This is a genomic window from Actinomadura fibrosa, from assembly GCF_900659615.1.
In the GTDB taxonomy this organism is placed as follows: Bacteria; Actinomycetota; Actinomycetes; order Streptosporangiales; family Streptosporangiaceae; genus Spirillospora; species Spirillospora fibrosa.
In genome coordinates, this window is the sequence record NZ_CAACUY010000048.1 from 1 (window position 1) to 51,108 (window position 51,108).

51 protein-coding genes, 3 tRNA genes and 1 pseudogene are annotated in these 51,108 nt (G+C 73.8%); 35 read left to right on the forward strand and 20 right to left on the reverse strand.

Annotated elements, in window-relative coordinates; genetic code table 11:
• From E1300_RS18565 to E1300_RS18610, 10 genes and pseudogenes are all read right to left on the reverse strand, one after another.
• Positions 1 to 1,808 (reverse strand): annotated as a pseudogene (locus E1300_RS18565) (hypothetical protein); the annotation flags it as partial.
• A gap of 177 nt (positions 1,809 to 1,985) precedes the next feature.
• The gene (locus tag E1300_RS18570) at positions 1,986 to 2,363 is read right to left on the reverse strand and encodes a hypothetical protein (protein ID WP_131758284.1); all 378 of its coding nucleotides are present in this window, start codon (positions 2,361 to 2,363) and stop codon (positions 1,986 to 1,988) included.
• 135 nt (positions 2,364 to 2,498) lie between these two features.
• Positions 2,499 to 3,626, reverse strand: coding sequence for a glycoside hydrolase family 113 protein (locus E1300_RS18575; RefSeq protein ID WP_131758285.1), 1,128 nt, complete (start codon positions 3,624 to 3,626; stop codon positions 2,499 to 2,501).
• A gap of 256 nt (positions 3,627 to 3,882) precedes the next feature.
• Positions 3,883 to 4,287 (reverse strand): NUDIX hydrolase, encoded by a 405-nt coding sequence (locus E1300_RS18580; RefSeq protein ID WP_207399832.1) that lies wholly within the window; start codon positions 4,285 to 4,287, stop codon positions 3,883 to 3,885.
• A 4-nt stretch (positions 4,288 to 4,291) separates the two neighbouring features.
• Complete coding sequence (locus E1300_RS18585; protein WP_131758287.1) at positions 4,292 to 5,140, reverse strand: SAM hydrolase/SAM-dependent halogenase family protein; 849 nt, start codon at positions 5,138 to 5,140, stop codon at positions 4,292 to 4,294.
• Positions 5,141 to 5,392: 252 nt separating this feature from the next.
• The gene (locus E1300_RS18590; RefSeq protein ID WP_131758288.1) at positions 5,393 to 5,695 is read right to left on the reverse strand and encodes a DUF202 domain-containing protein; all 303 of its coding nucleotides are present in this window, start codon (positions 5,693 to 5,695) and stop codon (positions 5,393 to 5,395) included.
• On the reverse strand, positions 5,692 to 6,081 hold the full coding sequence (locus E1300_RS18595; protein WP_131758289.1) for a YidH family protein: 390 nt from the start codon (positions 6,079 to 6,081) through the stop codon (positions 5,692 to 5,694). Before E1300_RS18595 ends, E1300_RS18590 begins: the two co-directional genes overlap by 4 nt.
• A gap of 156 nt (positions 6,082 to 6,237) precedes the next feature.
• Positions 6,238 to 6,867, reverse strand: coding sequence for a MerR family transcriptional regulator (locus E1300_RS18600; RefSeq protein ID WP_131758290.1), 630 nt, complete (start codon positions 6,865 to 6,867; stop codon positions 6,238 to 6,240).
• A gap of 117 nt (positions 6,868 to 6,984) precedes the next feature.
• A complete protein-coding gene (locus tag E1300_RS18605) occupies positions 6,985 to 9,330 on the reverse strand; it encodes a glycoside hydrolase family 3 protein (protein ID WP_131758291.1) in 2,346 nt (781 codons plus the stop codon).
• Between the two features lie 70 nt (positions 9,331 to 9,400).
• Positions 9,401 to 10,120 (reverse strand): IclR family transcriptional regulator, encoded by a 720-nt coding sequence (locus tag E1300_RS18610; protein ID WP_131758292.1) that lies wholly within the window; start codon positions 10,118 to 10,120, stop codon positions 9,401 to 9,403.
• A 96-nt stretch (positions 10,121 to 10,216) separates the two neighbouring features.
• Here E1300_RS18610 and leuC point away from each other — a divergent pair, with 96 nt between their 5' ends.
• From leuC to E1300_RS18630, 4 genes are all read left to right on the forward strand, one after another.
• Positions 10,217 to 11,614, forward strand: a complete 1,398-nt coding sequence (gene leuC / locus E1300_RS18615) for a 3-isopropylmalate dehydratase large subunit (protein ID WP_131758293.1) — start codon at positions 10,217 to 10,219, stop codon at positions 11,612 to 11,614.
• Positions 11,615 to 11,628: 14 nt separating this feature from the next.
• Positions 11,629 to 12,216, forward strand: coding sequence for a 3-isopropylmalate dehydratase small subunit (gene leuD / locus E1300_RS18620; protein ID WP_131758294.1), 588 nt, complete (start codon positions 11,629 to 11,631; stop codon positions 12,214 to 12,216).
• 155 nt (positions 12,217 to 12,371) lie between these two features.
• The gene (locus E1300_RS18625) at positions 12,372 to 12,605 is read left to right on the forward strand and encodes an SCO5555 family protein (protein WP_131758295.1); all 234 of its coding nucleotides are present in this window, start codon (positions 12,372 to 12,374) and stop codon (positions 12,603 to 12,605) included.
• 158 nt (positions 12,606 to 12,763) lie between these two features.
• Positions 12,764 to 13,042, forward strand: a complete 279-nt coding sequence (locus E1300_RS18630) for an HU family DNA-binding protein (RefSeq protein ID WP_131758296.1) — start codon at positions 12,764 to 12,766, stop codon at positions 13,040 to 13,042.
• A gap of 327 nt (positions 13,043 to 13,369) precedes the next feature.
• Here the strand turns inward: E1300_RS18630 and E1300_RS18635 are convergent, their stop codons facing one another.
• Entirely contained in the window at positions 13,370 to 13,585 is a 216-nt protein-coding gene (locus E1300_RS18635) for a cold-shock protein (RefSeq protein WP_131758297.1), read from the reverse strand.
• Positions 13,586 to 13,609: 24 nt separating this feature from the next.
• Positions 13,610 to 14,281, reverse strand: coding sequence for a 2-phospho-L-lactate guanylyltransferase (gene cofC, locus E1300_RS18640; RefSeq protein WP_131758298.1), 672 nt, complete (start codon positions 14,279 to 14,281; stop codon positions 13,610 to 13,612).
• Positions 14,282 to 14,365: 84 nt separating this feature from the next.
• Here cofC and E1300_RS18645 point away from each other — a divergent pair, with 84 nt between their 5' ends.
• The 3 genes from E1300_RS18645 to E1300_RS18655 all read left to right on the forward strand — a co-directional run bounded on the left by E1300_RS18645 (position 14,366) and on the right by E1300_RS18655 (position 17,427).
• Positions 14,366 to 15,199, forward strand: a complete 834-nt coding sequence (locus E1300_RS18645) for a lysophospholipid acyltransferase family protein (RefSeq protein ID WP_131758299.1) — start codon at positions 14,366 to 14,368, stop codon at positions 15,197 to 15,199.
• 17 nt (positions 15,200 to 15,216) lie between these two features.
• The gene (locus E1300_RS18650; protein WP_131758326.1) at positions 15,217 to 16,206 is read left to right on the forward strand and encodes an NAD(P)H-dependent glycerol-3-phosphate dehydrogenase; all 990 of its coding nucleotides are present in this window, start codon (positions 15,217 to 15,219) and stop codon (positions 16,204 to 16,206) included.
• 96 nt (positions 16,207 to 16,302) lie between these two features.
• Entirely contained in the window at positions 16,303 to 17,427 is a 1,125-nt protein-coding gene (locus E1300_RS18655; protein WP_131758300.1) for a D-alanine--D-alanine ligase family protein, read from the forward strand.
• A gap of 9 nt (positions 17,428 to 17,436) precedes the next feature.
• Here E1300_RS18655 and E1300_RS18660 read toward each other — a convergent pair whose 3' ends face one another.
• Complete coding sequence (locus E1300_RS18660) at positions 17,437 to 19,353, reverse strand: beta-propeller domain-containing protein (protein ID WP_131758301.1); 1,917 nt, start codon at positions 19,351 to 19,353, stop codon at positions 17,437 to 17,439.
• A 154-nt stretch (positions 19,354 to 19,507) separates the two neighbouring features.
• Here E1300_RS18660 and E1300_RS18665 point away from each other — a divergent pair, with 154 nt between their 5' ends.
• Complete coding sequence (locus E1300_RS18665; protein ID WP_242619229.1) at positions 19,508 to 20,149, forward strand: acetamidase/formamidase family protein; 642 nt, start codon at positions 19,508 to 19,510, stop codon at positions 20,147 to 20,149.
• Here the strand turns inward: E1300_RS18665 and E1300_RS18670 are convergent.
• The 4 genes from E1300_RS18670 to E1300_RS18685 are packed head-to-tail and all read right to left on the reverse strand — an operon-like array spanning position 20,146 to position 23,543.
• Positions 20,146 to 20,517, reverse strand: a complete 372-nt coding sequence (locus E1300_RS18670) for a carboxymuconolactone decarboxylase family protein (protein WP_131758303.1) — start codon at positions 20,515 to 20,517, stop codon at positions 20,146 to 20,148. The genes E1300_RS18665 and E1300_RS18670 overlap by 4 nt on opposite strands.
• On the reverse strand, positions 20,510 to 21,346 hold the full coding sequence (locus tag E1300_RS18675; RefSeq protein WP_207399833.1) for an NAD(P)-dependent oxidoreductase: 837 nt from the start codon (positions 21,344 to 21,346) through the stop codon (positions 20,510 to 20,512). The genes E1300_RS18670 and E1300_RS18675 overlap by 8 nt, the downstream gene beginning before the upstream one ends.
• Positions 21,343 to 22,089, reverse strand: coding sequence for an SDR family oxidoreductase (locus tag E1300_RS18680; RefSeq protein WP_131758304.1), 747 nt, complete (start codon positions 22,087 to 22,089; stop codon positions 21,343 to 21,345). Before E1300_RS18680 ends, E1300_RS18675 begins: the two co-directional genes overlap by 4 nt.
• Positions 22,086 to 23,543 carry an aldehyde dehydrogenase gene (locus E1300_RS18685; RefSeq protein ID WP_131758305.1) on the reverse strand — a complete coding sequence of 486 codons (1,458 nt, stop codon included), beginning with the start codon at positions 23,541 to 23,543 and terminating at the stop codon, positions 22,086 to 22,088. The genes E1300_RS18680 and E1300_RS18685 overlap by 4 nt, the downstream gene beginning before the upstream one ends.
• A gap of 249 nt (positions 23,544 to 23,792) precedes the next feature.
• Between E1300_RS18685 and E1300_RS18690 the strand changes: the two genes are divergently transcribed.
• The 9 genes from E1300_RS18690 (at position 23,793) to E1300_RS18730 (ending at position 30,867) form a co-directional block, all read left to right on the forward strand.
• Positions 23,793 to 24,722 carry an RpnC/YadD family protein gene (locus E1300_RS18690; protein WP_131758306.1) on the forward strand — a complete coding sequence of 310 codons (930 nt, stop codon included), beginning with the start codon at positions 23,793 to 23,795 and terminating at the stop codon, positions 24,720 to 24,722.
• 157 nt (positions 24,723 to 24,879) lie between these two features.
• Positions 24,880 to 25,758 (forward strand): metal-dependent hydrolase, encoded by an 879-nt coding sequence (locus E1300_RS18695; RefSeq protein ID WP_131758307.1) that lies wholly within the window; start codon positions 24,880 to 24,882, stop codon positions 25,756 to 25,758.
• Entirely contained in the window at positions 25,755 to 26,792 is a 1,038-nt protein-coding gene (locus E1300_RS18700; RefSeq protein WP_131758308.1) for a PDR/VanB family oxidoreductase, read from the forward strand. The genes E1300_RS18695 and E1300_RS18700 overlap by 4 nt, the downstream gene beginning before the upstream one ends.
• Before the next feature lie 156 nt (positions 26,793 to 26,948).
• A complete protein-coding gene (locus E1300_RS18705; protein ID WP_242619231.1) occupies positions 26,949 to 28,511 on the forward strand; it encodes a protein kinase domain-containing protein in 1,563 nt (520 codons plus the stop codon).
• 221 nt (positions 28,512 to 28,732) lie between these two features.
• Positions 28,733 to 28,806: transfer RNA gene (locus tag E1300_RS18710), tRNA-Leu, on the forward strand.
• A 5-nt stretch (positions 28,807 to 28,811) separates the two neighbouring features.
• Positions 28,812 to 28,884 (forward strand) — tRNA-Leu (locus E1300_RS18715).
• Between the two features lie 32 nt (positions 28,885 to 28,916).
• Positions 28,917 to 28,999, forward strand: a tRNA-Tyr gene (locus E1300_RS18720).
• 58 nt (positions 29,000 to 29,057) lie between these two features.
• Entirely contained in the window at positions 29,058 to 29,642 is a 585-nt protein-coding gene (locus E1300_RS18725; protein WP_242619232.1) for a TetR/AcrR family transcriptional regulator, read from the forward strand.
• Between the two features lie 10 nt (positions 29,643 to 29,652).
• Entirely contained in the window at positions 29,653 to 30,867 is a 1,215-nt protein-coding gene (locus E1300_RS18730) for a cytochrome P450 (RefSeq protein WP_207399835.1), read from the forward strand.
• On the opposite strand, the gene E1300_RS18735 is transcribed toward E1300_RS18730, so the two are convergent.
• Positions 30,864 to 31,298: a DUF3515 domain-containing protein gene (locus tag E1300_RS18735; RefSeq protein ID WP_242619233.1), complete on the reverse strand. Its 435-nt coding sequence runs from the start codon at positions 31,296 to 31,298 to the stop codon at positions 30,864 to 30,866. The two genes, E1300_RS18730 and E1300_RS18735, sit on opposite strands and share 4 nt — an antisense overlap.
• A gap of 43 nt (positions 31,299 to 31,341) precedes the next feature.
• A complete protein-coding gene (locus E1300_RS18740; RefSeq protein WP_131758312.1) occupies positions 31,342 to 31,575 on the reverse strand; it encodes an Lrp/AsnC family transcriptional regulator in 234 nt (77 codons plus the stop codon).
• 149 nt (positions 31,576 to 31,724) lie between these two features.
• Here E1300_RS18740 and E1300_RS18745 point away from each other — a divergent pair, with 149 nt between their 5' ends.
• From E1300_RS18745 to thiD, 3 genes are all read left to right on the forward strand, one after another.
• A complete protein-coding gene (locus E1300_RS18745; RefSeq protein ID WP_131758313.1) occupies positions 31,725 to 32,645 on the forward strand; it encodes a thiamine-phosphate kinase in 921 nt (306 codons plus the stop codon).
• A gap of 101 nt (positions 32,646 to 32,746) precedes the next feature.
• Positions 32,747 to 33,703: a cellulose binding domain-containing protein gene (locus tag E1300_RS18750; protein ID WP_131758314.1), complete on the forward strand. Its 957-nt coding sequence runs from the start codon at positions 32,747 to 32,749 to the stop codon at positions 33,701 to 33,703.
• Positions 33,704 to 33,769: 66 nt separating this feature from the next.
• Positions 33,770 to 34,588 (forward strand): bifunctional hydroxymethylpyrimidine kinase/phosphomethylpyrimidine kinase, encoded by an 819-nt coding sequence (gene thiD / locus E1300_RS18755; protein ID WP_131758315.1) that lies wholly within the window; start codon positions 33,770 to 33,772, stop codon positions 34,586 to 34,588.
• A gap of 135 nt (positions 34,589 to 34,723) precedes the next feature.
• Here the strand turns inward: thiD and rpmB are convergent, their stop codons facing one another.
• Entirely contained in the window at positions 34,724 to 34,918 is a 195-nt protein-coding gene (gene rpmB, locus E1300_RS18760) for a 50S ribosomal protein L28 (protein WP_030164391.1), read from the reverse strand.
• 256 nt (positions 34,919 to 35,174) lie between these two features.
• Between rpmB and E1300_RS18765 the strand changes: the two genes are divergently transcribed.
• The 15 genes from E1300_RS18765 to E1300_RS18830 all read left to right on the forward strand — a co-directional run.
• On the forward strand, positions 35,175 to 36,812 hold the full coding sequence (locus E1300_RS18765; RefSeq protein ID WP_131758316.1) for a DAK2 domain-containing protein: 1,638 nt from the start codon (positions 35,175 to 35,177) through the stop codon (positions 36,810 to 36,812).
• Between the two features lie 33 nt (positions 36,813 to 36,845).
• On the forward strand, positions 36,846 to 39,041 hold the full coding sequence (gene recG / locus E1300_RS18770; protein ID WP_131758317.1) for an ATP-dependent DNA helicase RecG: 2,196 nt from the start codon (positions 36,846 to 36,848) through the stop codon (positions 39,039 to 39,041).
• 62 nt (positions 39,042 to 39,103) lie between these two features.
• Positions 39,104 to 39,184 carry a putative leader peptide gene (locus tag E1300_RS53975; protein ID WP_370785008.1) on the forward strand — a complete coding sequence of 27 codons (81 nt, stop codon included), beginning with the start codon at positions 39,104 to 39,106 and terminating at the stop codon, positions 39,182 to 39,184.
• A gap of 70 nt (positions 39,185 to 39,254) precedes the next feature.
• A complete protein-coding gene (locus E1300_RS18775) occupies positions 39,255 to 40,322 on the forward strand; it encodes a HEAT repeat domain-containing protein (RefSeq protein WP_207399837.1) in 1,068 nt (355 codons plus the stop codon).
• Positions 40,323 to 40,603: 281 nt separating this feature from the next.
• On the forward strand, positions 40,604 to 42,697 hold the full coding sequence (locus E1300_RS18780) for a serine/threonine-protein kinase (protein WP_165502901.1): 2,094 nt from the start codon (positions 40,604 to 40,606) through the stop codon (positions 42,695 to 42,697).
• 82 nt (positions 42,698 to 42,779) lie between these two features.
• On the forward strand, positions 42,780 to 43,361 hold the full coding sequence (gene rsmD / locus E1300_RS18785) for a 16S rRNA (guanine(966)-N(2))-methyltransferase RsmD (RefSeq protein WP_131758319.1): 582 nt from the start codon (positions 42,780 to 42,782) through the stop codon (positions 43,359 to 43,361).
• Between the two features lie 49 nt (positions 43,362 to 43,410).
• Positions 43,411 to 44,862, forward strand: a complete 1,452-nt coding sequence (locus E1300_RS18790; protein WP_131758320.1) for a penicillin-binding transpeptidase domain-containing protein — start codon at positions 43,411 to 43,413, stop codon at positions 44,860 to 44,862.
• Positions 44,863 to 44,942: 80 nt separating this feature from the next.
• On the forward strand, positions 44,943 to 45,425 hold the full coding sequence (coaD, locus tag E1300_RS18795) for a pantetheine-phosphate adenylyltransferase (protein ID WP_131758321.1): 483 nt from the start codon (positions 44,943 to 44,945) through the stop codon (positions 45,423 to 45,425).
• A 177-nt stretch (positions 45,426 to 45,602) separates the two neighbouring features.
• On the forward strand, positions 45,603 to 46,196 hold the full coding sequence (locus E1300_RS18800) for a YceD family protein (protein WP_131758322.1): 594 nt from the start codon (positions 45,603 to 45,605) through the stop codon (positions 46,194 to 46,196).
• Between the two features lies 1 nt (position 46,197).
• Positions 46,198 to 46,377 (forward strand): 50S ribosomal protein L32, encoded by a 180-nt coding sequence (rpmF, locus tag E1300_RS18805; RefSeq protein WP_131758323.1) that lies wholly within the window; start codon positions 46,198 to 46,200, stop codon positions 46,375 to 46,377.
• 365 nt (positions 46,378 to 46,742) lie between these two features.
• Positions 46,743 to 47,600, forward strand: coding sequence for a ribonuclease III (gene rnc / locus E1300_RS18810; protein ID WP_242619234.1), 858 nt, complete (start codon positions 46,743 to 46,745; stop codon positions 47,598 to 47,600).
• Positions 47,593 to 48,561 carry a bifunctional DNA-formamidopyrimidine glycosylase/DNA-(apurinic or apyrimidinic site) lyase gene (gene mutM / locus E1300_RS18815; RefSeq protein WP_131758324.1) on the forward strand — a complete coding sequence of 323 codons (969 nt, stop codon included), beginning with the start codon at positions 47,593 to 47,595 and terminating at the stop codon, positions 48,559 to 48,561. The genes rnc and mutM overlap by 8 nt, the downstream gene beginning before the upstream one ends.
• A 30-nt stretch (positions 48,562 to 48,591) precedes the next feature.
• Positions 48,592 to 48,984 carry an acylphosphatase gene (locus E1300_RS18820; protein WP_131758325.1) on the forward strand — a complete coding sequence of 131 codons (393 nt, stop codon included), beginning with the start codon at positions 48,592 to 48,594 and terminating at the stop codon, positions 48,982 to 48,984.
• A gap of 178 nt (positions 48,985 to 49,162) precedes the next feature.
• On the forward strand, positions 49,163 to 49,360 hold the full coding sequence (locus E1300_RS18825) for a hypothetical protein (protein WP_021598747.1): 198 nt from the start codon (positions 49,163 to 49,165) through the stop codon (positions 49,358 to 49,360).
• Between the two features lie 565 nt (positions 49,361 to 49,925).
• The coding region (locus E1300_RS18830) for a chromosome segregation SMC family protein (protein ID WP_165502902.1) at positions 49,926 to 51,108 on the forward strand (1,183 nt) is incomplete at its 3' end.

Genomic DNA, 51,108 nt, shown 5'->3' on the forward strand with positions numbered 1-51,108 from the left:
AGGACCCAGCCGCGCGGCCCGTACGCGCCGCCCGCGAGCCGCTGCGCGCCCGGTTCCTCGCCGGTGCCGGTCGCGCGGGTCCAGGACGCGCCGTCGCGGGTGCGCCACACGGCGGCCTCGCCGCCGACGCTGCCGAGGGCGAGCACCGTCCCGCCGCCGGACACGAGGCGGGTCACCGTGCGGTCCGGCGCGACCGCTCCGGGCACGGCGAGCAGGTCCACGTCACCGCGCCGGGCGCCCGGCGCGGCCAGGTAGCCGCCCGTGTCCTGCCTTCCCGCGACGAGCACGCCGTCGGGGAGGGGCGCCGCGGCCTCCGCCGTGCGCCCGCCTCCGCCGTCGAGCCGTTCCACCTCCTGCCAGCCGACGCCGTCCGCGCTGCGCTGGACGCCGAGCCGCCCGTCGGTGAGCGGGACCAGCGCCGCCAGGCCCGCCTCCGAGCCGCCGAGCGCCGCCAGGCGGGCGTAGTCGCGCCCGCCGATCACCCCGGCCCGCGACCAGGCCGCCCCGTCCGCCGACCAGGTGACCACCGCCCCGAGCGAGCCGCCGGGACGGCCCTCCCGCGCCGCGAAGAAACCGCCCGGCCCGGACGCCAACGCCACGACCGGGCCCTTCGACCCGTCGCTCTGCGGGACCTGCGCGCGGGCCCACGCGCCCCCGCCGCCGGACGACCGCCAGACGTCGCCCCTCTCGTCCAGCGCGACCAGGACCTCACCGCTCGCGGCCAGCCGTACGGGGCGCGCCGGAACGAACGCCGCGGTCCGCCTCCAGGCGGCGCCGTTCGCGGAGGTCCACAGCAGGGACCGCCCGTCCCGCGCCGTTCCCGCGGCGGCGAACCCGGTGGCCGTCGCGGTCACGGCCGCGACCCGGTCACCGCCGTCGAACGCCGCCTCGTCGCGCGGCCGGCGCGTCCAGTTCCGCCCGTCGGGACTCGTCCACACGGCCGTCCCGGCGGGACCGTCGCCGAGCGCCGTCCACCCGTGGCCGCCCGCCGCGACGACGCGGGGCACGTCGGCCGAGGGATCGTCGCCTCCCCGCACCTGGGCGGTGGCCCACGTCCGGCCTCCGTCGGACGACGCGAGGATCTGCCCGCGCGGCCGGTCGATCGTCTCGCTCCCGACCGCCACCGCCGTCGGGCCGCGCACCGCGACGCCGGTGAGGTCCTGCGGGTGGCCGTCGTAGAGCGCGGGCCGCGCGGCGAAGATCCCGTCCGCGGGACGTGCCGGCGCTCCGCCCGCGGTGTCGTCGTCGCTGCCCGCGTACACCACGGCACCGGAGACGAGGACGGAGACGGCCAGCAGGAGCAGTCCGGACCTCCGTCCCGGGACGGTCGCCCGCGGTGCCTTGGGAGGCGTCGGTTCGGCGCGCGGGCGGTCGAAGGTGACGCTGGTCGTCCGGCGGCGCCCGGACCATCCCCGCCTTCCCCGCGCCGCGCCGGCCGGACGCAGCCAGGGCTCGTCCCGCCGGGGGATCTCCTTCGGCAGGTCCGGGGGGAGGACCGAGGCCGGCCCTGGCGCGACGAATCCCCGCCCTGGCAGGAAGGTGCCGGCCTGGTGCCCGTCCGGCGGCGTCGGCTCGTCCAGGGGGTTCGCGTCGGGGCGCGTGGGCGGCTCAAGCGGCGCGGGCGGGACGGGCGCAGGTGCGGTGGACGCCGCGGGCGGTACCGGCGGCGGTACGGGCGGCGTGGGCGGCTCCGCGGGAGGCGGGGCGGTGCGCCAGCTCGCGACGAGCTTGTCGTCGTCCGTTCCGTCGGAGGACGGGCGCGACGGAGGGTCGTGCCCCTGGTCTCGATGCGGTTCGGCCGTGCTCACCCTCGCCCCCTGTACGGCAGCGCAGGGGCGAATTCTATGAAATGGGTGTGATGCGAAGGAAGCGTGCCGGACCGGTTCCCGGGGACGGAAACCGCCTTAATGACAGACCATGATCCATGGGGTCAGGTGCCGGGGCTCCCCGTTCCCGGCCGGCCGCGCCGGGCCGGGGTAGCACCCTCAGGCCAGCGCGGCGTGGACCCGTCCGACGTGCTGGGCGGCCTGGAGGCAGGCGACGCGGTCGGCCGGGTCGGCGCTCCGCGAGGTGGCCGTGACGAGGGCCTGGGAGAGCAGCAGCGTGAAGCGCGACAGCGTGTCGGCCAGGTGGCGGCCGGCGTCGCCGGTGGACGGACGCAGGGCGGGGGCCCCGGCGAGCGCCCACCAGGCGTCGCTGGCCTCCTCGACGGCGGCGCGGTAGGCGAGGCCGTCGCCGCTCTCCGCGAGCGCGGTCGCGGCCCTTTCGAGGAGTTCGAGGCCGTCGAAGGTGGCGGCGAGGAGTTCGCGCAGCCCGTCGGCCGAGCGGATCCGCCCGCTGGCGTAGGCGAAGTGGTCGTCCATGAGGTTCCTCTTTCTGAAAGCAACCGCGATGGATTCGGACCACTAAAGATGCCGGGGCCGCGCTCTCTCGTCAATCATTGTTGTCGCGTGTCGGGAGTGTCGCTGGAAGTTGAGTGATCGCCACCGGGCGCCCGCTCAGCGCGGTGCGGCGGCGAAGCGCCGCGCCAGCGTGCGGAAGGACTCCTTCGGTTCCCAGTGGCCCGTGGTCCGGTACGCGAGGGCGGGGTCCGAGGACACCTTCACCAGCGAGAAGCCCGCCATGTCGAGGTCGTGCTCCGGCTCGGGGGAGTACGGGGAATCGGGCTCGATGAAGTCGTAGACGAACGCGCCGTGCACGCCCTCCGCCTCGTAGATGTCGAGAAGCTCGGCGATGTAGCGGGCCTGCCCGGCCTCGTCCCGGACGTATCCCGCCGGGACGACGGGCGGGTCCTGCGTCCAGTCGACGATGTCGAATCCGTCGCCGCCCCGCTCGCCGGCGCCCCGGTAGGTGCAGCAGCCGAACTCGGTGATCACGACCGGCTTGCCGAAGCGGTGCAGGGCCCGCACGTCCCGGGCGTAGGTCGCCTTGTTCGACGCGTCGCGGTAGAGGTCCACGCCGACCGCGTCGAAGCCGCGCCACGCGACGGACTCCCAGACGCCAGACGTGTAGGTGAGCCGCCCTCCGAAAAGCGGCCGGACGGTTCGCAGTGCCCGAGCCAGGAACGCGTTCAGCCGCTCGTTGTAGCCCGCTCCGGCCGGGGTGCCGAGGTTGGCCGCCCGCTCCCGCCAGTCCTTGCCCGGGACGAGGCCGTCCATGAAGATCGTCAGCTCGCAGCCCACCGAGATCCCGATCCCCGGGTGCCGCCGCCGCAGCCGCTCGGCGGCCCGCGCCACGGACGCCAGGAACCGCAGCGTCGCCCGCGCGTCCCGGTCGAAGTGGCGGGCCTCGATCCACACGTAGAGGCCCTCGGCGGCCGCGGTCTCCGCCGCGAACACGAGCCGCCGCAGGTCGGACCCGAGCAGGATGAGCGCGTTGCAGTGCAGGTCGCGCCGGATCGCCCTGATCTCCCGGCGCACGTACGCGTGCCTCCACACCTCGCGCTCGGTGTCGTAGTTGACGCCGCGCTGGGCGAGCGGGCCGCCCCGGCCCGCGCGCGTCGCCGCCATGGCCTGGACGGGACCGCCGTACCAGAGATCCCGGCTCCGTCCGGCGCCGATGACGGCGGTCGCCGCCGCGGCGCCGGCGAGCAGGGTCCGCCGGTTGACCGGGATATGGCGCTTCATGTCGACTCCTCGCTGATCGGGCCGCCCGAGCACGAGTCTCGCGAGGACGTCCCGCCGCGGGCATCGGCCACCGGCCCATGCGGCGGTGACCAAAGTCGCCCGGACAGCCCGCCGTGTCGCGACCAAAGTCGGTGACCGGTCCGCCGCTCTCACGATCAACGGACGAGCATGCGACACATCCGCTGTCGGGTGATTCGGCCGCCCACGTCCGCTGTCGGGCGATCCGGTCGTCGCGTCTGGCGTCTGGCGTCTGGCGTCAGGGCAGCAGGCCGTGCTCGCCGGCGAGGTCGAGGGCGGCCTGGGCGGCGGGGGCGAGGAGGTGCCGCTCGCCCGGGCCGACGTACCGGTACTCGTCGACCTCCCCGGCCGCCGCCATGGCGCCCCGGTAGCCCGCGGTGAAGCACGCCATCCGCACGTGCGCGAAGTCGGGCTGGTCGTGCGCGGGCGCGCGGACCACGCCGAGCTCGCGGAACGACCGCTCGTCCAGCTCCAGGTCCAGTTCCTCGCGGACCTCCCGCGACAGCGCCGACCAGTCGCTCTCGCCCGGCTCGCGCTTGCCGCCCGGCAGGTACAGCAGGTCGCGGCCTCGCGAGCGGACGGCCAGCATCCGCCCTCCGGACACCTGCACCCAGGCGACGACGTCGAGATCCACCGGCTCCATGTGATCAGTCTGCCAGCCCGGCGGCGCCGTCCCCATCGGGTTTCCCGTCCACCCGCAGGGTCACGGTGTCGCCCGCCCGGAGCTCGGTCCGCTCCGCGGCGGAGCCCTGGTTCACGGCCAGCCCGAGCTGCCCGGACGAGTCGACCCACAGCAGCGGCTCGCCCGGGGTGACGCTGCCGTACGTCTCCTCGAACGTGGCGCGAAGCGTCCCGCCCGGGTGAGTGACGCGCAGTGCGGTGCCGTACTCCAGCGGGCCGAGGGCGGCGGCGAGGTCGTCCGGGCGGGCGTGCAGGATCAGGCTGCCGAACCGGTCGACGTACAGGGCGGCGGCGGTCAGCGCGCCGCCCCGGACGACCGGCGCCGGGACGTCCAGCGGCAGCAGGTCGCCCGCGGGCGGGCCGAGCCGGGCGATGTCCACGCCGCGCGCGAGGTGGGCGGCGGCGGGAGAGAAGATGTCGCGCCCGTGGAAGCTCGTGGACACCTCGGGCAGGCGGAACTCGGGTTCTTCAAGGCAGTGCGCCCGGACGACGCCGCCCAGCGCCTCCGCGGCCGGGACGAGCAGGCCGTTGTCGGGGCCCACGAGCACGTCGCCGCGCCCGGTCTCCACCGCGACGGGACGGCGGGGCGTCCCGACACCCGGGTCCACGATGCCGACGTGCACGCCGACCGGCAGGTACGGCAGCGCCTGGCGCAGCAGCATCGCCCCTTCGGCGATGGCGTAGGGCGTCACCTCGTCGCTGAGGACGAGGACGGTGGCCTGGGGCGCGATCCGGTGGACGACCCCGGCGCAGATGGCCGTGTAGGCGGCGCCGAAGTCGGTGGCGAGGCTGACGAACGGGCGGTCATCGGGCACATCAGAACACTACGACCGTCTCAGCGGTGCCGGGACGGCGGTTCCCCGCACCCAAGCGGCCCGCCGGAAGGCGGAGCGGCCCGCCGGAAGGCGGCACGGCCTGCCGGGAGGCGGAGCGGCCTGCCGGAAGGCGGAGCGGCCTGCCGTGAGGCGGAGCGGCCTGCCGGAAGGCGGAGCGGCCTGCTGGGAGGCGGAGCGGCCTGCCGTGAGGCGGCGCGGGGGCTCCCCACCACACCGCGCGGGGCGGAAGCGTCAGATGAACAGGATGCCCACCAGGCCCAGCAGCATCGTCAGCGCGGTCGCCAGCAGGATGGACACCGGGTCGGCGACCGTGTGGCCCGCGCGGAGCCGCCGCCGGCGCGTCCGGAAGCCGGCGCGGGCACGGCGCAGCTGGAGGGCGGCGCCACCGCAGACGACCGCCGCGGCCGCGGCGGCGCCCGGCTCGGACGGGGCGAGCCGCACGCACAGCAGGCCGGTGGCGATCAGCGCGAGCGTGGTGCGGGACCAGGCGAGCGCCGTCCGCTCCGGCTGGGCGCCGCGGTCCCAGAGCCTCACCGGGTGGCCAGCAGCGCGACCAGCAGGACGACCGCGGCGGCCGCCAGCCCGTACGACATGATCGGCGCGAGTGCCGGCGGCGGCAGCGTCTCGGCGCGCCGCAGCGCCCGCTCGGTGCGCAGCCAGCGGCGGAACGCCAGCGCCGCGACCAGCGCCCCGGTCCCCGAGAAGCCGATCGCGAGCCCCTGCCGCAGCGGCGCGCCGACCAGCTCGCCGCTGAGCGCGACGCCGATGCCGCCGGCGATCAGGGCCAGCGCCGTCCGGATCCAGGCGAGGAACGTGCGCTCGTTGGCCAGGGTGAAGCGCGGGTCGGGATCGCTGCCCTCGGCCAGCAGGCGGTCGGTCCACCTGCCGCCCGGGGGGTCCGGGGGTCGTGTCGCCGTCATCGGGAGGGGCCGCTCCGCACTGCTCGGTACGCGCCGGCGAATGCCGGGCACGGCATTCATGTTAAGCGATTCAGTCGCGGGCCCGATATCGGAGGAAAGGGAGGTCAATTCCCATTCAAATGACCGGGATTGACGGCAACATGCCTGGTGGCGGCGTCAGCCGGTGCCGAAGCGGCGCGCCGACGCGTCCTCCTGGGCGAGGCGGTGAAGGGCCGTCAGCACCTGTTCGTAAAGGACCGTGGAGACGAGCAGGGAATGGACCGTCCGGGCGCGGGAGGCCCCGTCGGTGACCCGGCCGATCTCGTGCTCGGCCACCTCCCGCGCCGCGCGCACGTAGGGCCGCAGGTCCGTCAGCGTGATCGGGAAGCCGAGGCGGCGCAGCGCCACGAAGGTGTGCGCGAGCAGGTCGCGGGCGGGCGCCCGCTCCGTCACGTTCCAGCCGAGCTCGCGGACGAGGGCGTCGACGTCCTCGCGGGCGGCGCGCCAGTTCGGGTCCTGCGGGGCGGCGACGTGCGGGCCGATCGCGTACTGCGTGGTGCCGAACAGCTCGTGCAGGCTGACGGTGTCGTCCTCGATCGCGGTGATGATCTGCTGGATCGCCGCCACCGGCAGGTCGCCGACCTCGCGCAGCGCGCTGATCAGGCGGAGCCGCTCCAGGTGCCGCCGGTCGTACTCCGAACGCGTCGCGCTCACCGCCGAGCCCCGCGGGAGGAGGCCCTCCCGGATGTAGAACTTGATCGTCTGCACCGTCAGGCCGCTGCGATCGCTGAGCTCGGAGATCTGCACCGCGCACCCCCTTGGCTTCTGCGCCCACGGTAGCCAGGGTGCTCGCTTGGATACCGGCACTATCCAAAGGGGCGCGTGGAATGGGGGTAAATCTCACGACTGCGGGTGATGGCGGCCTCAGCCGTCGGTGACCGCCCTCAGCCGGAGGTCGGCGATCGAGCGGCCCGCCTCGACGGTGGACGGCCCCGGCGGCAACTCGTCCAGCGGGACGCGGACCGTGACCTGCTCACCCGGCCCCGCCTCCGCGACCGCGAACCCCGCGAGGCGGATCGGCGCGTCCTCGGACGAGGCGTAGCACTGGACGACCTCGCGTCCCGCGCGCCCGCCGGTGTTGCGGACCGTAACTTCCGCGACGCCGTCCGCGACGGTCAGCGACGAGTACTCCCAGTCCGTGTAGCCGAGGCCGTGCCCGAACGGGTAGGCGACGTCGGACGGCGGGTAGTGCCGGTAGCCGATCGCGGTGCCCTCGGAGTAGGCGAGGACGCCGTTCTCGTCCGGGACCGGCGACAGCACGCCGTCCTCGGTGGCCGGGAAGGTGGTGGGTAGCCGCCCGCCGGGCTCGGCCGCGCCGGTGAGGACGTCCGCGATGGCGTCGCCGCCCTGCTGGCCCGGCAGCCACGCCCACAGGACGGCGGCGACCTCGTCCCGCCACGGCATCAGGACGGGCGCGCCCGCGTTCACCACCACGATCGTGCGCGGGTTGGCGGCGGCGACGGCGGAGACGAGCTCGTCCTGGCGGCCGGGGAGGGCCAGGGACGCGCGGTCGAAGCCCTCGCTCTCCACGTCGTCGTTCGTCCCGACGACCACCACGGCCGCGTCGGCGGCGCGGGCCTCGGCCACCGCGGCGGCGAGCTCCTCGTCCTCGGGCAGGCGGGGCGCGGAGTAGCCGATGCCGAGCGCGAGGCCGAACCGGCCCGGCGTGACCGTGTGCCGCAGCTCGACCGGGACGGCCCGGCCCGCCGCGAGCTCCACCTCGACGCGGTGCTCCGGCGGCCGCATGATCGCCTCGACCGGGTCGCCGCCGCCGAGCGAGAGCGTCACCGCCTCGCGCGCGTCCGCGACCCGCAGCTCGAAATCGCCGACGCCCGCGACCGCGAAGGTGTGCGTGCCGTCCTCCTCCGGCGTCATCTCGGCGCGGACCACGAGATGTGCCGTGCCCTCGGGGACGCCGTCCAGGAGGATGAAGAACGCGGCCTCGCGGTGCTCGGATGCGAGGAGGCTGCCGTTGGCGTCCAGAAAATCGAGCCGGACGCCCCGCTCGCCGGTCTCGGGATCGGTCGCCAGGGCGATCGGGAGCGGCGCCAGCCGCAGGTGCGGGTAGACGCCGGACCGGACGGTCAGCTCCGTGCCGTCGCCGAGCGCCCGCCGCAGCCCCTCCACCGGCGACACGACGTGCTCGGGGTTGACGTGCGCGCTGCCGCCGCCCTGGGCGCTGAAGCGAACCGCGTTCGGGCCGATCAGCGCGACCCGGCCCGGCGCGTTCAGGGGCAGCGCCCCGCCCTCGTTGCGCAGCAGCACGGCGCCGCGGACGGCCAGGTCGCGGAGCCGGTCCCGGGCGTCCGGCGGGGTCGTCGCCCGCGGCGGCTCCGGCGCGCCCTCCAGCGCGCCGACGCGCGCGGCCAGCCGCAGCAGCCGCAGCACCTTGTCGTCGATCAGCTCCTCGGCGACCCTTCCGTCCCGGACGGCCTCGACGAGCCTGCCGCGCCACCGGCTGGACGGCAGCCCCGGCATCTCCAGGTCCGTGCCCGCGTTCGCGCTCGCCTCGGTGGAGCGGACCGCCGTCCAGTCCGACATCACGACGCCGTCGAAGCCCCAGCGCTCCTTCAGGACGCCGGTCAGCAGCGGCCGGTTCTCGGTCATGGGAGCGCCGTTCACCCCGTTGTAGGCGGCCATCACCGCCCACGCGCCCGCCTTCACGGCCTCCTCGAACGGGCGGAGGTACAGCTCCCCGAGCGCCGCGTCGCCGATGCGCGCGTCGTAGGACATCCGGGCCGTCTCGGAGTCGTTGCCGACGAAGTGCTTGACGGTCGCCGCGACGCCCGCGGACTGGACGCCCGCGACGAACGCGGCCGCGACGCGCGCCGTGAGCAGCGGATCCTCGGAGTAGTTCTCGAAGTGCCGGCCGCCGAGCGGCGTCCGGTGCAGGTTCACGGTCGGGGCGAGCTGCACGTGGACGCCCCGGTCGCGCGCCTGGGCGCCGTGCAGCCGCCCGGTCCGCTCGGCGAGTGCGGGGTCCCAGGTCGCGGCCAGCGCGGTCGGGCACGGGAACAGCAGGCTTGTGCGGCGCTCGTCCCAGCTGGTGCCGCGGATGCCGCTCGGGCCGTCCGACAGCACCAGCCGCGCCAGCCCGATCTTCGGGACGGGGTGCAGCGTCCAGAAGTCGGCCCCGGTGAGGAGGTTCACCTTCTCCTCAAGGGTCAGCTTCTCCAGCCGGGCGCGCAGGTCCGATGCGTCGATCGCCATACCACGACCTTAGGCACGGATCGGACGGCGTCCAGCGGCCGGGGTCGCTCCGGAGCCCCGTGGACGGCGCTCAGGAGGCGGTGCGGCGCATGCCTTCGGAGACCTTCTCCGCCGCCGCCACCACCGGGCCCGCGTGGAGGCGGCCGGGGGAGCGGGTCAGGCGTTCGAGCGGCCCCGACACGGAGACGGCGGCGATCACCCGTCCGCCCGCGCCGCGGATCGGGGCCGACACCGACCCGACGCCCTGCTCCCGCTCGCCGACGCTCTGCGCCCAGCCCCGGCGGCGGACGGACGCGAGCGTGGTCGCCTCGAACTTGGCGCCCCGCAGCCCCCGGTGCATCCGGTCGGGCTCCTCCCAGGCCAGCAGGATCTGCGCGGCCGACCCCGCGGTCATCGGGAGCGCCGCGCCGACCGGGATGGTGTCGCGCAGGCCGCTCGTGCGCTCGGCGGACGCCACGCACACCCGGACGTCGCCCTGGCGGCGGAACAGCGAGGCGCTCTCCCCGGTCAGGTCGCGGAGCTGCGCGAGGATCGGCTGGGCGATCGCGAGCAGGCGGTCCTCGCCGGCCGCGACGGCGAGCTCGGCGAGCCGCGGGCCGAGGATGAAGCGCCCCTGCGGGTCGCGGTGCACGAGGCGGTGGTGCTCCAGCGCGACGGCCAGCCGGTGGGCGGTCGGGCGGGCCAGCCCGGTCGTCTGGACGAGCTGGGCGAGGGAGGCCGGGCCGGCCTCCAGCGCGTTCAGGACGAGAACGGCTTTGTCAAGTACGCCGACTCCGCTAGAGTTGTCCATGACTTGATATTGCCGTCTCGTAATTTGAGATGCAAATCGAGGTGACACGGACCGGTGGGCGCGCGGCGCCGACGATGACCAAAGGTGAGGTGGAGCATGGGCCGTACATTGGCCGAGAAGGTGTACGACGCGCACGTCGTGCGGCGTGCCGAGGGTGAGCCGGACCTGCTCTACATCGACCTCCACCTGGTCCACGAGGTCACCAGCCCCCAGGCGTTCGACGGGCTGCGGATGGCCGGCCGTCAGGTCCGCCGCCCCGACCTCACGATCGCCACCGAGGACCACAACGTCCCGACGACGGACCTGCTCAAGCCGATCGCCGACCCCGTCTCCCGGACCCAGGTCGAGACGCTCCGCAAGAACTGCTCCGACTTCGGCATCCGCCTGCACCCCATGGGCGACGACGGCCAGGGCATCGTCCACGTCATCGGCCCGCAGCTCGGGCTGACCCAGCCGGGCATGACCGTCGTCTGCGGCGACTCGCACACCTCCACGCACGGCGCTTTCGGCGCGCTCGCCTTCGGCATCGGCACCAGCGAGGTCGAGCACGTCCTCGCCACCCAGACGCTGCCGCAGATCAAGCCGAAGACGATGGCCGTGACCGTGGACGGCGCGCTGCCCGAGGGCGTCACCGCCAAGGACCTCATCCTGGCGATCATCGCCCGGATCGGCACCGGCGGCGGCCAGGGCCACATCGTCGAGTACCGCGGCGAGGCCGTCCGGGCGCTGTCGATGGAGGGCCGCATGACGGTCTGCAACATGTCCATCGAGGCCGGCGCCCGCGCCGGGATGATCGCCCCCGACGAGACCACCTTCGCCTACCTCAAGGGCCGCCCGCACGCCCCCCAGGGCGAGGACTGGGACCGCGCCGTCGAGTACTGGACGTCGCTGCGCACCGACGACGACGCCGTGTTCGACAAGGAGGTCGTGATCGACGCGGCCGAGCTGACCCCCTTCGTCACCTGGGGCACGAACCCCGGGCAGGGCCTCCCGCTGGGCGAGTCCGTCCCCGACCCCGCCTCCTACACCGACCCGGCCGCCCGCCAGGCCGCCGAGCGGGCCCTGGAGTACATGGGCCTGACCGCCGGGACACCGCTGCGCGAGATCGCCGTCGACACCGTCTTCGTCGGCTCCTGCACCAACGGCCGCATCGAGGACCTGCGGGCCGTCGCGGGCGTCCTCCAGGGACGCAAGGTCGCCGACGGCGTCCGGATGCTCGTCGTCCCCGGCTCGATGAAGGTCAAGCAGCAGGCCGAGGAGGAGGGCCTCGACGAGGTCATCTCCGCCGCCGGCGCCGAGTGGCGCGAGGCCGGCTGCTCCATGTGCCTCGCCATGAACCCCGACAAGCTCACCCCCGGCGAGCGCAGCGCCTCGACGTCCAACCGCAACTTTGAGGGACGGCAGGGCCCCGGCGGCCGCACCCACCTGGTGTCGCCCGCCGTCGCCGCCGCCACCGCCGTCACGGGCCGCCTGGCCGCTCCCGCCGACCTGTAAGGACCTCTGGATCCATGGAAGCGTTCACCACCTACACCGGGCGCGCGGTCCCGCTGCGCCGCAGCAACGTCGACACCGACCAGATCATCCCCGCCGTCTGGCTGAAGCAGGTCAGCCGGACCGGCTTCGACAAGGGCCTGTTCTCCGCCTGGCGCGAGGACCCCGGCTTCGTCCTCAACCAGCCCCAGTACGCGGGCGCCGGGATCCTGGTCGCCGGCCCCGACTTCGGCACCGGATCGTCCCGCGAGCACGCCGTCTGGGCCCTCCAGCAGTACGGGTTCCGCGTCGTCATCGCCCCGCGCTTCGGCGACATCTTCCGCAACAACTCCACCAAGATGGGGCTGCTGCCCGTCGTCCTCACCGGCGAGCAGGTCGAGGACCTCCAGACCGCGGTCGAGCAGGACCCCGCCCTGGAGATCACCGTGGACCTGGAGAAGCGCGAGGTCCGCTACGGCGCCGACACCGCGTCCTTCGACATCGACGACTACACCCGCTGGCGGCTCATGGAGGGCCTGGACGACATCGGCCTCACCCTCCGCCACGGCGAGGCGATCACCGAATACGAGCAGCGCCGCCAGGGCTGGCTGCCCGTCACCGTCTGATCCCGGCCACTCCGCCGACCCTTCCGGCCCCGGCCCGGTCCGCCGCACGACCACGGCGAACCGGGCCTTCGGCGACCCCGGATGCATGGACGCCCCCTCCCGGCGGGGACAATCACGTTGGTACGCAACCCGTGTGCGAACGTTGGGGGCTTCAATTGAGCACGGTCCCGTGGACCGAGCCGGAGTGGGACGACCCGGTACTGACCCGGCTCGCCCAGCGGCTCCGGGAGGCCCACCGCGCCGTCGCGCCGCTGCCGCCGGACACCCGGCGGCGCCTCATCCGCCACCTCCTGGCCATCACCGACCTGGCCAAGAGGGACGCCGACCTGGCCGCCCGCAGGCTGGACGCGTTCCTCGCCGATTTCCAAGACGCCCCCGACGTCCGTTAGCGTGCGCAGTGGCCGGATCCGGTCCGGTCACCGTGCGAGACGGGGGCGAGGCCGACAAAAACGCCAGCGACACGGCAACTCTTGCGTGCAGGTGATTGTGTCCATGCTGGAGGTCCCTTAGTTTCGTTCGGGCAAGGGGGGAACTAGAGGAGTAACCCATGAACAAGCGTGAGCTGGTCGACGCCATCTCTGACCGGCTGGGCAGCAAGAAGGCCGCAGCCGAGGCCGTCGACGCCATCCTGGAGACGATCCAGACCGCCGTCGCCAAGGGCGACAAGGTCGCGATCACCGGGTTCGGTTCGTTCGAGAAGGCCGACCGGCCTGCCCGTACGGCCCGTAACCCCGCAACGGGCAAGACCATCGATGTTCCCGCGACGTCCGTGCCGAAGTTCAAGGCCGGTGCGGACTTCAAGAACCTCGTGGCAGGCAAGAAGTAGCCTCACCGCGTCAGCGCCCGGGACCGTTCCGAACGGTCCCGGGCGCTGTCTTATTGCAAAGCCCTTGGCGTCAGGCCCTGGCGGGCCCTCCTTCAACGGGCTTTGCGGCGATCGCTGGCATCGCTTCGGCTCGCCTGGCGGCTCACTTCGCGATCAAGTTCTCGCTTCGCTCGAACTTGGCTTCGCACGCGATCGCAACGCTCCGGTCCGCGACGGCCTGGGTTCGGACTCTGTCGCCGGCTGGGCCAGGTGATCCCCGTCCGGTCTGCGGCTCGGCATGGCGAAGGTGAGCCTTCGGCCTGCGCCTCGGCTGTGTCCGGGCCGGTGTCAGGTGGGGGTGGTTGGGGGGAGCGGGAACGTTGAGAGGGTTACCGCTGAGATTCGGGCGCCGTCCAGGGCCAGGTTGACCCGTTGGCCGAAGCGCAGTAGGCGCAGGCCGCCCGCCGCGAACGCTTCGGCGTCGAACGGCAGTTCCGTTCCGTCGTCGAGCAGCACGCTGCCTGAACGCGTCTCGGCGTCGTAGGTCCGTACCGTCCCCTGCATATGCGGCACCCTATCCCCGCGGGGTCATGCCGGGGCGTTCATGGCGGGGAGGCGGGCCGCTACCGCGGCGGTGCGGGGGCCTGTGCCCAGGGCCAGGGCGGCTCGTAGATCGTCCGGAGTGTCCACATCTCGGCGTACGCTGTCGATATCGCCGAGAAGGAGTTCCTTCGCCCCGCGCGCCCGGTGCGCGGCACGCGAGTCACCGCCGAACGCGGGGGAGAACGGGACGCCCGGACGCGCGGTGTAGAGGGTCGTCCCGATGCCCGCCGCGTCCGGAACGAACGCTTCGGGGGCCTTTTCGGCCGCCCGGAGCACGCGGGCGAGTTCGTCCGGCCGGAGTGCGGGCAGGTCGGCCGAGAGCGCGCCCACGCCCGCGTCCGGGAACAGCTCCCGGCCACGGCCGGCCCCGTGCACCAGGGCCGGGTTGAGGCCGGCGTCCGGTTCGTCGGGCACGATCCGGGCGCCCAGGGCGGCCAGCTCCGCGGCTGGGAGGGGATCGTCGGTGACGACTATCACGTCGCGGACGCCGTCGCAGCGCAGCGCGGCGGCGACCGTGTCGGCCGCGACCGCGAGCGCGAGGTCCCGCCGGTGCGGGCCCGCGGCGGCGGACATGCGGGTCTTGGCCCGTGCCAGCACCTTGACCGGTACGACGAGCGACCACTGGAGATGAGGCGCGCTGCGCGCTGCTGTAGACATGGCAACTCGACACTATGCGCAAGCAACCGCGAGACTTGAGGACACCCCATGGACAGGCGGGGTACGGAACGAGGAGGGACGGGCATGAGCCACGGGTATTCGCCGGCCTGGCGGAAGCTCACGATCGTCATCCTGCGCCCGCTGCTTTTCGGGCTGCTGAAGCGGGACTGGCGCGGCCGGGAGAACGTCCCCGCCACCGGCGGCCTCATCATCGCGGCCAACCACATCTCCGAGTCCGACCCGCTGGCCCTCGCCCACTTCGTCTACGAGGCGGGGCGCTACCCCGTCTACCTGGCCAAGTCCACGCTCTTCGACGTGAAGCTCCTCCGTGGCGTGCTGCGGGGCACCGGCCAGATCCCGGTGTACCGCGACAGCGCGGACGCCGCCCTCGCGCTGCGGGACGCCGAGCAGGCGCTGCGGGACGGCGAGTGCCTGATGTTCTACCCGGAGGGCAGCTGCACCCGCGACCCCGAGTTGTGGCCGATGACCGGCCAGACCGGCGTGGCGCGGATGGCGCTGAAGACCGGCGCGAAGGTCGTCCCGGTGGCGAGCTGGGGCGCGCATGAACTGCTGCCGTACAAGAAGGGCGAGCAGAAGGGGCTGGCCGCGAGCTTGAAGAAGGGCTTCCACCCGTTCCCCCGCAAGACCATGAAGGTGATCGCCGGGCCGCCGCTGAACCTGTCGCGCTACGCCTCCGAGGCGCCCAGCAAGGAGACGCTGCGCGCGGCCACCGACGAGATCATGGCCGCGATCGCGGGCCTGCTCGGCGAGCTGCGCGGTGCGGAGCCGCCCGCGGAGTTGTACGACCACCACAAGGTCCTGGAGGAGCGCCGCCGGGCCGCGGCCGAGCCGGACGCCGTCGCGGCGCCCGACGCGGTGGTGTCCGAGGCCGCCGAGGTTCGGAAGGGGGACTCGTGACGTTCCGCAGCGCGGTGATGGGCTCCGGATCCTGGGGCACGACGTTCGCGAAGCTGCTCCACGACGCCGGCGGCGAGGTGACGCTGTGGGCGCGCCGCCCGGAGGTCGTCGAGGCGATCAACGAGCGGCACGAGAACACCGACTACCTGCCCGGCGTCCCGCTTCCCGAGGGGCTCCGGGCGACGCTCGACCCGGCGGAGGCCCTCGCGGGGGCCGACTTCGTGGCGCTGGCCGTCCCGGCGCAGACGCTCCGGCAGAACCTTTCCGGCTGGGTCCCGCTGCTGCCGCCGGAGGCCGTCCTCGTCAGCCTGATGAAGGGCGTCGAGCTCGGCACCACGCGGCGGATGTCGGAGGTGATCCGCGAGGTCGCCGACGTGCCCGAGGAGCGGGTCGCGGTGTTCAGCGGCCCCAACCTGGCCCGCGAGATCGCGACCGGCGAGCCGAGCGCGGCGGTCGCCGCCTGCGTGGACGAGGACGCCGCGCGGGGCCTCCAGGCCGCGACGATGACCCCGTACTTCCGCGTCTACACCTCCACCGACGTGATCGGCTGCGAGCTCGGCGGGGCGATCAAGAACATCGTCGCGCTGTGCGTCGGGATGTCGGTCGGCCTCGGGTTCGGGTCCAACACCCAGGCGGTGCTGATGACGCGCGGGCTCGCGGAGATCGCGCGGCTCGGCGCCGCGCTCGGCGCCGACGAGCACACCTTCGCCGGGCTCGCCGGGATGGGCGACCTCGTCGCGTCCTGCATCTCGCCGCTGGCGCGCAACCGCACGTTCGGCGAGAACCTCGGCCGCGGCATGACGCTGGAGCAGGTCATCGCCGTCACCAAGCAGACGGCCGAGGGCGTGAAGTCGTCCGAGGCGGTGCTGGAGCTCGCCGGCAAGCACAACGTGGAGATGCCGATCACCGAGGCGGTGACCGCGGTGCTGTACCACGGCATGCCGATCAAGGAGGCGGCGATCTCGCTGATCTCGCGCTCGCCCAAGCCGGAGCGCTACGGCGTGTGACCCGTGGGGCGGGGACGGATCCGGAAGGCCGCGCCCCGGCTCCCGGCCGCCTCGCTCGTGGCCGACCCGGGGTGATCACCGGTAGGGTCGGGCATCATGTCCCAGGTTTCTCGCAAAGTTCGTGTGGCGGTGGTGTTCGGCGGGCGCAGCTCCGAGCACGCGATCTCCTGCGTCACCGCGGGCGCCGTCATGGCCGCCATCGACCGGGACCGCTACGAGGTGATCCCGGTCGGCATCGCCCGGGACGGCCGCTGGGTGCTCGCCCCCGAGGACCAGACCCTGGCCATCGAGGACGGGCGGCTCCCCGAGGTCAGCGGCGAGGGCGCCCCGCTCGCGCTGCCCTTCGACCCGGACGGCCGCGGCCTGCTGGTCGTGGAGCCGGGCCGGGTCCCGGCGACGCTGGGCGAGGTCGACGTCGTGCTGCCGCTGCTGCACGGCCCGTACGGCGAGGACGGGACGATCCAGGGGATGCTCGACCTGGCCGGGGTCCGCTACGTCGGCGCCGGGGTGCTGGCCAGCGCGGTCGGCATGGACAAGGGCTTCATGAAGCTCGTCTGGCAGGCGCAGGGGCTGCCCGTCGGCCCGTACGTGCTGATCGGCGACCGCGAGTGGCGGCGGGAGCGCAAGCGCAAGCTCGACGAGGTCCGGGAGCTGGGCCTCGCGGACGGCCGCGCGGTGTTCGTCAAGCCGGCGCGGGCCGGGTCGAGCATGGGCATCAGCCGCGTCACGTCCGAGGACGGCCTGGAGGCCGCGATCGAGGCGGCCCGCGAGCACGACCCCAAGGTGATCGTCGAGGCGGCGATCGAGGGCCGCGAGATCGAGTGCGGGGTGCTCCAGGGTCTCGACGACGGACCGCCCGAGGCGAGCCTGCCCGCCGAGGTGCTGATGGGCGGCGGCCGCGACTTCTACGACTTCGAGACCAAGTACCTCGACGGCGCCACCACGATGGCGATCCCGCCGGACCTCCCGCCGGAGGCCGTCGAGGAGGTCCGGCGCATCGCCGCGCAGGCGTTCGACGCGCTCGACTGCGAGGGCCTCGCCCGGGTCGACTTCTTCCTCACCCCCGGCGGCGACTGGATCCTCAACGAGATCAACACCATGCCGGGCTTCACCCCGGCGTCGGCGTTCCCGCAGATGTGGGCCGCGACGGGGCTGGACTACCCGTCCCTGGTCGACCGCCTGATCCAGACCGCGCTGAAGCGCTCCACCGGCCTGCGCTGACCTCGTCCTTCACGCGCCGTACGGGATCCAGCCGCGGTCGGCGAGGGTGGTCGCGTCGGTGGCGCGGGCGCCGGACCGGGAGAACGTCCACAGGGTGCCGCCGATGACGAGCGAGCGCTGGATCGAGGAGCCGTAGTCCTTGCCCGGGTGCCCGATGGTCCCGGCGTGCTTGATCCCGGTTCCCGTGATCTTGAGGACGAGCGCCTCGCCGGCCCCCGTCGCGGACTGGATGACGGGAACGACCGTGAGGCCCGTCGCGGGCCAGTACAGGAACGCGTGCGGATCGAAACCGACCCCGGACGAGGCGCCCGGCAGCGTGAAGGCGCCCACCCGGCGCGGCGCGCCGCCGACGTCGAACAGCGACGCCTGCATGCCGCCGGCCGTGCCTGCCGCGTCGGCGTCCTGGCCGATGCCGAGCAGCCGTCCGTCCGCCATCGGATGCAGGTACGCCGAGTACCCCCTGATCTTCAGCTCGCCGGTGAGGCGCGGACGGTCCGGATCCGCCAGATCGAGCACGTACAGCGGATCGACCTGCCGGAACGTCACCACGTACGCCAGCGCGCCGAGGAACCGGACCGCGTAGATGCGCTCGCCCTTGCCGAGCCCGTCGACCCGTCCGGCCTGCTCCAGCCGCGCGCCCTTCTGCGCGAGCACGTACACCGAACTCTGCGACGACGCGGACCTTCTGCTCGGCTCCCCGGTCGTCGTCGTGGCCAGGCGCAGATCGCCGTGGAACTCCGACATCGCGTACTGGTTCAGCAGGCTCCCTTGGACTGAGCCGGACGCCGCGTATCGGGGCCGTCCGGGCTGGCTGACGTCGAACTTGTGGACGTCCGTGCGGTACACGACCGGCCCCGGATCGGACTCCGGCTTGCTGAAGTCCACCGGCCCCGGCGGCGGGGGAGAGGCGATGTAGAGGCTGGATCCGGTGCCGTAGACGTGCGGGACCGCGGTGTTCAGGCCGTCGGCGGAGACGGAGACCGGCGACGGGTCGCGGAGCCCCCGCGCCAGGTCGAACGTCAGCACGCTGAACAGGCCGGCTCCGGCGTACGCGGCGGGATGGCCGACCTGGTCGCAGGGCGTCCGATAGGTCACGGCCTGCCCGCCCTCGTTCACGGTGAACGCGGGCAGGAAGGCGTCGAGCGGGGCCTTCCACACCTCGACCCGGTTGCGCTCGGTCGCCTCCTTCCCGCCCTCCTGCGGCGAGGGAAAGGCGATGCGGGGCGTCGACCGAAGCACGACGCGGACCACCGTGCCGTTCTGCCGCGCGTCCAGGTACGCGGCGTCGGACGTCATCGTTCCGATGACCTTCGGGGCGCCGGACAGGTCGATCAGCGTCAGGTCGGTCCGCGCACCGATGGGGGCGGGCCGCCCGCCGGGGCCGACGTCGTCGACGGCCATGAGGGAGCGGGAGGTCAGCACGAGGGCGCGGTCGCCGCTCAGCAGCAGCTGCCCGGCGCCCTCGGGATCCCAGCGGTGCTCGCGGTCGCGGAGATCGAGGGTGTGCGTCACCTTGCGCGTCGCGGGGTCGATGACCCGCAGGCGGCCGGCCGCGAGCGCGATGATGCGGCGCCCGTCGGTCTTCACGGTGTCGGGCTCGTCCGCGTCCGGCTCATGGGCGTTGGTGTTGGAATGGGCGGGTGCCTGCGCTTCGGCCCGTCCCGGGACGCCCGGCGCCCCGAACGCCGTGTCGCCGTCGGGCAGGCGGGTCCGTGCCCAGCCGTCGAGCCCGTAGGGGCCGACCTGGTCGGCGGTCGCGCGGCGCAGGCCGTCCAGCACGGCGTCGCAGCCGCTGTAGTTGACCAGCCGGATCCGCTGCGGCTCCACCGGCCCGGGGCGCGCGGGCGTATCGGAGGAGCCGGTGCAGCCGAGCGCCGGAAGCACGATCGCGGCCGACGCCGTCAGAGCGAGCAGACGGGCACGCATTGACCTTGGACGCTCCGGTGGCCTCCGGGGTTCCCGAGGATCCCGGGATTTCCCGGTGATGCCCGCCTTACTCAAGCTTCAGATCGCTGAAACCGCGCCGAAACAGCCCGCACGGCATGATCGTGGAATCCCTGAGACCGCCTGGAAAGGACCCGTGACCTTGCCGTCCTCGCTCGCCGTCCCGCTGCGCCCAGCGCCCGGACCCGCCGCCCACCACGACCCCCTGCGCGGCGACCGGACGCGGGAGGTCCCCGGGCACGAACGCTGGCACCCCGACATCCCCGCCGTCGCCGAGGTCATCACCGGCGGCTCGGTCCGGATGGAGTGCCAGGCCCGCGAGCCGGGCGCCGACGCGCTGCTGTGCGGGCCGCTCGTCGTGGTCGGCGCGGAACCGGGCGACGTGATCGTCGTGGACGTCGTCGCCGTCGGACGGGCCGACGGCCTGTACGCCCCCTCCGGGCACCCGGGCCTCATCGGCTGCGCGCCGTCCGCCGACACGCTGCCCGGCGGCCCCACCGCGGAGGCCGCGCGCAGCGAGGCGCTCGGCCGCGCCCTCGGCGGCTGCGCCATCGCCCCCCTCACCGCCGGATCGCGGATCCTGCTGCCCGTCCACGTCCGCGGCGCGAAGCTGTCGGTCGGCGACCTGCACTTCCCCGGCCGCGGCGCGGTCGACTGCCGCCGCGCCGGCCTGCCCGGCTGGATCGACCTGCGCGTCAACCTGACCAGGCGCGGCGTCGAGCGGTTCCGCGTCACCGGCCCGATGCTGATGCCCGAGCCGTCGCCGCGGATCGCCTAACCGTCGTCCTTCCTCCGTTTCTCGTGCCGGGCGATCGCCGTGTCGATCTGGACGCACAGCTTCGAGCCCAGCGGCCAGCCGACGTAGTGCGTCAGGAAGACGCCGATCTCGCGCAGCTCGTCCGGGGACAGCTCGCCGTTGGCCAGCGCGGCGGGAAGCTGGACCTCCAGCACGTCGGTCAGCCCCTGCCCGGCCAGCACGCCGACGAGCAGCAGCCGCCGGTCCCGCAGGCTCAGCCCGGGGCGCGTCCAGATGTCGCCGAACAGGTGGTCCACGGTGATGCCCATGAAGTCGCCGACCGGCTCGCCCACGTCCCAGCCGTAGACCCGGCGCATCATCTCCAGGCCGCGCTCGCGCCGCTCATCCATCCGCGCCGTCCAGCCCGAGCCCGGCGGCGAGGCGGTCGAGGGCGAGCCGGGCCAGCGGGGCGTCCACGCCCGTCTCGCCGGCCAGCTCCAGGGCGAGCGACAGATCCTTCTCGCCCAGGTCCCTGACATGCGCCAGGATGCCGTACAGGTCGTCGTCCGGCGCCATCGGCGCGGTCGTCGGCCGCAGCATCACCGCCCCCGGCCCGCCGGTGATCGCGTCGCTGTGCTTCACGATCCGCGCGAGCCTGCGCAGCGGCACCCCCGACGCCTCCGCGAGCCGCTGCGCCTCCGCCGCCGCGGCGAACGAGACGAACTGCAACAGGTTCCGGGCCAGCTTGGCGCGCGTGCCCGCCCCGATCGGCCCCATGTGCAGGACGAGCCCGGCCCACGGCGCGAACTCCTCCCGGCACCGCTCGAACGCCGCCTCCGTCCCGCCCACCATCACCGCGAGGCTGCCCTCGACCGCCCCGACGACCGAGCCGCTGACCGGCGCGTCCACCACCTCGATCCCGTACCCAGCGCCGCGCTCGGCCAGCTCCTCCGCGGTCCTCGCGCGAATCGTCGAGTGGATCGCCAGCACCGTGCCGGGACGGGCGCTCGCCAGCACCTCCGCGCCCACCTCCGCCACCTGCGCGTCGTCCCGCACCATGATCGAGATCAGGTCCGCGTGCCGCGCCACCTCCGCGACGCTCGACGCCCCCCGCGCGCCCGCCTTCACCAGCGGCGCCACGGCCTCCGGACGCGCGTCGTGCACGACCACGCCCGCCGCCGCCAGATGCCCCGCCATCGGCGCACCCATCTGGCCCAGCCCGATGAACCCGGCGCTCACGCCCGAAACACCTCCCCGCCGTCCACGTTGACGATCTGCCCGGTGATCCAGGCCGCGTCGTCCGACAGCAGGAACAGGCACGCCCCGACCAGGTCCTCGGGCGTCCCCATCCGCTTCAGCGCCATCTTGGTCTGGACGATCTTCTCGGACATGTTCCCCGGCACCACCCGCCGGTTCGCCTCGGTATCGATCGGGCCCGGCGCGATCGCGTTCACCCGGATGCCGAGGCTCCCGAGCTCGTGCGCGAGCTGCTGCGTGATCCCGTTCACGCCGACCTTCGCCAGCCCGTAGAAGCCGGAGTACTGCCAGGCCGCCGTGGACGACTGGTTCACGATCGACCCGCCGCCGCGCGCCTCCATGTGCGGACGGCAGGCACGCGCGCACAGCAGCGCCCCGTCCATGTTCACGGCCATGAACCTCTTGTAGTAGTCCCAGTCGACCGTGAACAGGAAGTCCAGCTTCATCGTCCCGAAGATCGCGGCGTTGTTGACGAGGTGGTCGATGCCGCCGAACCGGTCCACGGCCGCCTCCGCCATCGCCTCCACCGACACGGGATCCGACACGTCCGTCCGCACGAACAGGCCCTTCAGCTCGTCCGCGACGCCCTGCCCGCGCTCGTCGACGTCCGCCACGACCACGGACGCCCCCTCACCCGCCAGCGCCCGCGCGTACGCCTCCCCGATGCCCTGCGCGGCCCCGGTGACCACCGCGACCCTCCCCTCGAACCTGCCCGTCCCGGTCATGTCGCCTCCGCGATCGCCTTGGTCTCCAGGTACTCCTCGAACCCCGCCACGCCCATCTCGCGGCCGACACCCGACTGCTTGTAGCCGCCGAACGGCACGTCCGCGCCGTACCAGACGCCGCCGTTGACGCTGACCGTCCCCGTCCGCAGCCGCGCCGCGACCGCCCGCGCCCGCGCGACGTCCCCGCCGTGCACCGCGCCCGACAACCCGTACGGCGAGTCGTTCGCGATCCGGACCGCGTCGTCGTCGCCGTCGTGCGGCAGGACCACCAGGACCGGACCGAAGATCTCCTCCCGCGCCGTCCGGCACGCGTTCGTCAACCCGGTGACCAGCGTCGGCTCGATCCAGAACCCCCGGTCCCGGCCCGCGGGCCGGCCACCGCCGCACGCGAACGCCCCGCCCTCCTCCACGGCCAGCTCCAGGTACCGCTCGATCCGGTCCCGCTGCCGCGCCGAGATCACCGGGCCGCAGATCGTCCGCTCGTCCTGAGGATCACCGGGCCCGAGCCCCGCCATCGCCTTCGCCGTGATCGCGACCGCCTCGTCGTACCGGGCGCGCGGCACCAGCAGCCGCGTCGTGATCGCGCAGCCCTGCCCGGCGTGCGTGACCGCCGCGAACGCCGCGTACGAGCACGCCGCCCGCAGGTCGGCGTCGTCCAGGACCACGAACGCCGACTTCCCGCCGAGCTCCAGGAACACCCGCTTCAGCGTCCCGGCCGCGGCGGTCATCACGCTCCGCCCCGTCGCCGTCGACCCGGTGAACGACACGAGATCCACCCGCGGATCCTCGACGAGCTGCGCCCCCAGCGCGTGATCGGACGAGGTCACCACATTGACGACCCCGGCCGGGACGTCCGTCTCCTCCGCGATCAGCTCGCCCAGCACCGCCGCGCACCACGGCGTGTCCGGCGCCGGCTTCAGCACCACCGTGTTGCCCGCGGCGAGCGCCGGACCCACCTTGGCCAGGTTGATCTGGTGCGGGAAGTTCCACGGCGTGATCGCGCCGACCACCCCGACCGGCTCCCGCACCACGCGCCGGTGACTCGCGATCCCCATCGGCTCCGCCCGCCCGAGGTCCCGCTCCCACGCGTACGACTCGGCCAGCTCCGCGAACCACCCGAGATCGTCCACCGGGGCGTCCAACTGCGCGCCGAACGTCAGGAAGCGCGGCGCGCCGACCTCCCGGATCGTCAGCTCGCGCACCTCGTCGGCGTGCCGCAGCAGCGCCTCCCGGAGCTGCCGCAGGCACCGGACGCGCAGCGCGAGATCCGTCGCCCAGCCCGTCTCGTCGAACGCCCGCCGCGCCGCCGCGATGGCGGCGTCCATCTCCGCCGCCGTGGCATCCGCCGCGGTACCGAGCACCTCCTCCGTCGCCGGATCCACCGTCTCGAAGGCACCCCGCCCGGCAACGAGCCGCCCGTCCACCAGAAGCAAGCGATCGCTAGGTCTGGACACCTGTCCAGACTACAGTTCAGCCCCACCCCACCCGCAACCCCCACCCACCCCCAACACGTCCGCCGTCCCGCACTAGCCCATCGCAATCACGCCGCACTGCTCGCCATCCGGCCATCAACGACAAGCTGCCGGGTGTTTGTTAATTTATATACCGCGATTTGTCTGGAATGTTTTGCGATCTCGTTTGTCGGCGTCGGATTTCCCGCATTCGCATCCGGTAATCGCCTCGCCCCGGCTAGTGTTCTCGCCATGCCGACGCAAGAGCATGACGTACCGGCTGAAATCTTCCGATGGCGGCCTAAGCTGGCCGCGGGGATTCTGGCTGGAATGGGAATATCGATCTCGGACGTCCGGGATGCCCGGGATGTTTCCGAGTCCTTCACCGACCTCAAGACAAAGGAGTACAAGGGTGACGTAGCCATCGTCCTGAACACCGCCCGCGGGGACCTGGGCGTCATCGTCGAGGTCCAGCGCCGCAAGGCCGACGACAAGCAGTGGACCTGGCCGCTCTACATCGCGACCCTCCGCAACCGGCAGCGCTGCCCGGTGATCCTGCTGGTGATCGCCCCCGACCCCGCGGTCGCCGAGTGGTGCGCCCAGACCATCGACATCGGCCATCCCGGCCACAGCCTGACCCCGCTCGTTCTCGGTCACGACCACGTTCCGGTGATCGAGGATCCCCAAGAGATCGTCGCAAATCCGGCCATGGGAGTCGTGTCCGCACTCTTCCACGGCTCCGGCCAGCGCAGCGCGAGCGTGCTGCGGGCCATCGTCGGCGGGTACGACCTGCTCGCCGAGAAGAGCACCGATCAAGCCGGCCGGTACTATGACTTCGTGCTGGCGGTACTTCCCGCGGAGGAGCGCAGGACCTTGGAGGCCATGGTGATGACCGAATCGCGTTACTACTCCGTCCCCTTCCGCGAGGCTGAAGCCAAGGGGTGGGCCAAGGGGGAGGCCGAGGGAAGGGCCGAGGGAGAGGCCAAGGGAAGGGCCGAGGGAGAGGCCAAGGGGGAGGCCAAGGGGAGGGCTGCTGATGTGCTGGAGATCCTCGAAGTGCGGGAGATTCCGGTGACGGACGCGCAGCGGGAGCGCATCGTCGAGTGCTCTGATCCGACCGTCCTCAAGGGCTGGGTGCGGCGGGCGGTGGTCGTCGAGACGGCTGAGGAACTGTTCGGCTGAGTCGTTGACGGGCGGGGTCCGCATCCTTCGGGGTGCGGGCCCCGTTTCGTGTCCGCGGAGGGTGAGGTGGGTCACCGGGAGGGGGCATTGCAGGGGCCGGACGGGCGGGATAGCGTACTGGACTGTTCGTCAATAAGCCTCCAGGGTCGGGGGAGCCATGGCCGTTCAGTCGCAGGAGCCGGAGAACCTCGTCCTTCGGGCCCGGGACGTGCGCTTCGACTGGACGGGCGTGCCGCTGCACTGGATCCCCGGCGATCCGGTGGCCACGCACCTGATCAACGTGCTGCACCTGCTGCTTCCCGCCGGGGAGGAGTGGTTCGTCCGGGTGTTCAAGGAGGCCGTCCCGTACATCAGGGACGACCGGCTCCGCGAGGACGTGCTCGGCTTCATCGGGCAGGAGGCCGTGCACGCCGCGTCCCATGACGGGGTGCTCGACCACTTCATGGAGCAGGGCCTGGACGTGCGGCCGTTCGTCCGGCAGGTCGAGTTCGTCTTCGAGGGGCTGCTCGGCGACCGGGGGCTCACCGGGGACCGCGCGCAGGCGTGGCTGTTCGAGCGGATCTCCGTCATCGCGGCGATCGAGCACTTCACCGGCGTGCTGGGCGACTGGATCCTCAACGCGGAGGCGCTGGACGAGGCGGGCGCCGATCCGATGATGCTCGACCTGCTGCGCTGGCACGGGGCCGAGGAGGTCGAGCACCGGCACGTGGCGCACGATCTCTACATGCATCTCGACGGCCGGTACGGCGCCCGGCTCCGCGCCATGGCGCAGACGATCACGATGCTGGCGGCGCTGTGGCACCGCGGGCACAGGTTCCTCATGGCCGCCGACCCCGTCGTCCAGGGACGGGTCAAGGGCGGCTTGCGTCATCTGCGGCGGACGGGGCCCGCGGGCCTGACCCCCGACCGGCGGATGGTCGGACGGTCGGTGGTGCGCTACCTGAGGCGGTCGTACAGTCCGCTCGGCGAGGGGTCCACGAGCCAGGCGCTGGCGTACCTCGCCTCGTCGCCCGCCGCGCGGGCGGCGCTGCGATGACGATCCCTCCCGACCTGCGGGGACGGCGGCGGCGCGATCCCTTCTGGGTGGCCGTGAACGCGGTGTACAACGGCGTGCAGCGGGTGCGCGGGCTGCGCGAGCCCGTCCTGCCGGATGTCCGGCCGGTCGATCGGACGCTGCGCCTCACGGTGGTGGGAGTGCGTCCGGAGGCCGAGGACGTGGTGAGCGTCCGGTTCGGTGCGGTGGACGGACGTCTCCTGCCGCGCTGGCAGCCCGGTTGCCATCTGGACGTGACGCTTCCGTCCGGGCGGCGGCGTCAGTACTCGCTGTGCGGTGATCCCGCGGACCGGCGGACGTACCGGATCGCGGTCAGGCGGCTGCCCGGCGGTGACGGCGGCTCGGTCGAGGTGCACACGCTCAGGCCGGGGGCGGTGGTCACCTCGCAGGGCCCGCGCAACGCGTTCCCCTTCCTCGCGAGCGAGCGGTATCTCTTCGTCGCGGGAGGTATCGGGATCACGCCCATCCTGCCGATGGTGAAGGCGGCGGACCGGGCTGGTGCCGACTGGCGCCTGCTGTACACCGGCCGCACCCGTGCCTCGCTTCCGTTCCTGGACGAGTTGCCCGCCGGGCTCGTGACCGTCCGGACGGACGACGAGCACGGCCTGCCCAGCGGCACGGACCTGGTCGGGGACGTCGGGGACGGCACCGCCGTGTACTGCTGCGGACCCGCGCCGATGATCGAGAGCGTCCGGGCGAGCGTGCCCGAGGGTGCCGCGCTGCACTTCGAGCGGTTCGCGCCGCCGCCCGTCATCGGCGGCGAGCCGTTCGAGATCGAGCTGCGGCGCAGCGGGCGGACGGTCGCCGTGCCCGCCGACCGGTCCGCGCTCGACGCGATCCGGGACGTGCTGCCGGGGGTGGCGTACTCGTGTCGGCAGGGCTTCTGCGGCACCTGCCGCACCGCGGTGCTCGCGGGGGAGGCGGACCTGTGCTCGCCCGCCGACCGGGACGCCGGCTCCATGCTGATCTGCGTGTCCCGCGCGTCCGCAGGTGGACGGATCACCCTCGACCTCTGATCCCGGCGGAAGCGGGGCGGAGGGCTTCCCACCTCGGATGACGGCCGTCCGGACGGGGCGGGCCGAAGGAGTGGGGAGTCGTGCTTCCCGGGCCACGCCCGGCGCCCGGATATGCCACGCTTGGGGGGCTTGGTTCCCATTCCGAGGAGTACGTCCGTGCCGGATACCGAACTGCCGGGTCTCATCGGCCCCTACCGGGTGGTGGACCGGCTCGGCGAGGGCGGGATGGGCACCGTGTACGTCGGGCTGGACCGCTCGGGCCGCAAGGTCGCCATCAAGGTGATCAGGCGGGAGTTCGCGGCGGACCGGCAGTACCGGGCGCGGTTCGAGGCGGAGGTGTCGGCGGCGCAGCGGGTCCGGCCGTTCTGCACGGCGCCCGTCCTCGACGCCGACCCCACGGCCGACCCGCCGTACCTCGTGACCGAGTTCGTCAACGGGCCCAGCCTCGACGACGCGGTCGTGAAGGACGGGCCGCTGCGCGGCGCCGACCTGGAGGCGGTCGCGGTCGGGATCGCGACCGCGCTGACCGCCATCCACGACGCGGGCGTCGTGCACCGCGACCTCAAGCCCGCGAACGTGCTGCTGTCCACGTTCGGGCCGCGGGTCATCGACTTCGGCATCGCCCGCTCGATGGACGGGACGCGGCTGACCGCGACGGGCGGCATCATCGGCACGCCCGCGTTCATGGCGCCGGAGCAGTTGTACGGGCAGGGCGCGACCCCGGCGTCCGACGTGTTCGCCTGGGGCGCGACCGTCGCGTTCGCCGCCTGCGGCAGGCCGTGCTTCGGCGGCAACTCGATCCCGGCGATCATTCACCGGATCGTCAGCGGCGAGCCGGACCTCACCGGGCTGAGCGGCACCCTGCTGAGCACGGTGCGGGCGGCGCTCGCCAAGGACCCGGCGGACCGGCCGTCCGCCCAGGCCGTGCTCGACCGCCTGATCTCCAGCGGAGCGTCCCGCCAGCAGGCGCCGGGGCCGGGGCCGCGCACGGGGGTCTTCCCCGCGCCCTCCCAGGTCAAGCCGCCGACGTCCTCCTCGGTCAAGCCGCCTACGTCTTCCTCGGTCATGCCGGGTGTGTCCTCCACGCCTTCCTCGTCGTCGCGTTCGGCGGCGCCCTCTTCGGGGTCGTCCGCGCAGCCTCCGGCGACGTCCGGGCCGCCGCCGTCGCCGGCGCTCGCGACCGGTGAGGCGGAGGCGCTGGTCGAGCGCCAGTACCGGCAGGCCGCGCAGGCGGGCGATCCGGCCGCGATGCGCAACCTGGCCATCCTGCTCAGCCAGCAGGGGCGGACGGCGGAGGCGGAGACCTGGAACCAGTACGCCAACGCGGTGGCGGCCCGCGCCGGGACCTATCCGCAGAGCGGCGGCTACGGCGCCTACGGCGCGCAGACCCGGCCGCCGCACCTCGCCGGAACGCAGACGCCTCACCTGGCGGGTACGCAGGCCCCCCACATGGGGCCCGCGGTGCACCCGCACGCTAAGGCGCGCTACAACCACGCCGCGATCTACTCGCTGTCGTTCGGGCTGGTCGGCCTGATCACGTGCGGGCTGCCGTCCATTCCGGCGATCGTCGCGGGGCACATGGCGTGGGTCAAGATGCGGCGGACCGGCGAGCGCGGCATGGGCATGGCGGTCACCGGGATCGCGCTGGGCTGGATCATGGTGGCGTTCTGGGCGCTGGTCGCGTTCGGCTGGTCGCTCCCGGACGAGCCCGCCCCCTAACCGCGGCGGATATTGCGTTGCGGGCGGTGCCGGTGCGCTGGCACCGTAGAGGACGTCAGCCCGTCGAGGACGGGCGACACGAGACTTCGGGAGGAGGACCGGCCATGGCACTCGCACAGCTCCGTTATCGACTGCCCCAGGCGTCGCCCGCGCGCCCCGGCCGGTATTCCCTCTAGAACTGGCCGAGCCGCAGCGAGTGACGCCGCCTCGCGACCCATCATGCGGCTCTACTCCAATTGGCAGAGAGGCCACTTTCAGGAAGTGGATGTTCCGGGTTCGAGTCCCGGGAGCCGTACGCATGCCCCTGTAGTCCAACGGCAGAGACGGCAGCATGAGGTGCTGTGCGATGCGGGTTCGAATCCTGCCAGGGGTACGACGCGGTTCCCGTCCGGACGGGGACCGCGAGGGGCGGCGCCGACGCGGGAGAGTCGGGCCTGGCTGTAACCCAGGTGCCTCGCGCTGAGTGGGTTCGAATCCCACCCGCCCCACCGGCCGGTCCGGGACGCCGTTTGCCAGCGACCCGGTGCTGAACTAATGTCTGGACATGTGTCCAGTGAACAGCGGCTGACGACCGAGCCCACCCGGCGCCGCCTCACCGAGCGGCAGGCCGACACGGTGCGGCGGCTGACCGACGCGGCCGTGGCCGAGGTGCGCGAGACGGGCTACGAGGGCCTGACGGTCCGGAACGTGGCCCGGCGCGCGGGGGTGGCCCCGGCGACCGCCTACACCTACTTCGCGTCGAAGAACCACCTCATCACCGAGGTGTTCTGGCGGCGGCTCAGCGCGCTCCCCCCGGTCGAGGCGGGCGGTCCGCCGGCCGGGCGCGTGGTCGCGGTGCTCCGCGAGATCGCCCTGCTCGTCTCGGACGAGCCGGAGCTCGCGGCGGCCTGCACCACGGCGATGCTCGGCACCGACCCCGACGTCCGCGAGCTGCGGGAGCGCATCGGCATCGCGATCCGCGACCGGCTCCGCGCGGCGCTGCGCGAGCTGGACGACCCGAAGGTCCTCGGCGCGCTGGAGCTGGCCTACGTCGGCGCGCTCGTGCACGCGGGCATGGGCTACACGTCCTACGCCCGGATGGCCGACCGGCTGGCCGAGATGGCCGAGCTCATCCTTCCCGACCCCGAATGAGGTGACGGCCGTGGACGCGAGTTCGCGAGTCTCCTACAACCCGTTCGACTACGCCGTCCACGAGGACCCCTACCCCTTCTACGCGCGGCTCCGCGAGGAGGCGCCGCTCTACCGCGACGAGGAGCTCGGCTTCTGGGCGCTGTCCCGGCACGCCGACGTCGCGGCGGCGTTCCGCGACCATGTCACGTTCTCCAGCCGGAACGGCGTCTCCATCGAGCCGAGCGCGTGGGGTCCGGACGCGCACCGGACGATGTCGTTCCTCGGCCTCGACCCGCCGAGCCACACCCGCATGCGGACGCTCGTCTCGAAGGGCTTCACGCCCCGGCGGGTCAAGGAGATGGGCCCCGGCATCCTGGAGCTGACCCGCCGCCACCTGGAGCCCGCGCTGGAGAAGGGCGAGTTCGACTTCGTCGCCGACTTCGCCGGCCTGCTGCCCATGGACGTCATCTCGCGGATGATGGGCGTCCCCGAGGCCGACCGGGCGGAGGTGCGCAGGCTCGCGGACCTGGTCGTCCACCGCGAGGAGGGACTGAACGACGTCCCGCCCGCCGGGATCGACGCCGCCCTCACCCTCGTCGCCTACTACCAGGACATGGTCGCGGAGCGGCGACGCGCCCCGGCGGACGACCTGACCTCCGCGCTGCTCGAAGCGGAGATCGACGGCGACCGGCTCGGCGACGGCGAGGTCATCGCGTTCCTGTTCCTCATGGTCGTCGCCGGGAACGAGACGACGACCAAGCTGCTGGCCAACGCCCTGTACTGGGGGTCGCTCAACCCCGGCGAGGCCGCCAAGCCGTTCGCCGACCCGGCGCGGGTGGACGACTGGGTGGAGGAGACCCTCCGCTACGACACCTCCAGCCAGATGCTCGCCCGGACGGTCGCCCGCGACGTCACCCTGCACGGGCGGCGCGTCCCGGAGGGGGAGCGGATGCTGCTGCTGGTCGGGTCCGCGAACCGCGACCCGCGGGCGTTCGAGCGGCCCGACGCCTACGACCTCGACCGCGACACCTCGCGGCTCGTCAGCTTCGGCGGCGGCCGGCACTTCTGCCTCGGCGCGAACCTCGCCCGGCTGGAGGCGCGGATCGCGCTGACCGAGCTGGTGCGGCACGTCGCGTCCTACGAGGTCGACCGGGAGCGCGCCCGGCGCGTGCACTCGGTGAACGTCCGCGGCTTCGCGTCCCTGCCCGTCCGGGTCGCGCTTCGCCGGACGATGTGCGCGTCCTAGATCTGCCCTTCCGGCTTCGGCGGGATCGTCGCCCTGATGGCGGTGCCCAGCTCGATCAGGACGTCGCCCGGCGGGGTGTACTTGACCGGGACGGTCACCTCGACATAGGCCTGCCGTGCCACGGCGGTCCATGTGACCGGGCGGGCGACGGGCTCGCCGAACCAGTCGATCCCGTTGATCGTCACGAGCTGCGACTCGGGCCGCAGCGCGCTCGGCCGGGGCACCCCGCAGCGCAGCGCGATCGCGGGCGACCCCCACGCGGCCGTCAGCGGCGAGTCGGGGGAGGTGTCGCGCGCGCCCTGCCCGTGCACCTTCTCGGGGAGCCGCAGGCCCTCGCACAATCGTGCGGTCGCCGCGTCCGGACGGGGGACGGGGACCTGCACCGCCGTGTCGCCGCACGCGGCCGCGAGCAGGACCAGGCCCGCGAGCACCGCGCCCGCGCGGGCCGGCCGGCCGCGGCGCCGCGCCGGCGCGCTAGATGTGGACGATCGGGCACGTGAGGGTGCGGGTGATCCCCTCCACCGCCTGGATCTGCGCGACGACGAGCTTGCCCAGCTCGTCAACATTCCGCGCCTCCGCTCGGACGATCACGTCGTAGGGACCCGTGACGTCCTCCGCCAGGGTGACCCCGGGGATGCCGGCGATCTCGCCGGCGACCTCGGCCGCCTTGCCGACTTCGGTCTGGATGAGGATGTAGGCCTGCACCATCACGTCCTCCCCGGGCGGAGAAATAGCCGTCGGACGGTCACCGTATCGTGTTACGCGCCGCGACGGGCGGCCGGGGGTGTCCGAGATTGTTCCTTTTCCCCCTGCCCGCGCGCGTTGATCCGGACGGCGGGGAAGCGGGAACGGGACGCATGGGAACGATCGGGGAGCTGGGCGAGTTCGGCCTCATCGGGAGGCTGACGCGGCGGCTGCCGCAGGCGTCCCCGGTGCTGCTCGGGCCGGGCGACGACGCGGCGGTGGTCGCCGCCCCGGACGGGCGGGTGGCCGCGACGGCCGACCTGCTCGTCGAGGGCCGCCACTTCCGCCGCGACTGGTCGGGCCCCTACGACATCGGCCGCAAGGCCGCCGCGCAGAACCTCGCCGACATCGCCGCCATGGGCGCCCGGCCGACCGCGCTGCTGGTCGGGTTCGCGGCCCCGCTCAGCACGGACACCGCCTGGGCCGAGCGGCTCTACGACGGCCTCGCCGACGAGTGCCGGGCCGTGGGGGCCTCGGTCGCCGGCGGCGACGTCGTCGGTGCGTCCGAGATCACACTCGCCGTCACCGCGCTCGGCGACCTCGCCGGCCGGCCGCCGCTGACCCGGTCGGGGGCCCGCCCCGGCGACGTCGTGGCCGTCCGCGGCCGGCTCGGCCTGTCCGCCGCGGGGATGCGGCTCCTCGCCGAGGGGCGCGACGGCCCCGCCGAGCTGCTGCTGGCGCACCGGCGCCCGCAGCCGCCCTACGAGGCGGGGGAGGAGGCGCGGTCGCTCGGCGCCACCGCGCTGCTCGACGTCAGCGACGGGCTCGTCCAGGACCTCGGGCACATCGCCGCGGCCAGCGGGGTGCGGATCGACGTCGACTCCGCGGCCCTGCACGTCCCGGACGTCCTCGGTCCGGACGGGCTCCGCGACGTCCTGACCGGCGGCGAGGACCACGCGTTCGCCGGAACCTTCCCCCCGGCGGCCGCGCTGCCCCCGTCCTGGAACGCCGTCGGCGTCGTCGCGGAGGGGACGGGCGTGCGCGTGGACGGGCGCCCGGCAGAGGGCGGCGGATGGGACCATTTCCGTCCTTGAACGCGGGCCGGACGGAGCGCGACGACTCGGGCGCGTTCCCGCATCCGGTAGGCATGATCGGTACCGGTTTGGTATACATCCTGTGATCGAAGAGGAATGGGATGGGACGACACACCAAGCACGAGCAACCGGACGACGAGCCCGCGCCGGACGCCCACGCGTCCCCGGGCCAGTTCTTCGGAGCCCCTCCCGGCCCCTCCTACGACGCCTTCTCCGGCCCGACGGACGACCAGGTCTTCGTGTCGTCCTACGAGCGCCCGTCCGCGCCGCCCGGCGGCCGGCAGCCCGCTCCTCCGCAGGCCGCGGAACGCCAGCACGGGCCGCCCGCCGGGTCCTTCTTCGCAGCGCCCGACGCCGGCGTCCGCGCGACCCGGCAGGACGTCCCGATCGCCTTCGGAACCCCGGCGCATACCGGTCAGGAAACCCCAGAGCGCGACGCCCGTCTCGACTACGGGGCGGCGGCATCCGACGCCCGCATCGGGCAGGACGACCGTACCGACGAGCCCGAGAGCCCGGGCTCCGGCGAGTCCCGCAAGAATCGCGTATCCCGGCTGTTCTCGCTGCTCCCCGTTCCCTTGCTTCCGATCGTCGCGCTGGTCGTCGCGGTGGGCATCGTCGCCTACGCGCTCAGCACCCAGCAGATCTCCCTCAACTTCGCCGGCGGCGCCCCCAAGGACCCGACCGGCAACGCGCAGGACAGCCAGGTCTCGCAGCGCGGTCCCGGGCAGCGGGCCAGCCGCGGTGCCGGACGCCCCGACGGCCTCGTGGTCGCGTTCAGGGTCGCCTCGCGCACCCCCGGCGCCTTCAGGGCCACCGCCACCATCACGAACCAGGGCGGCGCGCCCGTCACGAGCTGGGCCATCGCCTTCAAGATCCGGAACGCCTCGGTGCGGACCGTGACCGGCGGCACCGTCGTGCGGACCGGCGCGCTCGCCCACGTCCGCGGCGCGAGCACGATCGCGCCCGGCGGGACCGTGCGGATCACCTTCACCGCCACCGGCACCCCCGCCAGGCCGTACTACTGCCTGCTGAACCGGCTCGCCTGCACGCTCGTCTGAGCGCCTCCACCGCCCCGCCCGTGACGAAGTGCCACGATCCGGGCAGTCCGCCTTAGGGTGGACGGCATGCCGCAGAACTCGCCCGCCCCCCGTCCGCAGGCCCCGCCGCTCGTCCTCACGATCGCGGGATCGGACTCGGGCGGAGGCGCCGGGATCCAGGCCGACCTGAAGACGATGCTCGCGTTCGGCGTGCACGGGATGAGCGTGATCGCCGCCGTCACCGCGCAGAACTCCCTCGGCGTCCAGGGCTACTGGGAGCTGCCGCCCGGGGCGGTGCGCGCCCAGCTCGACTCGGTGCTGTCCGACATCGGCGTGGACGCGATCAAGACCGGGATGCTGGCGTCCACGGCCCTCGTCGAGACGGTCGCCGAGGCGCTGCACGCCTCCGCCGCCCCCGCGGTCGTCGACCCGGTCGGCGTCTCCAAGCACGGCGACCCGCTCCTCGCGCCCGACGCCGTCGACGCCGTCCGGACGGCGCTGCTGCCCGCCGCGACCGTGGTCACGCCGAACCTGTACGAGGTCGAGCAGCTCACCGGCGTCAAGGTCGTGGACGAGTCGGGCCTGCGCGAGGCCGCCGAGGCCGTCCGGGCGCTCGGCCCCCGCTGGGTGCTGATCAAGGGCGGCCACCTGCCGGGCGAGCCCTGCGACCTGCTGTTCGACGGGGAGCGCGAGTACCGCTTCAGCGCCCCCCGGCACGACAACCGGCACACCCACGGCACGGGCTGCACCCTCGCGTCCGCGATCGCGTCCCGGCTGGCGGTGGGCGACGACGTCCCGGCGGCGGTGGGCGCGGCCAAGGAGTACGTCACGGGCGCCATCGCCGCGGGCTTCCCCCTCGGCGCGGGCATAGGCCCCGTCGACCACGCCTGGCGCCACCGCACCTGACCCCGGCCCACCCAACGCGACAGTGGCTGGGGGTGGACATGCGAAAGTCGGCTCATCGCGTAGGTGCGATGAGCCGACTCGAAGTTCGCTGATCCGCTGGCGCCCGGGTGGGCCCGGGGACTGCCGCGGGGGCCGTCAGACGGTCGGCTTGACGACCTTGCCGGCCTTGATGCAGGACGTGCAGGCGTTGATCCGCTTGGTGCTGCCGTTCACGACGGCGCGCACGCGCTGGATGTTGGGGTTCCAGCGGCGCGGGGTGCGGCGGTGCGAGTGGGAGACGCGCATGCCGAAACCGGGTCCCTTGCCGCAGACGTCGCAGACGGAAGCCACGGGAAACTCCAAGTGGGTGTCGATGCTCTGAACGGAGCGCCGCCCGTCGCCGTCGCCGCGGCGAGCCGGACATCGTGGGCGCTACCTGATGGCGCCCCGGGACGAGGCGCACGAATCAGAGTAGCCGACGGCGCGTCGGGTAGGCGAATCGGCCGGGACCTACCAGGGGTTCGGCGCCGTCCGGCCGGTTCCCTTGGAACGGGTCCGCACGGTACAGAAGTAGCGCATGTCCGGGCGGCGGAAGGAAGGGGCAGGTGTGGGCGGAGTCCTCGACGGGGCGGCGGTACGGCGGTGGAGCAGGCTCGCGGCGGACGCGCTCGGCCGGACCCGGGGGGAGATCGACGCGCTGAACGTCTTCCCCGTCCCGGACGGGGACACCGGCACCAACCTGCATCTGACGGTGCTCGCGGCGGCCGACGCGGTGGACGAGCTCCCGGCCGGGGCGGGCCTCGCCGAGACGTGGCGGGCGCTGGCCCAGGGGGCGCTGCTCGGTGCCCGGGGCAACTCCGGCGTGATCCTCAGCCAGGTGTTCCGGGGTCTCGCGGACGTCCTCGGCCGGGTCGAGGAGGAGCCGGAAGGCGCGGCGCCCGGCGGCGGGGCGGGGTTCGCCGGGGCCTTGGAACACGCGTCGGGGCTCGCGCGGGGAGCGGTGGAGCATCCCGTCGAGGGAACGATCCTCAGCGTCCTGGCCGCCGCCGCGTCCGAGGCGTCCGCCGCGTCCAAGGGGGCCGAGGCGTCCGGAAGCGGCCTCGCCGGTGCCGTGCGCGCTGCGGCCGCCGGAGCTCGCCGGGCATTGCGCAGCACCACGAGCCAGCTCGACGTGCTCGCGCGCAGCGGTGTCGTCGACGCGGGCGCCGCCGGGCTCTGCGTGGTCCTCGACGCCCTCGCCGCCGTGGTCACCGACGAGTACCCGGAGCGCTACGAGGTGCCCGCCCGCACCGCCGGGCGGACGGCCCTGCCGGAGCCGGAACCCGAGACGCCAGGCCCCGGCTACGAGGTCATGTACCTGCTGGACGCCCCGGACGGCGCCGTCCACGAACTCCGGGAGAAGCTCGACGGGCTCGGCGACTCGCTCGTGGTCGTGGGCGGGGACGGGCTGTGGAACGTCCACGTCCACGTGGACGACGCCGGGGCGGCGATCGAGGCGGGTCTCGCCGCCGGGCACCCGCACCGCATCCGGGTGACCTACCTCCACGCCCCCCACGAGGACCCGCACGCGCCCCACGCGCCGCACCGCGGCCGCGCCGTGATCGCGGTGACCGCCGCCGGGGGGCTCGCGACGCTGTTCGAGGAGGCCGGCGCCCGCGTCGTCCGCCGCGAGCCGGGCACGGTGCCGCCGCTGGCGGTGCTGGCGGAGGCGATCCTGGCGGCCGGCGACGAGGTCGCCGTGCTGCCGAACGAGCCGGAGGTCCTCGCGCTCGCCGAGGCCGCCGCCGAGCGGGCCCGGGACGGCGGGGCGCGGATCGCGGTGGTGCCGACCAAGGCGTCCGTGCAGGGGATGGCGGCGCTCGCGGTGCACGATCCGATGCGCCGCTTCGCCGAGGACGTGATCGCGATGACCCGGGCCGCCGGGGCGACCCGCTTCGGGCATCTGGAGGTCGCCGCGGAGGAGGCGGTGACCAGCGTGGGCCTGTGCCAGCCCGGCGACGTCCTCGGCCTGATCGAGGGCGACGTCGCGATGATCGGCGCGGACGTGGCCGGAGTGGCGTGCCAGGTCCTGGACCGGATGCTGTCGGGCGGCGGCGAGCTCGTCACGGTGATCGTGGGCACGCACGCGCCGCCGGGGCTCGCCGCGGCGCTGGAGGACCACCTGCGCGAGCGGCATCCCGACGTCGAGGTCGGCGTCTACGACGGCGGGCAGGAGCGGTACCCCGTTCTCATCGGCGTCGAGTGAATCCCGTCACCGGCATGGGCTAGAAAAGACTGCGTGACGAATCTCGGCGAGCCGTTGCGCAAGGTCCTCGGCGACAAGACGGCCAAGGTGCTGGAGAAGGGCCTCGACCTGAGCACGGTCGGCGACCTGCTGCACCACTACCCGCGCCGTTACGCCCACCGGGGCGAGCTGACGCCGCTGAGCGGGCTCCAGGACGGCGAGCACGTCACGGTCATGGCGGAGGTCGTGAAGGTGCAGGGCCGCAGCCTGACCCGCAGCCCCGGCTACGTCCTGGAGATCACCGTCACGGACGGGACGGGCCAGCTCAAGCTGAGCTTCTTCGGCCGCAAGGGGTCCTACAAGGCCGAGCACGAGCTGTCCCCGGGCACCCGCGGCCTGTTCGCGGGCAAGATCAGCACCTACGTGCCGCGCAGCGGGAAGGCGCAGCGGCAGCTCACCCACCCGCAGTACAAGGTGGTCGCGGAGAAGACCGCCGAACAGGCCGCGCAGGAGTGGGCCGACGAGATCATCCCGATCTACCCGTCCACCAAGGGGCTGGACATCGAGACGATCGGCAAGTCCGTGCAGACCGTCCTCGACCAGCTCGACCTGCCCGCCGACCCGATGCCCGCGGCGCTGCTCGGCCGCCGCCGCCTCATCGGGCTGCGCGAGGCGTACGAGGGCATCCACCGGCCGCGGAGCTGGGAGGAGCTGGGCCGGGCGCGGGCCCGGCTGAAGTGGGACGAGGCGTTCGTCGTCCAGATCGCGCTGGCGCGGCGGCGGCGGGCGGCGGCGGCCCTCCCGGCGACGCCGCGCCCGCCGTCCTTCGGCGGCCTGCTCGCCGAGTTCGACCAGCGCCTGCCGTTCGAGCTGACCAAGGGCCAGCGCGAGGTCGGCGACGAGATCGCGGCCGACCTGGCGCTGGAGCATCCGATGCACCGCCTCCTCCAGGGCGACGTCGGCGCGGGCAAGACGGTGGTGGCGCTGCGGGCGATGCTCCAGGTCGTGGACGGCGGCGGCCAGGCGGCGCTGCTCGCGCCGACGGAGGTCCTCGCCCAGCAGCACTACCGCTCGATCACCGGGATGCTCGGCGACCTCGCGCAGGCGGGGCAGCTCGGCGGCGCCGAGCACGCCACCCGGGTCGCGCTGCTGACCGGCTCGCAGGGCGCGAAGGCGCGCAAGGCGGCGCTGCTGGACGCGGCGTCCGGCGCGGCGGGCATCGTCGTCGGCACGCACGCGCTGCTCCAGGAGAGCGTGCAGTTCGCCGACCTCGGCCTGATCGTCGTGGACGAGCAGCACCGCTTCGGCGTCGAGCAGCGGGACGCGCTGCGCGAGAAGAGCGGCGGCGGCCGCCCGCACGTCCTCGTCATGACCGCGACGCCGATCCCGCGGACCGTCGCCATGACGGTCTTCGGCGACCTGGAGACCTCGGTGCTCGGCCAGCTCCCGGCGGGCCGCTCGAAGATCGACACGCATGTGGTGCCGCCGGAGCGGCCCGCGTTCCTCGCCCGGACCTGGGAGCGCATCCGGGAGGAGGCGGCGCAGGGCCGGCAGATCTACATCGTGTGCCCGCGGATCGGCGAGCAGGAGGGCGACGAGGGCGACGCCGTCCCGGCCGACGAGGGCGAGCGCGACCGCAGGTCCCCGCTCGGGATCATGGAGTTGCTGCCCAGGCTGGAGGAGCTGCTGTCCGGGCTGCGGATCGGCGTCCTGCACGGCAAGCTGCACCCCGACGAGAAGGACGCGGTGATGCGCCGCTTCACCGAGGGCGAGCTGGACGTCCTGCTCGCCACCACGGTCATCGAGGTCGGCGTGGACGTGCCCAACGCGACCGTCATGGTGATCATGGACGCGGACCGGTTCGGGGTGTCCCAGCTCCACCAGCTCCGCGGTCGCGTCGGCCGGGGCTCGCTGCACGGGCTGTGCCTGCTGGTGACCGACGCGGAGCCGGAGAGCAAGGCCCGCGAGCGGCTCGACGCGGTCGCCTCCACCACCGACGGGTTCAAGCTCTCGCGCCTCGACCTGGAGCAGCGCCGGGAGGGCGACGTGCTCGGCGCGGCGCAGGCGGGCCGCGCGTCGAGCCTGCGGCTGCTCACGCTCCAGAAGGACGAGGACGTCATCCGCGACGCCAGGGAGGAGGCGTCCGCGCTGGTCGAGGCCGATCCCGACCTCGCGGACCACCCCGGCCTCGCCACCGTCCTCGACTCGCTCCTGGACGAGGACCGCGCCGGCTTCCTGGAGAAGGCCTGAGCCTCCCTATATTTCCGACTGATTAAGTTGACAAACGGGCGGGCGCGGGTCACGATGGGAGCGTGAACCCGCATGCCGCCCTGACCGCCCGCCTGCACGTCGATCTCCGGCGGCAGGCCAGTGCCCTGTGTTCCCGTCGCTGATCCGCTCCCCTCTCGGGCCCGGCGACCGCGTCCGGCCCGTCCTGGATCCGACGGCTCAGGAGGCCGCATCATGACGATCATCAGCCATGGCACCGACGCCGCGCGCCCGCGCGGCACCGATCCCGCCGACCCCCGTCCCGCCGACTCCGGCTTCGACGCGGGCTCCATCTTCGCCGGAAGCGAGCCCGCCGCGCCCGAGCCCGCACCGGCCGGGGCTCACGACGGGTCCCTTGCCCCCGCGGCGGACGTCCTCGCACGCGTCGGCGAGCTCGACCGCATCGAGGACCCCCGCGTCGAGGACGTGCAGGAATACCTGCGCGACACCGCGCCGGAGGTGCGCGCCGCCGTCCTGAAGGTCCTCACGCGGGCGGCCCGCGAGGGCTCCGCGCCGCGCGACACCGGCGACACCCTCGCCTGGGCGCTCGCCGACGACCACGAGGACGTCCGCCGCCTCGCCGCCGACGCGCTGCGGACCCTGCCCGAGCTCTACCTCGGCGACGAGGGCGTCGAGGCCCTCCAGCTCGCCGCCGCCCGCGGCCGCGACGCGTTCGTCCGCGCGACCGCCGCCGACCTCCTGGAGATCCTCACCCGGGGCGCCGCCGAGCTGTACGCCCAGGGCCTCCAGGAGGACGAGCCGCAGGTGCGGATCCAGGCCGTGCTCGGCCTGGTCGCGCTGCGCGCGGTGACCGAGGTCGCCGAGGCCGCCGACGACCCGTCCCGCGAGGTGCGGGTGGCGGTCGCCGAGGGGCTCGGCAGGCTCGCGCGCCCGGCCGGGCTGTCCGCGCTGGAGCACCTGCTCACCGACCACGACCCCGTCGTCCGGATGGCGGCGCTCGACACCGCCGCCGAACTCGGCGTGCCCGCGCCCCTGGAGGGACGGGTCGTGACCGCGACCGCGCACGCGAGCTGGCAGGTGCGCCGCCGCGCCGTGCTCGCGCTCGGCGCCGCCCACCCGGACGTCGCCGTCCGGCCGCTCGTCAACGCCCTCCGGGACCGCACGGTGGACGTCCGCCGCGCCGCCGTCCAGGCGCTGGAGCGGTGGGCCGCCGACCGGCCTGAGGTCGTCACGGCGCTGACCGAGGCGCTCACCGACCCCGACCCGGGAGTGCGCACCCAGGTCCGCTGGGCGCTCGCCTGACCGAGCCGCCGCTCCGCCGCACGGCGGAAGGCGGACTCTCGTGATCCGCGGTCGCGCGGGCCGCGATGCGGGCGGGACGTTCCGGGGTGGGGGCGACCTGCCCGCTTCAGGGCCCGCGCGACCGCGGATCACGAAACGGCACGACCCTCGTGACCGGGCGCAGGTCACGGAGTGGACACGCACGATCACAGCCTTCTAACGAGTGCGGGCGGCAGGGGCCGCCGTCCGCTCCCGCGGGTAGAGGTCCCCGTGGCGGTTCAGCACGCGACGGAGGAGAACCCATGGCGCCCCGGCCCCTGCTCCCCGGCGACCCGGACCGGCTGGGCCGGTACGAGCTGCTGGGCCGGCTCGGCGAGGGCGGCCAGAGCATCGTCTACCTGGGACGATGCCCCGACGGCGGGCAGGCGGCGGTCAAGCTCCTGCGCGCGGGGTTCAGCGACCAGCCCGAGTGGCGGGCCCGGTTCGAGCGCGAGCGGAAGGTCATCGGACGGGTCGCCGGGTTCTGCACCGCGCGGGTCCTGGACGCCGACGTCTCCGGGGAGCCGCCCTACGTCGTCAGCGAATACGTGCCGGGCCCGTCGCTCACCGGCCTGGTCACCGGGCAGGGCCCGCGCACCGGAACCGACCTCGAACGGCTCGCGGTCGGCACCATCACGGCCCTGACCGCGATCCACCGCGCGGGCATCCTGCACCGCGACTTCAAGCCGTCCAACGTGCTGATGGGTCCGGACGGCCCGCGCGTCATCGACTTCGGCATCGCGCGGGCGCTCGGCTCGGCGGCGAGGAAGAGCGGCAGCGTGGTGGGCACCCCGTCCTACATGGCCCCCGAGCAGGTCGCCGACGGCGACCTCGGCGCCGGCGTCGACCTGTTCGCCTGGGGCGCGACGATCCTGTTCGCGGCGACCGGACGGCACCCCTTCGGCAACGACACCCTCTCGGCCGTCTTCCACCGCATCCTGTACTGCGACCCGGACCTCTCCCCGCTGCCCGGATCACTCCGCGACACCGTCGCGTCCTGCCTCGCCAAGGACCCGGGAGAGCGCCCCGAGGCACAGCAGGTCCTCCTGGACCTGCTCGGCCGCCAGATCCCTCTCACCCCCGAAGAAGAACGCGCACTGAGCACAGACGCCCACCCCACCGTCCAAGACCCCCTTCCCGCCCCACCGCCCGCCGCGACACTCGCGCCGCCTGCCACCCATTCACCCTCCGCGTCGTCCTCCGCCGCGCACACGTTTCCCGTGTCAGCTCAGGCCGATTCCTCCGTGTCGCCCCCGGTCGCGACGTCTTCGGCTGCGACGCCCGCCTCGCCCATCACGCATGCGCCCTTCGCGTCGCCTCCGGCTGGGGCGCCCGCCACCGCTGTGCCCGCGTCAGCTTCCGCCGCGATGCTCGCGGCGCCTGTCACGCATGCGGCCTCGGCGGCGTCTTCCGCCGCGCACACGTTTCCCGCGTCAGCTCAGGCTGGTTCGTCTGGGTCGCCTCCGGTTGCGACGCCAGCGTCGTCGTCCGCTGCGATGCCTGGGCTTGTGGATCCGGTGGCGGCTTTCGCCTGCTCGGGTTCGGGTGGGGGGCAGGCGCGCCCGCGATGGGGCAGGCGGCGGATCGTGGTCGTCATGGTTCCGGTCGTCCTGCTGGCCGCGGCCGGAACGGCGTGGAGGGTGGCGTCGAGCGGCTCCCCGGCTGAGCTCGCCAGCGCGGATCAGCGTCCGGTGGCCGTTCCGCCGCCGGACGCGGTCGAAGCCGTCGGGCCCGCCGCCGAGGCGATCAGGGCGGTGCTCACGATCGGCCACGCGTCGCTCGAACGGAACGCGTCCGCCGCGCACCGGCTCGCGACGTCCCGGTACGGCGCCGAGTACGACCGGCAGCTCGCCACGCCGGGTTACCTCGACGAGCTGCGGGCGAGGGACGGCTCGGTCGCCGCCGACGTCATCGACTCCGCCGTCGTGACCGCCGTGCCCGGCCGGGTGACGGTCCTCGCCTACGTGCGGCGGACGGTCCGCGCGCGGGACGCCGGGCCGGAGCGGCTGCACGATCCGATGCGCGCGACCATGGTCCGGGAGGGGAGCGGCTGGCTGCTCGACTCGCTCGCCATGCTGAAGGCGGGATCGGCGGGTGCGGACACGACCGGGGCGGCCTGGCCGGACGCGGCGGCGCGCGGAGTCATGGACGCCGTCGCGGGCGATCCCCGGATCGGGTCGGGGACACCGGTCGAGGTGGGGCTGCGCTCCGGCGCCGCCGACCGGATCACCGCTCTGGCCGCCGTCGGCGCCTGCGCGAAGGGCACCTGCACCGATCGCGACGGCATCACCGTCCGCCGCCTTGTTCTCGGGCGCGTCGGCGGGGTCTGGCGGATCACCGGGTCCGAGCGTCTTTGAGCGGGGACTTCAGCGGGACGCGGGCGCGTCAGGGGCGAGGCGGCTGTGCGCGCCCGCCGGCCGTCGCCGCGATACTGGAGCGATGACCAGGGTGATCGCGGGGAGCGCGGGAGGGCGGCGGCTGGCCGTCCCCACGGGACGGGACACGAGGCCCACCAGCGACCGCGCCAGGGAGGGCCTGTTCTCCACCGTGCTGGCCCTGCTCGGACCCCTGGACGGGCTGCGGGTGGCCGACCTGTACGCCGGGTCCGGGGCCGTCGGGCTGGAGGCGCTGTCGCGGGGCGCCGCCCACGCGCTGCTCGTCGAGTCGCATCCGCGGGCGATGAGGGTCATCAGGCAGAACGCCGCCGACCTCGGGCTGCCGGGCGCGGTGCCGTGCGCCGACAAGGTGGAGCGCGCCGTGCGCAGGCCGCCGGACGAGCCGTACGACCTGATCTTCGCCGATCCGCCGTACGCGCTGCCCGACGCCGCGGTCACCGGCCTGCTGGAGGACCTGCGCGACCACGGCTGGGCCGCGCCGGACGCCCTCGTCGTCGTCGAGCGCGCCGCGCGCGGGCCCGCGCTCCGGTGGCCGCGCGGGTACGCGGCGGAGCGGGAGCGGCGGTACGGGGAGGCCGTGTTCTGGTACGGCCGCGCCGAGGGCGGAGCGTCCGCCGCTGATTGACGATCAAGCCGAGGCGTCGGGACGCCGGGGACGGGGTAGGGGCCCCGGCATGAGGCCGGGCATCGACCGTGCCGTGGGCTACAGCTGGGTCGTGGCGATCGTCATGGTGATCGCGCTGATGGCGAACGTCACCTACCTCCAGGGGTTCGAGGCACAGGACCTGCGCGACGATCCGCTGAACGCGCGCCAGTACGCCGACCGCAACAAGATCGACCGCGGTCCGATCGTCGCGGGCGGTGAGCGGCTGGCCTGGTCGGAGCCCGTGTCGGGCAAGAGGTACCAGCGCCGCTACCGGCAGAGCACCGTCTTCGCGCCGGTCACCGGGTACTTCTCGCCGTTCGCGCAGACGGGCCTGGAGAACGCGGAGAACCACATCCTGGACGGCACCGACGCCCGGCTCGCCACCACCAGCTTCGTCGACAAGCTGATCGGCAAGCACGTCCCGGGCGGCACCGTGGAGGCCACGATCGACCCGGACGCTCAGCGCGCGGCGTACGCGGCGCTCCAGTCCAGCGGGGGCCGCCGCGCCGCGGCCGTCGCGCTGGACGCGAAGACGGGGGAGATCCTCGTGCTGGCGTCCACGCCGTCCTACGACGCGAACGACGTGTCGGTGCTGAACGGGCAGCAGGCCCAGCGGGCGTTCAACCGGCTCAACGCCCAGCCGCTCAAGCCGCTGCTCGACAAGGCGACGAGCGAGCTGTTCCCGCCGGGGTCGACGTTCAAGACGGTCGTCGCGTCGTCCGCGCTGGTGGCCGGGAGCGGCGCCGACGAGCGGGTCCGGGCGGGCCGCAGCTACCGGCCGCCCGGCGCCGGGCGGGCGATCAGCAACGACGCGGGCGACATCGGCGGGCAGTGCGACCTGTCGGCGATCCCGCTGATCGACGCCTACGCCCAGTCCTGCAACACCACGTTCGCCTACATGGGCGCGGAGAGCCCGGGCAACGACGCCGTACACCGGGAGGCGGCCGAGTACGGCTTCGGCGCGCCGATCAAGATCGAGGACGGCATGCGCAGCGCCGCCAGCTCGTTCCCGCGGACGGACCAGCCGTCCCTCAGCGCCCTCGGCTCCATCGGGCAGGGCAGCACGGTCGCGACGCCGCTCCAGATGGCCATGGTCGCGGCCGGGGTCCTCAACGACGGGAAGGTCATGCGGCCGTACCTCGTCTCCAAGCTCACCGCCGCCGACGGGCAGGAGGTCGGGCGGGGGACGCCGCGGCAGCTGTCCCGCCCCCTGACGTCCGACCAGGCGTCGGACATGCGGCGGATGATGGAGGAGGTCGTCAGGACCGGGACGGGCAAGTCGCTCCAGGGCACGTCCGTGCTCGGCGGGAAGACCGGGACCGCCGACGTCGAGGGCGCCGCGTACAACGACCGGTGGTTCATCGGGTTCGGCCCGCGGAAGGACCCGCGGTACGCCGTCGCGGTGATGACGGAGGCGTCCGGGTACGGCATCGAGTCCGGCCCGATCGCCGCGAAGATCATCGACGCGCTCGCGGGCTGAACCCCGGGTGGCGGCGGCCCGAACGCGGTTTGGTACGGTCGCGCCGCAGGTCAGAAACCGGGACCGAAGGGGTTCACCTCGTGCGCCGTGTCGTCTGTCCGGGATCGTTCGACCCCGTCACCAATGGGCACCTCGACATCATCAGCCGCGCCTCCCGCCTCTACGACGAGGTGGTCGTCGCCGTGCTGATCAACAAGAACAAGAAGAGTCTCTTCACCGTCGACGAGCGCGCCGACATGATCGCAGAGGTGACCAAGGAGTACGGCAACGTCAAGGTCGACAAGTTCTACGGGCTGACCGTGGACTACTGCAAGAAGCAGGGCATCCCGGTGATCGTCCGGGGGCTGCGGGCCGTCAGCGACTACGAGTACGAGCTCCAGATGGCCCAGATGAACCACCGCATCGCGGGCGTGGAGACCCTGTTCATGGCGACGAACCCCGAGTACGCGTTCCTGTCCTCCAGCCTGATGAAGGAGGTCGTCAGGTTCGGCGGCGACATCTCCGGGCTCGTCCCCGACATCGTCCACGACCGGCTCGTGGAGCGGCTCAAGCGGGAGGACTGACCCCGGGACGCGGGGTGCCTGGTGGGGCGGGGCGCGAGTTGGGGCATCGCGCGGTGTCGGATACCCTGGGACATCGGCCATCACCGGCGGCGGCAGCCGCCGGTCCTCTGTGCGGCCGGCGACACCACTCACGAAAGCAGGAATCCGCTGTCTCGCCTCGATCCCAACGCCCCTCTGGTGCTCGACACCCGAGCCCTCAGCAGGCAGCCCGGGTCGTCGAGGGAGAAGATCCTGTCCGTCCCGGCGCCGGAGGACTTCGGCGTGGAGATGGTGGGGGTTCCCGAGGGCGCCTCCATCGAACTGGACCTGCGGCTCGAAGCGGTGCTGGAGGGCGTGCTCGTCACCGGCACGGCGAGGGTCCCGCTGGAGGGCGAGTGCGCCCGCTGCCTCGACCCGATCACGTCGGAGTTCGAGGCGGACTTCCAGGAGCTCTTCGTCTATCCTGACACCCGCTCCGGCGGGAACGCGGACGACGACGAGTTCCGACTCGAGGACGATCTGATCGACCTCGAACCGGTGCTCCGGGACGCGGTGCTGCTCGCGCTGCCGCTCTCGCCGCTGTGCCGGGACGACTGTCCCGGCCTGTGCCCGGACTGCGGTGCCCGGCTGGCCGACGCGGGCCCCGAGCACCACCACGACGTCGCCGACCCCCGGTGGGCGGCATTGCAGGGCCTGGCCGGCGGCGTGGCGCCGGTCCCCCCGACCGGGGGGAGCGGGGACGACGAGCCCCGCGGTTCAACCGACCGACGAGAAGGAAAGCAGGAGGGCTGACATGGCCGTCCCGAAGCGGAAGAAGTCGCGCAGCAACACGCGGCACCGTCGTTCGCAGTGGAAGACCGCTGCGCCGACGCTGGTCGAGTGCCCGACGTGCCGCGACCAGAAGCTGCCGCACACCGCGTGCGCGACGTGCGGCACCTACGACCGGCGGCAGGTCATCGCCCCGTCGGCCTGAGCCTTTCCCGCATCGTGGGGGGCGGATCCGCGCGGACGGCGCGGCCCGCCCCCCACGGTGCGCGCCAGGCACCCGACCACCCCGGCGCGTGACGCCGGCGTGGTGACCGGCGCGGAGACCTGCGCCCGGAGCCGTGGTGCACGCCGGGATCAACCGACCGGCGCGCACCTCGTCTTCGCGGACACTCCCCGGGTTCGTCCCGGACGGCCCGTCGGGCCCGGCCGCCGCCCGCATCGCGCGGGGCGGTTCCGGGACCGTCCGGCCACCCCTCCCGCCGTGCCCCTTCGCCGGCCCGGCCTCCGGCCGCCACGCGCTCCAGCGGCGACCGCGCGACGGCGCGGCCCCACGGCCTGCGAGGAGGGCCCGTGAGCAAGAAGCCCGACACCGCGCCCGACCGCGCGGAACTCACCCGCGCGCTCGGTGTCGACGTCACCGACGACCTGCTCGAACGCGCGCTGACGCACCGTTCGTACGCCTACGAGAACGGCGGCCTGCCCACCAACGAGCGCCTGGAGTTCCTCGGCGACTCGGTGCTGGGCCTCGTCGTCACCGACACGCTGTTCCGGGGCCATCCCGACCTTCCCGAGGGGCAGCTCGCGAAGCTGCGGGCCGCGGTCGTCAACATGCGCGCCCTCGCGGGCGTCGCCCGCGGCCTCGGCGTCGGCGCCCACATCCGGCTGGGCCGGGGCGAGGAGGGCACCGGCGGCCGCGACAAGGCCTCGATCCTCGCCGACACGCTGGAGGCGCTGATCGGCGCCGTCTACCTCGACCGCGGCCTGGACGAGGCGTCCGCGCTCGTGCACCGGCTGTTCGACGCGCTCATCACCCGTTCGGCCGGCCTCGGTGCCGGGCTGGACTGGAAGACCTCGCTCCAGGAGCTGACGGCGGTGGAGGAGCTCGGCGTCCCCGAGTACCACGTCGCCGAGAGCGGCCCCGACCACCAGAAGACCTTCCGCGCCTCGGTGCGCGTCGGCGGCACGACGTACGGGGCGGGCGAGGGCCGCAGCAAGAAGGAGGCGGAGCAGCACGCCGCCGAGGCGGCCTGGAACGCGATCCGCGAGATCGTCGTCCAGCGCGAGGCCGGTGCCGCGGCCGACGCCGGGGCCGACGCGCCTGCGGCAGGTGATGCCCCGGCCGACGCGGCGGGTGGTGTCGTGGGCGATACCGACGAGCAGGCCGGACGGTCCGACGGCTCCCGGTCTCCCGGGCTCGCCGGTGCCTGAGCTTCCCGAGGTCGAGGTCGTCCGCCGCGGCCTCGACCGCTGGACGACCGGCCGCGCCATCGCCGCCGCCGAGGTGCTGCATCCGCGCGCGGTGCGCAGGCACGCGGCCGGTCCCGCCGACTTCGCCGGACGGCTCGCGGGCCGGACCGTGCTGGCGCCGCGCCGCCGCGGCAAGTACATGTGGCTGCCCCTCCGCGACACCGCGGCCGGCGGCGGGCCGGGCGGCGGCGCGCCGGAGGAGGCGCTCCTCGCGCATCTCGGGATGAGCGGACAGCTCCTCGTCGGCGAACCCGACCGCGAGCGGGAGAAGCACCTGCGGGTCCGGATCGGCTTCACCGACGGCGGCCACGACCTGCGGTTCGTCGATCAGCGGACGTTCGGGCACCTCATGGTCTGCGACCTCGTCCCGGACGCGTTCGCGGGCGCGGGCGGGCCCGCGGACGCAGGTGGGCACGCCGTCGCGGCGGACCATGCGGACGGCTCCGGGCTCGTCCCGGCGCCCATCGTCCACATCGCCCCGGACCCGCTGGAGGACGCCTTCGACGAGGACGCGTTCTTCCGAGCGCTGCGGCGCCGCAAGACCGGGATCAAGCGGGCCCTGCTCGACCAGTCGCTGATCAGCGGGGTCGGCAACATCTACGCCGACGAGGCGCTGTGGCGGGCGAGGCTGCACTGGGCGCGGCCGACCGAGACCCTGACCCGGGCGGAGGCCGCGCGCGTCCTGGAGGGCGCCAGGGAGGTCATGGACGCCGCCCTGGCGGTCGGCGGCACCTCGTTCGACAGCCTCTACGTCAACGTGAACGGGGAGAGCGGGTACTTCGAGCGGTCGCTGGACGCCTACGGGCGCCGGGACGAGCCGTGCCGCCGCTGCGGCACCGCGATCCGCCGCGACGAGTTCATGAACCGCTCGTCGTACAGCTGCCCGACGTGCCAGCCCCGCCCGCGCCGGGCACGCTACTGAGTGATCTCGCTCATACAGGTGGGGGTTGGAATGGACCGGAGAGAGCACGAGGACGAGCGGCCCGGCGGCCTCGATGAGCCCGCCGGCGGGCAAGGCGGACCGGCGGGCGAGGACGAGACCGTCCGGCTGACCGCGTGGGTCCGCGGCCACGTGCAGGGCGTCGGGTTCCGCTGGTGGGTGCGGTCGAGGGCCCTTGAGCTGGGCCTGACCGGCAGCGCGGCCAATCTGCCGGACGGCCGGGTGGAGGTCGTCGCCGAGGGCCCGCGCGGCAAGGCGGAGCGTCTCCTGGAGCTGCTGGACGGCGGCGCGGCCCGTGGCCGGGCCCTTCCGGCGGGCGTCCCGGCCCGTCCCGGACGGGTGACGGGGGTGGCCGAGCGGTGGAGCGAGCCGCGCGGCGGGGCCTCCGGTTTCCAGGAACGGTGACCGGGTAGGGAATTCCGGTTTGTACCTGCTAAACTAGTGGAGACAGGTTGTTACCGGCCTGTGATGTGCGTCTTGACCAGGACACCGGCCGGTGCGACCCTAGACGATACGCGCACCGACTTCAGTCGATTATCGTGCGCGATCCCTGCTGGTTACTCAGCGTGGAGGACCCTTAGTCATGGCGAAGGCTCTACTCGGCCACGTCGGCGGTCCCGACCCCCGGATGGTCGCGGAGATGCGGCGCCTTCAGCAGCGCGTACGTGACCTGGAGGCCGAGCTCGTACGGCTCCAGGCGGAGAACGACGCGCTGGCGACGGCGACGGACGACGACGTGATGTCGCTTGCGGTGAAGGACCGTGAACCTGCGCTGACCTGATCGGCGCCTATTCTCGGGAGTCAACAAGGGACGCCGTGCCAAGGCGTCCCTTCTGTTTGCCCACCGTCCCGGCTTCGCGGCCGGAGGCCGTGCGCGGACCCGCCGAGGGCTCGCCGGCCCGCTCCGGGCGGACGTCCACGCGGCGGCCGCCCGGCGCTTCGCCGCACCGGCGGTCCGATGGGCGTACCCGGACACATCCCGTGACCCCCGGACACGCGGGTCGCGCGCTCTTTTCGGCATACCCTCGCGCGGGCACGGTCGCGGCGGTCAGACTTCGGTCAAGCATCCGTCCCGAAACGGTCTGTCCGATTGTGGCGGTAATGGCGGGCGGTGTCCCTATAAGGGACACTCGTCGTCCCGGGAACCGCCCATCCCAAACGTGCGGTCGGCCGTACCCTGGATCGCGTCGGACGCTCCCGTTGGGGCGGATGATGGCACATTGGAGGGGAACGGCCGCGCGGCTGCCAGGTCCAGACGACTCCGGCCGGTAGGGTGCGGACCTGCCCGTATCCGAGGCAGGCCCCGCCCGGAGCCCGCCCGCACCCGGAGGGAGGACGGCGAGCGCGTGTACCTGAAGAACCTGACCCTGCGCGGCTTCAAGTCCTTCGCGTCCTCCACCACGCTCAGGTTCGAGCCCGGCATCACCGCCGTCGTCGGCCCGAACGGGTCCGGCAAGTCCAACGTCGTCGACGCGCTCGCCTGGGTGATGGGGGAGCAGGGCGCCAAGTCGCTGCGCGGCGGCAAGATGGAGGACGTCATCTTCGCCGGCACCGCCAACCGGGCGCCGCTCGGCCGCGCCGAGGTCGTGCTGACGATCGACAACTCCGACGGCGCGCTGCCCATCGACTACACCGAGGTCACGATCAGCCGGCTGATGTTCCGGTCGGGGTCCAGCGAGTACGCCATCAACGGCGACTCCTGCCGCCTGCTCGACATCCAGGAGCTGCTCTCGGACTCGGGCATCGGCCGCGAGATGCACGTCATCATCGGGCAGGGCCAGCTCGACCGCGTCCTGCACTCGGGCCCGGAGGGGCGCCGCGCGGTGATCGAGGAGGCCGCCGGCGTCCTCAAGCACCGCAAGCGCAAGGAGAAGGCGCTGCGCAAGCTCGACGCGATGCAGGGGAACCTGACCCGCGTCCAGGACCTCACCGGCGAGCTGCGCCGCCAGCTGAAGCCGCTCGGCAAGCAGGCCGAGATCGCCCGCCGCGCCGCCGTGATCCAGGCCGACCTGCGCGACGCGCGGCTGCGGCTGCTCGCCGACGACCTCGTCACGCTGTCGACGCGGCTGGAGCAGGAGGCCGCCGACGAGGCTGCGATCCGCGCGCGCCGCGCCGAAACGGAGCGGGCGCTGAACGAGGCGCAGGAGCGCGAGGCCGTCCTGGAGGCGGAGGAGGCCGAGCAGGCGCCCCGGCTCGCCCAGGTGCAGGACACCTGGTTCCAGCTCTCGGCGCTGAAGGAGCGGCTGCGCGGCGTCGCCGACCTCGCCGCCGAGCGGCACCGCAACGCCGCCGAGGCCCGCGAGGAGGAGCGGCGCGGCCGTGACCCCGAGGACATGGAGCGCGAGGCGGCGGAGATCCGCGAGCAGGAGGAGATGCTCCGCGCCGCGCTGGAGGAGGCGCAGGACGGGCTGTCCGCCGCGGTGGATGAGCGGTCCGCCGCCGAGGACGCCCTCGCCGCCGAGGAGCGCCGCCTCCAGGCCGCCGCGCGCGCCGCCGCCGACCGCCGCGAGGAGCTGGCGCGGCTGCGCG

Coding starts and splice junctions, on each gene's coding strand:
- E1300_RS18570 (WP_131758284.1), bottom strand. CDS start 2,363: ATGGACGACCACTTCGCCTACGCCAGCGGGCGGATCCGCTCGGCCGAC.
- E1300_RS18575 (WP_131758285.1), bottom strand. CDS start 3,626: ATGAAGCGCCATATCCCGGTCAACCGGCGGACCCTGCTCGCCGGCGCC.
- E1300_RS18580 (WP_207399832.1), bottom strand. CDS start 4,287: ATGGAGCCGGTGGATCTCGACGTCGTCGCCTGGGTGCAGGTGTCCGGA.
- E1300_RS18595 (WP_131758289.1), bottom strand. CDS start 6,081: ATGACGGCGACACGACCCCCGGACCCCCCGGGCGGCAGGTGGACCGAC.
- E1300_RS18605 (WP_131758291.1), bottom strand. CDS start 9,330: ATGGCGATCGACGCATCGGACCTGCGCGCCCGGCTGGAGAAGCTGACC.
- E1300_RS18610 (WP_131758292.1), bottom strand. CDS start 10,120: ATGGACAACTCTAGCGGAGTCGGCGTACTTGACAAAGCCGTTCTCGTC.
- leuC (WP_131758293.1), top strand. CDS start 10,217: ATGGGCCGTACATTGGCCGAGAAGGTGTACGACGCGCACGTCGTGCGG.
- leuD (WP_131758294.1), top strand. CDS start 11,629: ATGGAAGCGTTCACCACCTACACCGGGCGCGCGGTCCCGCTGCGCCGC.
- E1300_RS18630 (WP_131758296.1), top strand. CDS start 12,764: ATGAACAAGCGTGAGCTGGTCGACGCCATCTCTGACCGGCTGGGCAGC.
- E1300_RS18635 (WP_131758297.1), bottom strand. CDS start 13,585: ATGCAGGGGACGGTACGGACCTACGACGCCGAGACGCGTTCAGGCAGC.
- cofC (WP_131758298.1), bottom strand. CDS start 14,281: ATGTCTACAGCAGCGCGCAGCGCGCCTCATCTCCAGTGGTCGCTCGTC.
- E1300_RS18645 (WP_131758299.1), top strand. CDS start 14,366: ATGAGCCACGGGTATTCGCCGGCCTGGCGGAAGCTCACGATCGTCATC.
- E1300_RS18650 (WP_131758326.1), top strand. CDS start 15,217: ATGGGCTCCGGATCCTGGGGCACGACGTTCGCGAAGCTGCTCCACGAC.
- E1300_RS18655 (WP_131758300.1), top strand. CDS start 16,303: ATGTCCCAGGTTTCTCGCAAAGTTCGTGTGGCGGTGGTGTTCGGCGGG.
- E1300_RS18660 (WP_131758301.1), bottom strand. CDS start 19,353: ATGCGTGCCCGTCTGCTCGCTCTGACGGCGTCGGCCGCGATCGTGCTT.
- E1300_RS18670 (WP_131758303.1), bottom strand. CDS start 20,517: ATGGATGAGCGGCGCGAGCGCGGCCTGGAGATGATGCGCCGGGTCTAC.
- E1300_RS18680 (WP_131758304.1), bottom strand. CDS start 22,089: ATGACCGGGACGGGCAGGTTCGAGGGGAGGGTCGCGGTGGTCACCGGG.
- E1300_RS18690 (WP_131758306.1), top strand. CDS start 23,793: ATGCCGACGCAAGAGCATGACGTACCGGCTGAAATCTTCCGATGGCGG.
- E1300_RS18695 (WP_131758307.1), top strand. CDS start 24,880: ATGGCCGTTCAGTCGCAGGAGCCGGAGAACCTCGTCCTTCGGGCCCGG.
- E1300_RS18700 (WP_131758308.1), top strand. CDS start 25,755: ATGACGATCCCTCCCGACCTGCGGGGACGGCGGCGGCGCGATCCCTTC.
- E1300_RS18740 (WP_131758312.1), bottom strand. CDS start 31,575: ATGGTGCAGGCCTACATCCTCATCCAGACCGAAGTCGGCAAGGCGGCC.
- E1300_RS18745 (WP_131758313.1), top strand. CDS start 31,725: ATGGGAACGATCGGGGAGCTGGGCGAGTTCGGCCTCATCGGGAGGCTG.
- E1300_RS18750 (WP_131758314.1), top strand. CDS start 32,747: ATGGGACGACACACCAAGCACGAGCAACCGGACGACGAGCCCGCGCCG.
- thiD (WP_131758315.1), top strand. CDS start 33,770: ATGCCGCAGAACTCGCCCGCCCCCCGTCCGCAGGCCCCGCCGCTCGTC.
- E1300_RS18775 (WP_207399837.1), top strand. CDS start 39,255: ATGACGATCATCAGCCATGGCACCGACGCCGCGCGCCCGCGCGGCACC.
- E1300_RS18780 (WP_165502901.1), top strand. CDS start 40,604: ATGGCGCCCCGGCCCCTGCTCCCCGGCGACCCGGACCGGCTGGGCCGG.
- rsmD (WP_131758319.1), top strand. CDS start 42,780: ATGACCAGGGTGATCGCGGGGAGCGCGGGAGGGCGGCGGCTGGCCGTC.
- E1300_RS18790 (WP_131758320.1), top strand. CDS start 43,411: ATGAGGCCGGGCATCGACCGTGCCGTGGGCTACAGCTGGGTCGTGGCG.
- rpmF (WP_131758323.1), top strand. CDS start 46,198: ATGGCCGTCCCGAAGCGGAAGAAGTCGCGCAGCAACACGCGGCACCGT.
- E1300_RS18820 (WP_131758325.1), top strand. CDS start 48,592: ATGGACCGGAGAGAGCACGAGGACGAGCGGCCCGGCGGCCTCGATGAG.
- E1300_RS18825 (WP_021598747.1), top strand. CDS start 49,163: ATGGCGAAGGCTCTACTCGGCCACGTCGGCGGTCCCGACCCCCGGATG.